The following is a 56,784-nucleotide window of genomic DNA, read 5'->3' as shown; positions in this document are numbered from 1 at the left end:
ACCCAGCAACAGGCCGTTGGTGATGGAGTATGTCAGCGGCATGCCCATCACAATAAAAAAGGTGCCGTATTTGACGGCGGGATCACTATAGTCGATATGCTGGAGCTCGCTGAACATCATCACGCCGATGACGACCAGGATCGGATAGATCGCATTGGAGGGGATGGCCTGGAAAAAAGGGAGCAGAAAGAGGGGCAGAACAAACAGCACCCCGACCACCACAGCGCTCAGACCGGTCCGTCCCCCCTCTTCCACGCCGGCGGCACTTTCAATGTAGGAGGTGGTGCTGGTGACGCCGGCTAGGCCGCTAAGCAGGGTGGCGAAGGCATCGGCTTCGATGGTTTTTTGCAGGGGAACGGAACTCTCTTCGTTAAAAAGATCTGCCCGCATGCCGACGCCGGTCAGGGTACCGAGCGTATCGAAGACGTCGGTGATCAAAAAGATGATGACCACCGGTAGCATCGAGAGTGTCAGCACAGAGGAAATATCCAGCTCAAATGCGATCGGCGCCATGGATGCGGGCATCGAGACCAGCTGTTCAGGCAGCTTCTCGATCCCCGCAGCCCATGCAAAGAGTGTTGTCATAACGATCGAAAGGATAAAGGCGCCTCTGTACTGTTTGAGGCTGAAGAAAACGGCCAGCGCCAGACCCAGCAGACCGAGCAGCACATGGCTGTCCTGAAAATCACCGACGGTCACCAGTGTAGAGGGGCTCTCCGTGATCATCTTCATCTGTTCCAGCCCGATAAATGCGATGAAGGCACCGATCCCCGCGCTGACAGCCCGCTTGATGTCCACAGGAATCGTCTCGATCATCAGGCGGCGCAGCGGCGTCATGCTGATGATCACATAGAGGATCCCCGAGGCAAAGACGATTCCCAGGGCACTCTGCCAGGGAATGCCCATCCCTTTGACCAGTCCGAAACTGAAATAGGCGTTCAGCCCCATGCCGACACTCATGGCGATCGGTGTATTTGCCCAAAACCCGTTGAGTATCGATGCGATAATGGTCATAACCGCCGTTGCGGTGATCAGTGCATCGTAAGGCATACCCGAGGCGCTCATGATGGCAGCATTGACCGGCACGATGTAGAGCATCGCCATAAAGGTCGTAAACCCGGCCGTAACCTCGGTCTTTACATCTGTTTTGTGTTCTTGAAGTTTAAAAAGGTTCATGCTTCGTCTTGCAGCCGTTGATGAAATGGAATGTCCGTCCGTCAAAAAGACCTTTATCGCTGAGCTTGAGTTCCGGTATCACCAGCAGCGCCATAAACGAGAGGGTCATAAACGGTGCGCTTAACGGCGAGCCCAGACGCTCTTTGACAATGCGGTCGATCTTTTCATACTCTCTTGCGACACGGAAACCGTCGTCGGCGCTCATGATCCCTGCGATCTCCAGAGGCAGGACCCACGACTCTTCCCCGCTGACGGCGCAGATGCCGCCCTGCTTCTTGATAAGCAGGTTGACCGCCTTGGCGATCATCTCATCGCTGCACCCCACGGCAACGATATTGTGCGAATCGTGGGCGACACTCGATGCGATCGCCCCCTCTTTCAGCCCGAACCCGTTGACATAGGCGACGGCCGGTGCAACATCCTCATAGCGGTTCACGACACCTATTTTCAGGATGTCATGCTCCGGGTCGCCCACCGTCTGCGAGGAGACATTGCGAAGCGTTACCACTTTTTCATGCGTGATCAGTTCATGGTCAATGGCCTCGATCACCTCGACCGTTTCACAGGCAGGCATCGCAAAATCCCCCGCCTCTTTTGTCCCGGTATGAAAGTTGTTGATCTTCGAAACCGGCACCGGGCTGATCGTCGTTTCGCCGTTTTGGGCGACCACTTCACCGTTGATCACTGTTTTTAAAACGGTAAGATCATCCAGGTTGTCCACTTCGATGAAATCGGCACTGTCACCCTCTCGCAGCATGCCGACATCCAGATCGTAATGCATGATCGGGTTGATGCAGGCGATCTGCAGGACTTTGAAGAGATCATTGCCTTTTGCCAGGGCACGTTTGACAAGCTTGTTGATATGGTCGTTGTAGAGATCGTTCGGGTGGCGGTCATCGCTGCAGAACATCAGCATCGCATAATGTTCATCGATCAGCGGTGCCAGGGCGTTGAAGTTTTTCGCAGCCGAGCCTTCGCGTATCACGATCTTCATACCGTTTCGGATCTTTTCGAGCCCCTCTTCATAGGTAAATGCCTCATGGTCGGTCATGATGCCCGCGTCGATATAGCGTTTAAGGTCATCGCCTCGAAGTCCGGGCGCGTGACCGTCTACCGGTTTGCCGAGTTCCTGCGCTGCTTTTATCTTTGAGAGCAGATCCTCATCCCCATCGATGACCCCCGGAAAATTCATCACTTCGCTAAGGTACTTGATCTGCGGTTTTTTGAGCAGGGTTTTGATCTCCTCGACGCCCAGTGCCGCGCCGCTGGTCTCAAAGGGTGTTGCCGGTACACAGGGCGATGCCCCGAAGTAGAATTTGAAATTGACCTTCTCGGCATTATCCAGCATGAACTCAACACCTGCTATCCCGAGGACATTGGCGATCTCGTGCGGATCGGAAACGGTGGCGACCGTGCCGTGGCGTACGGCCAGACGGGCAAATTCGCTTGGAGGAAGCATCGAACTCTCTATATGGATATGGGCATCGATGAAACCGGGCAGGATATAACTCGAGCAGGGTTCGTCGATCTTCGTGACAGACGCTATTTTTTGTTTCTCGATCACCACCCTTGCGGGGTATATCTCACGCCGGCCGATATCGACAAAATTGGCTCTGATCTCCATAGGTACACCTCCCTCTTGATCTAATACATTTTTGCACAGATAGCATAAAGAGTCTATTAGTGCCGTTATATTGACCGGATCCGGAAGAAGTCTGCCAGTGACTTCTAATTTCTATTAGCCTACAATAACAGGATGATGAATAAATGGATGAAGATAGCGCATAACGAGGCAACGGAAGGGATGCTCGCCAATGACGGCGGTCCTTTCGGCGCCGTCATTGTTCACAGGGATAAGGTCATAGCGACGGCACATAACGAAGTGCTCAAGACCAATGATCCCACGGCCCATGCCGAGATCAATGCCATCCGGATCGCCAGTGAACAGCTCGGCAGCTTTGATCTTTCCGAGTGTGTCCTCTACTGCACCTGCAAGCCCTGCCCCATGTGTCTGGGCGCCATCTTTTGGGCACGCATCGGTACGGTTTACTACGGTGCAACGGAATTCGATGCTGCCAGAGGCGGTTTTGACGACCAGCGCTTTTACGAGATGATACGCGGCCAGAACCATGACGTAGTACTCAAACAGATCGATTATGAGGTCAACGCTAAACTATTCGATCAGTGGCTTGCGAAAGAGGACCGTCAGATGTATTGACCTTAGCGGGGTTCTCTTTTCCCCGTTCTCTCTTTGGATACCCTCTAGATTCCCTGAAGCAGTGCCAGGAACTCTTCGCCGTAACGCTCGAACTTCACTTCGCCTATGCCGCCCACCTGCAGCATCTCGTCTTTTGTCTGCGGACGTTTTGCAGCCATCTCTTTGAGTGTTTTGTCGCCAAAGACGATATAGGGCGGAACACCCTGCTCCTGCGCTATCTCCTGACGCAGTCCGCGAAGCGTTTCAAAAAGCCCGGTATCATAGTCGAAACTCTCCGGAGCCGATTTTTTGACGGTCTTGGCTTTGACGTTGAGACGCTCGCTTCGGATCAGCAGCTTCTGCTCTCCCTTGAGTATCTGCAGCCCCGTTTCGCTCAGCATCAGCCCCTGATGCTCATTCACGTTAAGGGCTTCGACTTCCAGCAGGCGGTCGATGACGACAAACCACTGCTTCTTGCTGAGCTTCTCGCCGACACCGTAGACTGTCAGCTCGTCATGGCCGTTGGCGAGTATCTTCTGCTCGCGTGAGCCCCGAAGCACGTCGATCAGATAGTTTTTGCCGAAAGACTGTCCCGTACGGTAGACAGTCGAGAGGAGCATCTGCGCTTCGGTAGTGATGTCGCGCTTCTCGTGGTCGGGTTCAAGGCAGTTGTCGCATTTGTCACCGCAGGGTTCCAGGGTGTCACCGAAATAGGCGGCCAGCTGCTGGTGGCGGCAGCTCTCGCTGGTGGCGTAGCGCTGGATCGCGGTAAGCTTCTGCAGCAGGTGCTGTTTATAGCCGTCATCGTCGTTCATCTCGATAAAACGCTTCTGCTGGATGCTGTCGGCGGCACTGAAGAGCAGGACCACGTCGGCATGGTCGCCGTCGCGCCCCGCCCGTCCGATCTCCTGGTAGTAGTTCTCCAGGGTCTTGGGCAGGGACATGTGGACGACAAAACGGATGTTGCTCTTGTCGATCCCCATCCCGAAAGCGATGGTGGCGACGATGATCTTCACCTCGTCATGGACGAAGTCGTGGAAGACGCTATTGCGCTCTTCGCTCGGCATCCCGGCGTGGTACGCCGCGGCCGCATACCCCTTTTTCTGAAGATGGTGGGCGATCGCCTCGACGTTCTTTCGCGAAAAGGCGTAGACGATCCCGCTCTCGCCCTTGTGGTCGTTTAGAAAGTCGGTCAGCTGGTCATAGCCGTCCCTGATGCGGTGGCGCGCCGTGATCTGCAGGTTCTCTCTGAAGATCTTCCCCTGCAGCAGCGTCGCGTCGTGCAGACGGAGCAGACGGACGATATCGTCGCGTACATGCTCGGTCGCGGTGGCGGTAAAGGCGGCGACTGTCACGTTCGGGAAGTAGTCGCGCAGCTGTGAAAGCGCCCGGTAGTCGGCACGGAACTCATGGCCCCATTCACTGATACAGTGCGCCTCGTCGATGACAAAGTAGTTGAGCCTGATCTGCGAGAGGATGTTGCGCATGCCGTCGGTGTTGAGCCGCTCGGGGGAGAGGTAGAGAAAATCGACCTCGCCGGCGTAGAGACGGCGGATGATGTCGCCGCTCTCTTCGGAACTCTGCATCGAGGAGAGCATCTCGGCACGCATCCCCTGGGCTTTGAGGCTCTGCACCTGGTCGTGCATCAAGGCCAGCAGCGGCGAGACGACCACCGTCGTCCCCTCCATCAGGAGCGCCGGAAGCTGATAGGAGAGCGATTTGCCGCCGCCCGTCGGCAGGATCATCAGCAGGTCTTTGCCCGCCAGAATGGTATCGACCGCCTCCTCCTGCAGGGCTCTGAATGTCTTGTGCCCAAACTGGGATTGTAATACTCTGTACTTCTCTTTTTGGCGGTCTGTTTGCGGCATCTGCTCTTCTTTTGAATTCTTCATCAAATAGTAGCAGTTTTTTTGATCAAATACCGTTTTCTATGCCATTTATACATGATTTTAAAGCGTTGATTGGAATAACAATCAGAGAATTTTAATGCACTCTGTCTCTAATGTTTAGGAATTGTGAATATAATAGATATCCAATGCTAACCTGATGGGCTTACCGTTTCAAAACAGCACGAATTCAGGTCCAATTTCTTTACTTAAAGAAATAAGTAAAAATAAGTATACTGATTTGTATTGAGAGAAAGAACATCATTGGCACTCTTTGAAAATCTTGTGAAGGCGGTTTAAAATGGTTCATTCGGCATATGCAAGACATTTATTGAGGCTGTTTTTACTGTTTCTGTTTACGATGTTTTCAGGCTGTACAACACAATCTCCTGTACTTCTCGAAACATATTCCGAACAACTTCCCCGGAGTGCAAGTGACTTTACACTGGACACAAACAAATCGTATGTCTATTATGAAGCTAAAAAAAAGCAGTTTTTCAATACCTATCCTGTACGGGGTATAAACAGAGGGTTAAGCGGTTCACTGGAGAAGAGAGAGCTTGGGTATAAGGGTAAGTTGCGTATTGATGTTTTTACGTTTGACAGTAATGATAGCTATCGAGACGACAATGTTGAGGAATATCTAAATGCAGAGACGTATAAGTTGATGACCTATGACTATGAGATTCGTGAAAATATAGCAGAGGGTGATATGAAGATCAATGGGGTGACAAAAAAGATCACTTTTCCGGTGACCCTCAAAGATGAGAACGGTCAGCTTTTTATAGAAGGAAACATTCGTATCAGATACAGTGACTTTAATATCGAGACCCCTTCAAACTTTTTCTTACGGGCACATGACGATCTTGTTATCGGGGCAAAACTGTACTTTAACCATTAGAACAGCATAATGCATTGGAATGTCCGATGCCGCACCTTTAGTTCTTGAGATATTCCTGGTCTGTTTTAAGGTAAAACTACACAAAGAGCATTCTCAAACAGTATCATTACGCACAGAAAAGTACGTCAGATATTTCCTTCCCTTTTTAGAGTATAATTTAAAAAAACAGAAGGATTTTTTATGAAAGTTGCTATCCCTGTCAAAGACGATACCCTCACCTTCTTCGGCAACGCCGGCCATACCCCCTATTTCGCCGTTTACGCCGTAAAAGGGGCCGGGATGTTCAAAGCCTTTGCATTCGAAGAGCTGCGCAAGAACCCGCGCACCGACCTCGACCATGAGCATAACGACGGAAACGAGCACTGCTCGCACGGCCATGATGACGAGGCGCACGTCCAGGAGCATGTCAAGATGGCCGAGGTGCTCGAGGATTGCGATTATCTCGTCGCCAAACGAGCCTGCAAAAACACCGCTGCCGCGATGGTCAACTACGGCATCTCTATTGCCAAATACAGCGGTGACGCCACCAAAGCCGATGCTGTTCTCTCGGGTGTCTCGGCGCAATTGGTTTAACGATGGCCGAAAAGACCATCCTCCCTTTTATCGCCCCCTTCAAGAGCGTCGTCATCGGCACGCTTGACAGTGAAGGGCGCCCCTTCTCTTCGTACGCTCCCTTTGTCCATTATGACCACCGTTTCTACATCTTTATCAGCGATATCGCCTCGCATGCCAAAAACCTCAAAAAGGATAACAGGGCTTCACTTTTCTTTATCGAGGACGAAACCCGCTCCGCCAATATCTTCGCCCGCAAACGGATCTCCCTGCAGTGTGATGCGGCAGCCGTCCCAAGGGAGGAGGACAGGTTTGCCCCGGTGATGGCAGGCTTCGATGAAAAGTTCGGCGAGGAGATGGTCTCGATGCTGATGAAGATGAAGGATTTCAACCTCTATGAGCTGACTGCCGTTGCCGGCGAAGCCACCTTCGGGTTCGGCGAAGCTTACGTAGTCGGCGGCGAAAACATGGAGTGTCTGCTTCCAAGAATGGGCGGAAGTGGGCACAAATAAAGGATCTCTATACAAACACGGTTAGCAGATAATAAAAACGAGGATTGTTCTGGAAAAGTTACGGTTCAGACGTTGTAAAAAAATCGATGGTCGGAGTGACTGGATTCGAACCAGCGGCCCCAAGTCCCCCAGACTCGTACTCTAACCAAACTGAGCTACACCCCGACACGTTGCAGGCAGTAATTCTATCCTGCCTATTCTTAAGAAAAAGGTAAATTCAGCCCTTACAGTGTGCTTATCGACGGGGCAAAGGCCTTGGTGTTGACCTGGACGCTCTGGCCGATCGTAAACGAGGCCGCCTCGGCCTCGTCGAGCACCACCTCGACGATCTGCTGGCCGATGGCGACGACGGCGATGTGGATGACGTCCGCCTTGATAATATCGAGCAGTTCGCCTGTAAGCGAGAACTTCTGGCTTCCCTGCGTCTTTAAGAGTACCTCTTTGGGAGTGCCGTCCTGCACCACCCTTCCATGCTCGAGCAGAATGACGCGCTCGGCCAGGCGGTAGATCTCGCTTGGGTCGTGCGAGACCATGATGGTGGTCGTTCCGAACTCCTTATGCAGGGTCAGGATGTCGTGCTGCAGCTTGGTGCGCATCGCCGGATCGAGTGCGGAGAGCGGCTCGTCCATCAGCAGCAGCTTGGGGCGCTTCATCATCGCCCGACAGAGCGATACCCGCTGTTTCTGACCCCCGCTCAGCATGCCTGGCAGACGGTCTTTGAGCTCGGAGAGTCCGGTAAGCTCCAGCAGATGCTCGGCTAGCTCTCTGTCCTTGCTGACATAGAGCAGATTCTGCTCCACGCTCATGTTGGCAAAGAGGGCATAGTCCTGAAAAACAAAACCGATACCCCGTTTCTGGGGCGCCAGAGAAGTCCGATCCTTCTGCCAGAGATCGTCGCCAACGCTGATAACACCCTTCGCCTTCTCAAGTCCCGCCAAAATGCGCAGAAGCGTCGTCTTGCCGCTGCCGCTTTGACCTGCCAATGCAATAAAACTGTGCTCTTCGATGGCGATATCCACGTCCAGCTCCATCGCGCCGATACTCCCTTGAAGCGTCTTATTGATATTGATTTTAACCATTACTGCACCCCGATGCGTCTGTTATGACGCTCATTGAAAAGATAGACACCCAGCAGCACCGCAAAACTGAGCGCCAGCATGATCGCGCTGTAGATATGTGCCTGCGAATAGTCCATCACCTCAACAAACTCATAGATGGCCACCGATGCGACCTTCGTCTCTCCCGGAATAGAGCCGCCCACCATCAGCACCACGCCGAACTCGCCGACCGTATGGGCAAAAGTGACGATAAGGGCCGTCATCAATGCCGGTTTGATGTTGGGTAAGGCCACCCGCCACAGTGTCAGGAAGCGGCTTTTGCCTGCGATATAGGAGGCCTCAAGCATGTTTTTGTTGAGCGTCTCGAACCCGCCCTGAAGCGGCTGTACCATAAAGGGAAAGGAGTAGAAACAGCTTGCGACCACCAGCCCGGTAAAGTTAAAGACCAGCTTGATGCCGAAAAGCTCTTCAAAAAAAGCACCGATCGGGGAGTTCTGTGAAAGGGCAAAGAGGATATAGAAACCAAGAACAGAAGGAGGAAGGACGATCGGCAGCGAAGTCACCGCTTCGACAAAAGGTTTGCAGCGGCACTTCGTCTGGCTGAGCCACCAGCTTACCGGCAGTGCCACCAGAAAAAGAATCAGTGTCGTAATACCCGCCAATTTGAACGAAAGGTAAAAAGGTTCCAGATCCAGAGTGTTCATAAACTTTTCCAACTGCTGGTGAGATCGGCCATACCGGCCTGATAGAGGCTGCTGGTCACGATGGCCTCGACACCTGTTTGTGCGTATTGTATGACATTTTTCCTGTTTATACCGCCTGCCGCTATGATGGTAGCATGCGGATGATGTTCGCGTTTGTAGGCGACGAGTGCCGCCAACGTCTCCGGCACGCTTTTGTCCATCTGGATCACATCGGCTCCGAGCTGCAGCATCCGCTTCGCATCCTCAAGACTCTCGGACTCGACCACAAGCTTCTTCTCGACACACCGTTTTTTGATCTGCGGCAGTGCCGCTTCGAATGCCGCCTCGTCATCGTAGAGGGCGCGGTGGTTTTCAAAGATCAGAACACTCTCTGAGAGCCCGAGCCTGTGCGGCATAACCCCGCCGATAAGCAGGGCGCGCATTGTAAAGCGTTTGGCAAAGGGAAAACTTTTACGCGTGACCAGGATCTCGCAGTCAGGATTGACGTTATGGGCATCCTGAAGCATTCTGTTGGCATGGGTCGCCATCCCGCAGGCATACTCCAGCAGTATCTGGCAAAGCCGCCACGCCTGGTGCAGCACTTCACCGTCACCTTGAAGTTCCAAAAGCAGTCCCTCTTCTTCTACCTTTGTTCCTGAAGCGACAGAATAGTAGACTTCGCACCCCAGCAGTTCACCGATACGCGCCGCCTCCTCTGTACAGGCCGCCACCACCTTGTCCCGAGTGATAATACTCAGAGATTCCGTCTTGCTTGAAACCTCAAGCAGATGGGTCGTCAGGTCAAAATAGGGCAGATCTTCGCGTATATACGCCCAGAGCTCATGATCGGAAAGACGGGTCATAGATTATTCTCCTTACTACGGTTGCATAATTTTACTCTGCGGAGCTGTTGCATCGCTGATCTGTGACACCGCAGGCAGCAAGGCGTCTGAAACTACTCGATACGGGCTGATGGGTACCCCTTGAAAAGACTTCATCCAGCTATATGCAATATTTGATCGCGGAATTATATCATAATATACTTTTTTATATAACGTAATAACTAAACGCATCGTTACGCTTATCTGAATTCATCAGATAAAAGCGCTATTTCACCTGAATAATGTCCATAAAATAGATATTTTTACCGTTATTTTTATCTTTTAAATTAAGAATAAATTAATATCCATATCGTTATATTTCCAATAACATAACGTAATGATTCTAACAGGGTCACTGCATTTATGTCTGGCAAGGGACGGTCCTGTCCCCTTGCATTATCTTATAACAGGGGAAAAATATGCAAACAAAAATCACATTATCCTTGGTGCTGACTGCACTTTCGTATACATCAATGCTCCAGGCTGCCGAAAGTGTTGCTCTCGATACGGTCGTCGTCGACGAAAGTGCCGAGAGCAACATGGAAGCGACTGTCGCGCCCGATACGCTCGCCGGCGTACAATCTTACTCCGAAGCGGGGATCAAAACATTTTCAGCGCAAGCCAACACATCGGCGCTGAAGGGGATCAACATGTCCCCTTCCGTCAGTTTCAATTCGGTGGATGCCTTCGGCTCGAACGAGAGCTCCTTCCACGACCCGATGCGCATCCGCGGTAAAAACCAGTCGGGGCCCGGCGGTGTGCTCACGGTCGAAGGGCTGCCGTTAAACAGCAATCCCGGCGGAGGAAAAACCATCTACGACATGGAAAACTTCGCCTATGTCGACCTCTACAAAGGTTACATGCCGGTGGACAAAAGTCTCGGCTTCTCCAATCTTATCGGCAAGGTCGACCTGATCATCGATAGGCCGAAAAACAGCTTTGCCGTCCAGCTCTCGCAGATGGCGGGAAGCGACAACGCCGCACGCACTTTTATGCGGGTGGACACGGGTAAAATGGGCGATGTGTCGGCCTTCGGCTCCTTCTCCTACACCCAGGGGGACAAATGGAAGGGTGACGGCGACCTTGAGCGCTATAACGGGATGCTGGGATTTGCCTATACCCCGAACGACCGCTTCAAGAGCGAACTCTATGTCATCATGAACAAAGATACCCATAACAACTACTACCAGATGACGTATGAGGAGGCCAGCGACCTCGACACCTATTACGACAAGGACTACGGCAAGGACGCTACAAAAGCCGCCTATGCCGATTACAACAAGCAGAAGTTCGAGGACACGGCCGTAATGGCCAACATAGAGTACGCCTTTGCAGAGGGCTCCAAAGTCAGTTTCAAGCCCTACTACCTCCATGACAAAGGGGAGTACTGGTTCGATACCGCCCCTTCAAATCCGGCCAACACCGCTGTCAAACACTGGCAGATCGACCATGACCTCTTCGGCGGCGTGGCGCAGTACGAGCAGAAGATTCTCGAAGCCCTGCGCCTCAAACTCGGCTACTGGATGCACTGGCAGCAGCCTCCGGGACCGCCGACCGACCAGGAGCTCTATGACGTCAGCAGCGGAACACCTGTCTATACAAAGACCGCCATTCAGGCCGAGACCGATTATCATGAGTTCAATTCCCCTTTCATCGAGTTTTCCGGCGAAAATAGCGGTTTCTCCTATGTCGCGGGGCTGCGCTACCTGAACTTCAGACTGGCAGGGATAGACAACTACAAAAACGGCTCGATCGATCCGCTCTCAAGCGTTGACGCAAAGATTTACAGAGAGTGGCTGCCGAGTCTCTACCTCGCCTACGCACCTCAGGAGAACCTGCACTTCTATACCGACTATACAAGAAGCTACGGTTACGATGTCAATCTCTTCCCGTTCTATGTCTCCAACCAGAAACAGGGACAGAACTTCGCGGCAAAAGGGATCTCACTGCAGCAGTTATGGGACAAACAGCAGCCCGAGCTCTCCGACAACTTTGATTTGGGGATGACGTATAACACCGGGGGGATCACCCTCAATCCGAACCTCTTCTTCACCCGTGTCACCGGTAAGCAGGCAAGTCTGTATGATGCCGAATATGATGTCGTCTATCCGACCAACAACGCCGATGCGATGAGCTACGGCTTCGAACTGACCGCCAGCGGTGCCGCGACGAGCTACCTTGATTTCATGGTAAGCGGCTCGTACAACCGCTACTACTATACGGAGGACCTCCAGACCGGTGCGACCAAGACTGCATCCATCAAGGGAAACCAGATCCCAGACGCCCCGAAATATATGGCCAACGCGGCCGTGACCTACCACGAGGGCGGGTGGCAGCTGACCCCTTCGCTGCGTTACTACTCCGAGCGCTACGGCGATGTGGACAATACCCAGAAGATCTCCGGAGCGACACTGGTCGATATCGATGGTTCCTACACCTATAAAAAACTCTGGGCGTTCAAAGAGGCGACCTTCAGGGTGACGATGACCAACCTCTTCAACCGCCAGTACATCTCATCCATCATCACACCGGACAATGCGCTCGCGGCCAACACGACAAAGACCAGCTATCAGGCCGGGGCGCCTTTCGGTGTCTATGCCGGTATAGCGCTCAAGTTCTAGGCGGAGAAGATGCGACGCCTTCTTTTTCTCTTCACCCTTGCCGGCACGCTTCTCTATGCTGAACAGAAGATCAAAATAGCGGCGGCGGCCGGCTACAAAAAGCCCCTACAGGAGGTCATAAAAGCCTATCGGCAGGAGGGAGGTTCCCCTGTCAAGGCCATTTTCGGCAATGTCAGACAGATCTCCGTTCAGGCAAAACACACCGATATCGCTCTTCTGATCGGCGACCGTAACTACCTCAGTGACCAGAGCGGCCTCGCCTTTGACGGGTTCACAAGTCTCGGAAGCGGCAAACTGGTGCTTGCCTACCCCAAAAATACCGCCCTGACGGCCTGCAGCGACCTTGCGCAGGAACGTGTCCGTGCCATTGCCATTGCCAAGCCCTCCAAGGCGATCTACGGCATCGCCGCAGAGACGTTCCTGCAGCGCAGCGGCCTCTACGAAACGGTCAAAGAGAGACTTCGTATTGTCGCAACCGTTCCGCAGGTCACCGCCTACCTGGTGGCCAACGAGGTCGATGCCGGGCTCATCAACCTGACCGCGGCGCTCGCAAACGAGAAGAAGCTCGGCGGCTACCTGGTCATACCGCAGCAGTACTATGAGAAGATCGACATTGTCGCGGGCACTCTGCCCGAATGCAGCCGCAGCAGAGACTGCCAGACCTTCCTCGACTACCTGCGGGGTGAGCGGGCCCGTGAAATATTCAAAAAGTACGGCCTGTGACGATCGAGATGGGACAGATCATCGGACCGCTGCTGCTGAGTCTGAAAACGGTCATGGTCTGCAGTACCCTCTTTCTTCTTGTCGGCATACCCGCCGCCTATTATCTCGCCAAAGAGGACCTGCGGTTCAAATGGCTGTTTGAGAGCGTCATCACGATGCCCCTCGTCTTTCCGCCGATCGCACTCGGCTTTTTCCTGCTGATACTGCTGGGGCGCGACGGCGTGATAGGCGCTTTTCTGGGGGAGTTTGACATCACCGTTATCTTCGAGTTTCCGGCCCTCGTCATCGCCGGTTTCATCGCCGGCCTCCCGCTGATGGTCAAACCCCTCCAGTCCGCCATAGAGCACTTCCCGAAGCCGATCGTCGAAGCCTCTTTCATCAGCGGTAAGGGGGAGATGCAGACGCTTTTTGCCGTCATACTGCCGAGCATCAAACGCAGTCTGATCGCCGCCCTGCTGATCGCCTCGGCGAGGGCACTTGGCGAGGTGGGCATCACCCTAATACTCGGCGGCAACATCATCGGAGAGACCGACACCATCTCGCTTGCGCTCTACAACGCCGTCATAGACGGCGAATACGATCTCGCATGGCAGCTAAGCGGCGTATTGACAAGCATCGCCCTGGTGCTCTTTTTCTTCCTGAACATCCTGCAGAAAAAAAACAACTATTAGAAATGAGAAAAATTGGTCAGAAAAAGCCTCCCGATCGCGGGAGATGCTAGGCCGTTTTGTGCCTGAAAATCTTGATCGCAGAGAGTATAAGCAGCAGCGAAAGGCCCACGGTCAGTAACCCGGCCGGGACAACACCGAGCAGCAGCGCTCCGATGCCGGCACCGACGATGGAGCCCACCACCATAGAAATCAGAAGCCCCCGCTCCTGGGAAAGTACCTCGAAAGCGGCGCCCCTGCTGTAACGGAAAAAGCCCACCAGCATCGTCGGCAGGCTGACCGCCAGCGAAAGGCTTCCTGCCAGCTTGATATCGACGCCGTAGAGCAAAACGATCGTCGGAATAAGCAGTTCTCCCCCGGCAACACCGAGCACCGCCGCGACCATCCCGATAAAAAAACCAGCCGTGACACCCGCCAAGGTACGCGCCCACAGCGTTTCGAAAAAGAGCTCTTCTCTCTGCATAAAGGAGGTCTGGTCAAGCAGAAGAACAGCAGCCATTGCCAAAAGAAGCACCATGATCACCGCATCGAGGGTCTGCTCCGATATACGCATCGCGATACCGGCCGAGACCCATGCGCCGATCAGGCTGCCGCCAAGGAGGTTGAGGATGATCGAAGTATGATCGGCCAGCATACCGAACGATATCTCGTGCATACGGAAAAAAAGGGCGAAAAAGACGACGACCAGCGACGTGGCTTTGTTGAAGATGACCGCCTTCAGCGACGGTAGACGAAAGAGTGCTTTGAGGATGGGCAGCCGGAACTCCGCGCCGCCCAGCCCGATGAGACCGGCCAGCGATGCGACCGCAGCCGCCGCGAAGAACCCCGCGCGGTTTCGTCTATCTGATCGTTTCAAGAATCGAGACATCACTGGCCTTGATCAGTGCGGTAACGGTATCGCCGACCTGCAGGTGCAGACGCTCTGCAGATTCGCGGGTGATGACACTCTCGAGCAGGGCCTTGCCGAAACGGAGCTTTACGCTGCAGAGCAGCTGCCCCTCCGTCAGACTTTCGACCGCACACTCAAGACGGTTGGAGATACTGAACTCCCCCTCCAGCACTTTGGCCAGAGCAATACTCGAGGCTTTGACGCCCAGGGTCACGCTGTCGCCTGCCGCAAGCATGCCGTCAAGCTCAAGCGACATCATCCGCATCGGCTGGCCGGCGGCATCAAAGCTGACAATACTGACACTGTCAACGCTCTCGATAGACGTTACGCTCGCACTGATCTTGTTCATTCTACTATGTACCCGTACGCTTTCAGGATCGCCTTCGCCTTGGCACTCAGGATAAAGTCGTAAAAGGCCCGGTATTCGCCGTTGCCTTCACTGTTTTTAAGCAGGACGATCCCCTGTTTGATCGGCGTATAGAGCTTGGGATCGACCGCCGCCCAGTTCACCCCCTCTTTGTACTGTGTCATCTTGTCGCTGTAGAGCGAGGACTTGGCGATCAGACCGATGTCGGCCGCCGTGATCGCATAGGTGACGGTCTGTGAGATCGATTCGGCAAAGACGAATTTTTCTTTGGCTTTCTCGTAGACCCCGCCGTTCTTCATCGCCTCGATTGCCGCCTTGCCGTAAGGGGCCGTCTTGGGGTTGGCAACGGCGATCTTACCGATCTTGTCGCTTCCAAGCAGCGTGATCCCCTCTGCGAAATTCTGCTTCTTGACGCTCAGGTAGGCCAGTGCCCCCTGCGCATAGACCACCGGCTCCGTTACGGCGACCTTGTCGCTGTAAAGGGCCTGCGGGTACTTCATATTGGCCGCCATAAAGAGGCCGTAAGGGGCACCGTTTTTGATCTGCGCCGTCAGTTTTCCGCTGCTGCCGAGCGTCACCTGCACCTTGGTATCAGGATGGCTCTTGGCGAATTCCGCCTTCAGTTCATCGATGGCGTAGCTGACATTGGCCGCCACCGCGATGTTGATCTCGCCTGCGGCAAGGGTTGCCGCGGCAAATAGCAGTGCTAATAAAGACTTTTTCATTTTCTTCTCCTCCTCTTATTTTGCGATCATAACGTCGGTCGATTTGATGATCGCGAACACTTCGCTGCCCTCTTTCAAAGACAAGTCGGTTACAGCCTCATTTGTAATAATCGCCACAATAATATCGCCGCTGACAAGCTTGACATCGATCTCGCTGTTGACAGCGCCTTTTGTGATCTTAACGACGCTGCCCTTCAGTTTGTTACGGGCACTGATGTTCGGTATCCCACCGATCGCGATCAGAACGTGCGAGGCTTTGAAAAAACCTGTCACATACTGACCTGCTTCCAGCCCCAGCATCTCTGCACTCTGGTTGGTGATGATTGCCGATAGTTCGGTACCCATCGGCGCTTTCAGCGTCACGGCGGCATTCACCGCACCCTTTTCGACCGCCGTAACAGCCGCTTCTATCTGATTTCTTGCACTGATTTTCACTGTTTTTCCTTTTAGAACAGGTAGTTAAGTTCGAAACGGCCGTCAAGGCTGTCCGCATCGGTTTTTTCGGTGTCGGTATAGCCCAGTCTCAGGCGCCACTGCAGCTCGATAAGAGCCGGAACATTCTGCACAAAGCCGACGTAGTAGAAGTTCTCGTCAAAGTAACCCTTACTCTCATCCGCATCGGTATGAAGGATCGAGGCCTGGATAAAGAGGTCGGTGTAGATCCCCTTCTTGTTGGCATTTCGCTGCAGCTCGATACGGTAGCTTTTGGTGTTTGCCATCCAGTTGTAACGCGCCATCGAACGGGTGTAGCCTGCCGTCGGGAAACCACGCCACGGAGTGATCAAGTCGGCCTCGTCAAAGACCTGCGAATAGCCGAGGTTGAGCTTGTAGAGGCCATAGCTTCCGACCAGACGCGCCGCGACCATCTGTGAATCAAGCGAGTCTGCCTCTTTGTAACCACCACTCTCGCCACTCAGACCGGCCAGTTTTCCACTGTAGGAAGCCCCGCCGATCTCGCCCGCGCCGTTGTCAAACTGTTTGATGTAGCGCACACCCGGCGTCAGGGAGAAACTCCCCATGCCGATCTTGTAGTTTGCCTCGGCCATTACCTCCGAGACCAGCTCCGGTACCGCGTAAAACGAGGCGTCGAGCTTCAGGTTCGCAACCGACTGGTTGTGAAGATCACCGACGATCAGCGGTGCTTTCGTGCTGACACCGGCCTCTTTTAAACGGGTATAGGTGAGCCCTTTGTGCATCGCCGAGTCGTCATTCTCGCTCCAGTTCGGACTCACTGAAGAGGTTGAATTGGCATCGCCGTACATCAGCACCGAGTGTGCCTGGGTATGGTCACGCAGCTTCTGCTGATAAAGGTAGGCGAGTTTGACACCGGTGTCCGGGATCACTTTCGTCTCGACGACCAGACCGTCGAAAGTGTTCGGAATCATCTTGGTATCGTTGGACTTGGTATAGAAGGTCTCCACCAGCTGACGACCGGCGATAATCTGGGTCTGAGGGATACCGCGGTAGCGCACATAAGCCTGACCAAGGGTACCCATCGACTTGTTCCCCGTATTGGCATAGTCATAACGGCTCAACACATCTTTGCCCGGTTTCAAGCTGCCGACAGGGTCATCCGTGCTGTCAAAAAAGGCGCGCGAGTAGTAGAGTCCTCCGCCAAAATCAAAGCCGTCCAGCGCTGCACTCTTGTAGATCAGCGATCCGCCGAGGCCGCTGACAAGGTGGTTTTTCTGCGTGTCGCTCTCTTTTTTCCAGTTGTAGTAGAAGGTGTTCGAACGCAGACGCCCGTAGAACATCCCCTCTGAAAACATTTCCGTAAAGCTCTTCGCAGAACCCGGATTCTCGTTATAGACCTCCTGGTAGTTGGTCTTGAGTGTACGCTTCGGAAGTTCCTCATTCCCAGATACATTCGACGTCAAAAGCAGTGCTACGGCCAATATGCCCGCACCTGTTATTATGTTATTCATCGGATTCCTTTCTTTTCTTATCTTTTTTTGTTATACTGATTGCAGCTTATATCAAAGCGCCTTGCTTGCAGTTGCCGCTGCAAGTTCTCTGTCCGGATTGTGATACTCTTCCTCCTTTTTGTCGGTTTTTGTTTTTCATTGTCAGCTCATAATATATTTTAATATATAACGCTATACCAAAAAAAAGGCCCTCTACTGAAGGCCAAGAATGATATTACTCGCCTTGCAGAGGGCAACGACCGGCTTCCCTTCACTCAGCTGCAGTTCATCGAGCGACTCGTTGGTCACGGTGGAGCAGATCGTATTGCCCCCCTTGAGATTGACGATCACCTCGCTGTTGATGCTTCCACGCTCGATGCGCTCCACCGTCCCTTCAAAGCGGTTACGGGTACTGATCGCCAGATCAAGATCCGTACTCAGTATGACCGATCCCGCTTTGAAAAGCGCATACGCCTCGGTATCGATCTGAAGGTCGAGCGACTTGATCGAGTCGTTGGTGATGATGGCAGTGATCGTATCCTCACCCTTAAGACGCAGCACCACTTCACTGTGAACCGCCCCTTTATGGATCTTGACGACACTTCCCAAGAGCTGGTTTCTGGCGCTGACGCGCATTGTCATCCGCTCAAGCAGACGCAGGTGCCCCTCCTGTGTATTGATACGCAGGGAGAGGTTGTTAAGGAAACGCTGATGCTCTTCATGCAGCACCGTATAGGTCTCGATGATCTCCCTGCCGTACGGTGTCAGCCGGGTACCACCGCCGCCCTTTCCGCCTGTCGAACGCTCGACAAGCGGTGCTTCGGCAAGGTTGTTCATCGCATCCACGGCATCCCAGGCAGCTTTGTAGCTCATCTTCATCGCTTTCGCCGCTTTTGAGATTGAACCTGTCTCGCCGATCTGTCGCAACAGCTCTATCCGTCCCTGTCCCAGAAAACTGTGGTCCGCTTTACTGATCCAGAGTCTACCTTCAAGTGCATTTTCCATACCACTGCCTTACTTTTTTTTACTTGCAACAACCACATTTACCATGTGACTGACGTCAAAAAAATCTTTTACGTAGTATACACGATTATATAAGGAAATGCAATCCACACCAGCCGGAGGGCATAATTTTTTACAGACAGCGCCTGAGCGTTTCATTTCCATTATTAATGTAAGGCCGTAAGTAAAAAATGACGATTTACAATCAAACCAACGATATCAGCCAGATCTCTATTTTTTTCATTTTGCAGAAGGAGGGAAGCGTAAATATATGTCTAAAAATAAAGATTCAGCAAACTTTAATATTCTAATCGTTATATTTTTTAATATATAATGAAAATGACAGCATGTCAACGAGGAACCTTTTCATTATATATTACCCCCGATCCTTTGCGCGATGGGCCTTATTCCCGTATATTCTCCTTTCAGTCACTGAACATACCCGAACTCAACAAAAACATCGCGAAAGGCCTTTTTCCCTAGTTACAGTCCACTTTTATTCATGTTGTATTTATTCTGTGATGCAAATAGAATAAAACAGCACTGTTTCCCTTCCGAAAGGACTAAATGGTCCACCTCTTGTGTTTATGACTCTATACAGAGTTAAGAACGCCTTAACAATCCAAACGTTATATTTTCATTTATATAATGAAATGGCTTTTAGCCTGGAGGCTCTTCTCTGCGTTATATACCCATCTACCCATCAGCGATGTGTCCGTAAATATTCTCTTTTCTGACAGCCATGCTAAAAAGCAGCAGACATACAGATGCATCGAAAACGGGAGACAAAAAGGAAATCTATGCGAAAACTATATGTGATCAGTCTGTCGGCGTCGGCACTGCTTTACGGCGGAACCACCGTCCCCCTTGGGAGTGTCGATGTTGCCACTGCTCCGATTACGGTATCGTCCGAAGGCATCGTCCCATCGCGTAACACCTCGCTACCGAAAAGCGCTTCAACGCTTGAAGAGACCATCACCCGCGAGACGATCGAGGCCCTGAACCCCTCCGATATCTTTGATGTGCTGCAGTATGCCAGCTCTGTTTTTATCCAGAGACAGGGGCGCAAAGCCCCTGCATGGGTCAAAGTCCGGGGCAACCGCTCTCTGGGGATCATTATCGACGGAATCTACATCCCTGCCGCTGTCACCAGCAGGATACTTGCCACCCTTCCGGTCGAAGCGATCGAACGCATCCGCATCGTTCGGGATTCTGCTACGTTGAACCTGGGACCGCTTCCCAACGGAACCGGTGGTCTGATCGGCGGCGATGATGCCGGCTACCTTGTTATCGAAACAAGACTTCCCTCCATAAGCAGTGAGGGGACCCTGCTGCTGCAGGGGGAGAGTTTCGACCGAAAACATGTCAACGCGATGGCAGGCACGCTCGGCGAGAACGGCTACCTGAACTTCATCGCCGACTATGACAAGAGCAACGGTGACCCAGACTGGACGACCGGCTTTGAAAAACGTTCACTCTATGCCAAAGGCGGGCTCTTCTTCGGCAATTGGACTTTCGACGCACAGGCCTTTCTCACGGATACGGTCCAGGAGCTGCAGCGAAGCACCACCCCGGGGGTGAGCGACGCCAAATGGAGCTATGACCCGATGCGGATCGCGGAGGGCTCTGCCAAACTGGGCTACACCTCTTCTTACGGCGTCACATCGCTCTCCTATGCCCACAGCTATCTTAATTCCCAGCTGCAGCAGGAAAAGTGGAGCGACCCCGACTACCATGCGACAGAGGAGCAGCGCGAGAACTTCGATGATCTGCGGCTCGATCACGCCGTCTCGTTGGGCGACCATACCCTGCGTGCCGGTCTCGAAGGGATCTGGTGGCATACCCCGACCGGCGAATACTTTTATACCGGATGGGAGAAAAAAGAGCGTACCGCCGGTATCTTTATCCAGGACGAGTGGCAGCTCGGTGCGTTCAGCCTTGATGCCGGTCTGCGCGTAGACAAAACGTGGATCGATATCGGGTACGAACAGATCGGGCCGAAAAAAGTGCGCATCGAAGACCAGAGTTACGAGCCTGTCATGGCGGTCGCGGTCGGGGGACGATGGGACTATACAAAAAGCAGTGCGCTCTTCATCCGATCCCGGCTTAGCACCCAGAACGCACCCGATGTCGAGACCGAAGACAGCTCTTCCCTCCCTGCCAGCAGACGTTATAACATCGAAGGAGGCTGGGAGAACAGCAGTTTTGTATTTCTCAGACCGCGCCTCAGCCTCTATTTCCTCAATGTCATGGACGCGCCCTACGTCTCATCGCAGCACCCTGATCCTGAAGATCCGACCGAACTGGTCAACGTCTACAGCGACAAAAGCTGGCATGAGTACGGTGCGGAGCTGGCGCTGGCGGGAACGCTCTCTCACCTCTCGTACCAGCTCTCCTACAGCTACAACGCCAACAACGACGAGCTTCTCGACAACCGCATCCCGAACTCCACCTTCAACGGGGTCGTCAGCTACCGTCAGAACGGCTATGAAGCGACGCTTGGCGCCTATTATGTCGACCGGTTTGAAACGGTCAACAAAGCCGGTACCGGCGACGCCGGCGGCTACACCAACGTCGATCTCTCACTCGGATACGCATTCAGGGCCCTCAGTGTCGACAACAAAGTGCAGCTCTATGCACGCAACCTTGCCGATGACGATTACGAATCGATCTACGGTTTTCCCAGCATGGGGCGTGTCGTCGGTGCCAGCTACAGGCTGGCATTCTGATGGCGATGCGTAAAACAGGGGCACCGCAGCGTTTCGATGCGATCGCAAGAGAGGTCTTTGCCCCGCTCTACCCCGTTATGGCCGGCAGGATCCTGGAGAGCTGCGGCATGCAGGAGGGGCACTGCCTCGACCTCGGCTGCGGCAGCGGCTGGCTCGGCAGAGCCCTGGCGCAGCAGAGCCGCTTCTGCGTCACCTATCTTGACATTTCTGAGGCGATGCTCGAACTCGCCGAAAACCATGCACAGGGCTGCGGCCTCGCCGAACGTACTTCGACACTCTGCAGCGATGTCCATGCCATCGGACTCCCCGACGCAAGCGTCGACCTTGTGATCAGCAGGGGTTCCTTCCCGTTTTGGAACACGCCGGAAAAAGCGGTTGCAGAGATCTTGCGTGTACTGCGTCCTGGCGGTCACGCCTTTATCGGCGGCGGTTTCGGCAATGCCGAAATAAAAAAGGAGGTATTTGCGAAGATGGCGCTGCGCGACCCGCAGTGGCAGGAGCGCATCAAACGCCACAGCGTGCCCGATGCGGCAAAACGGCTGGTAGCAGGGGTCATGGCCCTGGACGCCTCCGAAATCGAGATCACACGCGACGAGAGAGGCTTCATGGCCCATTTTGTACGCTGATCCTTGAAATGTGCTACGGCAGCCTCAACGGCTGTGGCGAAAGCCTTTCGACGGGAAGTTGTCGTAGAGGTAGTCGGCGATCAGGGAGAGTTCCGCCTCCGTGACGGCACCTTTTTGCGACGGCATCACCCCGAAACGCCGGATTGAACGCGGCAGGCATTTGGCCTTTTTCTCAGAAGGGTTTAGGGCGTAGTCCGAGACAAAGGCCGTCGCGGCCTTCCGGTCACTGAACGCCGCTTTGACATGAAACATCACCCCCATCGCCGGCGGCGCTGTCAGACCCTTTTTCTTCTCCGGTGTCGGACGTGTCTTGATATGGCATGCGGCGCATTTCGCATCAAATAGGGCCTCGCCCTTTGAAGGCTCGCCGCCAAACGCATTGGTAGTCAAAATCGCAGCAAATGCGAAAACGGTGATAGATCTTTTCATTATTTCTCCTCGTTCGGCGTATCGGTAATGATCCCGATACGCCCGATATCTTCATTTTTGACGGCCGAAACCGCTTTGACGAAACTTTCGTGACGGCTCTTCGCGTCTGCAGCGATCACCACTTCAAGCTTCGGATTGTGCTGATGACGCGCTTTCAGCAGCTCGGGCAGCGCATCGAAACAGAGCTCTTCCTTGTCCACGAAGAGCGTCCCTTCCCGGTCTATAGAGATTACCAGCGGTTTTTTATCGCTCTCCATCACCTCTCCTTCGGCACTTGGCAGGGCCAGTTCGATCAGCTTTATGTTGAGAAAGGTGGTCGTCGTGATAAAAAAGATCAGCAGTATCAGCACCAGGTCGATCAGGTTGACCGGTGCGATGTCCATCGCAAAGTTGACCCTGCGCCTACGCCGTGCCATCAGCACCCTTTTGCCGACTCATCAGCAGCGCCTCTGCACGCAGCGAGAGCGAAAGCGTCCAGACCTCGAAGCTCTTGAATGCCGCCATGGCCGGGATCGCGATGCTCAGCCCGGCTACCGTGTCTACGAGCACCTTGCGGATACCGCCTGCGATCACTTTGGGATCGCTCAGACCGACGCTTGATACCCCGTCAAAGACCTGAAAAACCCCCAGAAAGGTCCCTATAAGTCCCAGCATCGGAGCAAGAACGGCAATGAGCCCCAGCACCGTACTGTAGCGCTGGAGCTGCTGCTCGAACCGGCTCAGCAGAAGATCGAGCCCACGCTCGTCCCCCCAGTCGCCTCTTAACAATGTCTGCAGCGGCGACGTCTCCCGCACCGCAGCATGCGGGTCCGCCTCGATACGCGTCATTTCCCGATGCGTACGGGCCAGCTCGTAAAGACGGTCGGCCGTTAGCGTCAGCAAAATGATACTGGCACCGAAAAAAGTCTTGACGACCCAGTCGCTCTGCACGATAAAACTAATAATCTCTTCCATGATCTCTCCTAACTTAGATGGTAATCTATCGTAATCTCAAAACTGCGTTTCACCATCGTCTCCGGTGGCTTTTCGAACTGTTCTATCTGCCTGAATATCTCCAGCGCGGCACGGTCAAGAAGACGGCTGCCGCTTTTTTTCAGAAGCTTCGTCTCGATGATCTTCCCCTCAGAATCGAGAAAGAAAACGACAGTGACCTCCCCTTCGATACCGAAGCGTCTGGCCTGGTGCGGATAGTACTTCTGGCGGCTTATCCTGCTGTATAGCTTGCCGTAATAGGCCTCGACAATGTGCTGTGACTCACTTTTTGAAGGCTGCGGTACTTCAGGAGAGACCGCCTCTTCCGTCGGCACGGCACTCACTGGCATTTCCTCTTCAGCCGGAACCGCCTCCTGGACCTTCGGTGGCAACGACTCCGCTGGTTCCGGCACCGTCTTGCGTGCCATCTTCTGCGGTTCGGGTTTCAGCGTATCTGCCCTCTTTGTTTCCGTTTTCGGCCTCGGAAGCGGTTTCGGCGCCGTTTTTTTCACCTCTTTTGGAACGCTCTTTCTTTTTTTGGCCGGTTCCGGTCTGGGCGGTGTATAGAAGGTGAGTACGACCGGCTCCTCGTTGCTTTTGTGCACCTCAGCCGTGCTCTGTTCGGGATAGTGCACGACCCCGGCGATCGCTCCGAAGACGCTCAGGCAGGCCAGAAAGAAAAAAAACAGCAGCCGTTTCATACCTGCTTTCCTCCGAAAGCATCTGGCACGCAGAGACGCATCCCCGAAGGGTGGTCATGCATCGATACCCTGACATCATAGAGCTCGTCGATACGTTCCGGGGTGACCACCTCTTTCGGTGCACCGTCCGCGCGTACCGTTCCGTCGCGGAGCATGATCACCCGCGTCGAGACCATCATCGCATGGTCGGGATAGTGCGTCGATTTCAAAAAGGTGTACCCCTGCGAAGCCAGTGCGTCGATCTGCTGCAGCAAGCGCAGCTGGTTGCCGTAATCGAGCCCCGATACCGGTTCGTCCATAATAAAGAGGCTCGCCCCCTGTGCCAGTGCACGGGCGATCAGGACCAGCTGGCGTTCGCCCCCGCTGAGCATCGTATAGCTCTTGCCGGCATACTTCAGCATACCGACGCGTTCGAGCGCCTCTTCTGCCTTTTCACGGTCTTCTCTGCTGTATCGCGAAAAGAGCGACTGTGAAGCGATCCGCCCCATCAGCACCACGTCAAGCACCGCATACCCGAAAGCGCTTCGGTGCGACTGCGGAACATAGGCGACCATTTTTGCCCGCTCACCGAAAGAGATCTCACGGAGATCTCTTCCCTCCAGAAGGACCCGGCCGGCATCGGGCGCGTTCAGCCCCGTCAATATTCTGATCAGCGTCGACTTCCCGGTTCCGTTGGGGCCAAGCAGCGAGACCACCTCCCCCGGGCGGATATGGAACGAAATCCCGTCAAGCACCTTGCCGTGTTCATAAGCGAAGTGGATATTCTCGGCGCGCAGCATCAGCCCCACCCTTTTTTGGCGTTTCTGAGGATGATGACAAAGGCCGGGATCCCGACAAGAGAGGTGAGGATGCCGATCGGGATCTCCGAATCAAACATCGTCCTTGATAGGGTATCGACCAGAAGCAGGTAGGTGCCGCCGAGCAGCGCGCTGGTCGGGATCAACAGCCTGTTGTCCGGCCCCACCGCCATACGTGCGATGTGAGGAATGACAAGCCCCACCCAGCCGATTACCCCCGCCGTCACCACCGTGAGACTACTGATCAGGGTTGCCGCGGTAATCGCGGCAATGCGGATCCAGCGGACGTTCACGCCGAGAGCACGCGCTTCGTCATCGCCCATGCTGAGGACGTTGAGATATTTCGACAGCAGCATCAGCGTCGCTATGCCCAGAAGCATCGGCAGGGCGACACCCAGCAGCGTCGAGCGCTCGACGAGCGCAAACGAGCCCATCAGCCAGTAGACGATCGAAGGAAGCTGGTCGTAGGGGTCGGCGGTGTATTTGATAACGGAGAGCAGCGAGGTAAAGAGCGAGGTACTGATAATCCCCCCAAGAACGAGTATCAGAATACCGCTGCCGCGGTACATCAACGCGATGCCCATCGCAAAGAGAACCGCGATCCCGCCGAAAGCGAAAGTGAGCAGCTGTACGACGAACCAGCTTTCGGAGAGCAGGATGCCCAATGCCGAACCGAACGAGGCTCCGGCAAGCACCCCCAGCAGGCTAGGTGATACAAGCGGGTTGACGAACATCGACTGAAACGCTGCTCCCGAAACCGACAGGGCCGCGCCGACCAGTACGGCCGCGATGATTCTCGGCAGCCGCAGTTCGAAAACGACACTGCCCGCAATGTCGGGTGCCGTTCCCTGTAGCAACGCACTCCAGGTGTCAAGCCCGATAGGATACTTCCCTATTCCCAGCGCCAGTAGCATGCTCAATACCAATACCCCCGTCAATGCGGAGATGCTCAGGGTCCTGCTCATGGTTGCATCATCTTTCTGCGCTGCTGCTCTTCAAGGGAACGGCCGAAAAAAAGGTCGAAAAAGCGCGTTATCTCGGCATTTAGATCCTCTTTAAAGTGCTCCGGATAGAGGGTGGCAGCCAGCCATTGTGTCCCGATCAGGCGCATAAACGAAGGCGGACGGTCCAGCCAGTTGATCGGTGTTTTCGGCACATAATAGACCGCCTTCTCCTTGACCGCTCTCAGCAGTCCCCACTGAGGATCGTCAAAGATGGTACGGTAGAAGTTCCTATCCTGTACCAGAATCGCATCGGGCTGTCTGGCAAGTAGCGATTCGAAGGAGACCGCTTCCATCCCGATCAGCGAACTTTGTTCACAATGGTTGATATTGACGGCCCCGGCCGCTTCGATAAAATTGGCATGGAACGAGTTGTCGCATTCGCTGTTAAGCCCTTTCGGACCGAGAGCATAATAGACACTCTTGGGCTTTTTCACCCCTTTACGCAGCGATGCAAGACGGCTGTTGACCGTTTCGGCATACGAAGCGAGCGCTTCGCCCCGCTGCTCTTTTTCAAAAAGTTTTCCGAGGAAACGAAAGGTCGCCGGCAGCTTCTGCATATCATCAGGCTCCACATAGATCACCGGGATATCGGCACCGTGCAGGCTCTTTTCGATCATATTGTTCAAAAAGGCGTTGTTCCAGCCGATGATCAACTGGGTCCTGCGTTCAAGCAGCTTTTCGGCGCTGCTGCCACCGGCGTTGCCGTGCCACCCTTTGAGGATCGGAAGTGTCTTGAGGCGCGCATCGAGGATATCGGAACCTCTGTTGTTCGGGTTGTCAAGCGGGAAGTTCAGCCCCACCAGTGCCTCCGGTTTAAAGAGGACAACCAGATAGGTCGTCGGCGGCGAGGAGCCGAAAACGCGGGTCAGGTTCGCTTCGACGTCCACGCTGCGTCCCGCCATATCGGTTATCATGCGGGCATGAAAAGTGCTGCCGAGCAGCAGAAATATCAGGATCATACGTAACATTTTCTCTCCTTAAAGCCCGAACTCATGGGCAATGGTCTCAAACGGATAACGCTTGGGCATCTCAAAACCGGTACGGCGGTTGATCATGCGGATCGAGAGGGGCTCGATCCAGCTCCAGAACTCCCGGAGATGCTCTTTAGGAAAGGCGATCTCTTTGAGGGTCTTTTTATACATCATCAGCCAGATCTCCCGCGCTCTTTCATCGATCAGAAAGCGGAAATGGCGCTCACGCAGCGCCGGATGGCCGTACTGCGATGTAAAGACGCTCGGACCGCCCGTTGCCTCAATAAAAAAGTCGGCTGTCTTGAGAACGGCAGCTTCAAAAGCGGCATTGTCGGCCGGGAACATCTCCCCGACGGCGCTCTTGCGAAGCAGGGCATGGTGATGGTAGACCATCTCCTGGATCCGTTCCTCTCCCATCGCACCGAAGATCCGTTTCGAAGGGAAAGGAACCGCCGGGTAGACAAAGTCGACCTTCGGCTCAACTTTCCTCACCTCATCGCCCGCAGGTGTAAAACGGGCATTCACATTGCACTCTCTAAAGGTAGAGATCGCCTCTTCATTCATCGTAACTCCTTGATTTTTTAGTTAACAGCACTATCGCTGCGCAAGCATGACAAGCGAGGCTGCCGTATCTTCGTGACATGTGGAGACAGGCCGCAGGCTCAGATGGGTCACGCCCATCGCTCTGAAATAGGCCATGCGTTCACGGCACTCCTGGGGTGTGCCGACCAGCGACTCACGGAAACGGATACCCTCTCCGGACGCCTCACCGAGCGAACGTCCCCTCCGGCGCATATGTTCCCGCCGTTTTCCCACCTCCTCGGTCATCCTCCGCTGCACCTGTTCCCCGTCGCTGTCGCAGAGAAAATAGCGCGAAAGCATGATGGCCGGGGCCCGCCCTTCCGGATGGGCCGACCGGTAGGTAGAGACAATCCCGACAAGCTCTTCGAGCGGCCATTTATGGCCGAACATCACGCCAAGTCCGTTTTCGGCAGCCAGCTGTACTGCCGCGGTATCGCGGGTGGCCACGAACCATGGGGTGTCATGCGAGAGCGGCGGCATCACCTCTTCGCTGCCCCGAAGTGCCAGCAAAGAACGCAGGTTGCGCATCATCTCTTCACGTGCATTTTCCGGCGTGATATGCTCCAGATGGGTATAGAGGATCTCACTGCGTCCCCCCTTGCCGAATCCCCATAGCAATCGTCCCGGATAGAGCGATTCGAGCGTGCCCATCGACTCCGCCATACGGGTGGTGTCATGCAGTCCCGGCAACAGCGTCGCCGCCCCGAGATTCAAGCTCGTCTGTGCCCCGGCTGCCGCCATCAGCACCGGGATCGTTGAGCTCATTCGTGTGGGGTTATGATGGTGTTCGGTAAACCAGAGGGTCTGCAGACCGCTCTGCTCCGCCGTTCGGCAGAGCTCCAGAAAAGCTGCGCTCGCTTCAGCAGGAGTGGTGTCGGTCGCATCCCCGACAAGCGTAAGTCCCAGTTCCATGATCAGTAGCTGTAGGCCAGCGTCATGAAAAACTCGCGTCCCGCTTCGGGAAAACCAAGATCGTACGCGTAGTTCTTGTCCAGGAGGTTCTTGACCCCGGCTGCGGCTTTCAGGCTCTCGCCTATCGTATAGGTCGCCTTGAGATCGAAGGTGGTAAACGAAGGGACCTCCAGATAGTTTCCGCTGCTATCCTGCGAATAGGCACCGTCTCTAAAGTGCATATTCCCATACAGTGATAACGCTTTAGTCAGCGCATAATCCACATAGGCGAAAAGCTCGTGTTTCGGGACATTGATCATCTTCTCGCTGCTCTGATCAAGGTTGTTGACGTTGATATAGGCATAATTCATACCGCCCTGCCATGCACCGCGCATATAACCGAGGTCGACCTCGAAACCTGTATGTGCAAAATCGCCGATGTTCTCATTACGGGTACGGTCTACGCCGTCAAAAGTGTCATAGTAGACGTTTTGGATCGCATCACTGATACGGGAGTAGTAGAGCGACGTGGCCAGTAAGAATCCCGACCTTGCAAACTGATAAGCAAGCTCATAATGCGTTGCACGCTCTTCGCCCAGATCCGGGTTTGCGACAGCATAGCCTAGCTTGCGTGAATAGCGCTCTTTCATAGTCGCCAGGTGGGTCTTCTGTGCGACGCTGGCACGGAGCGTACCCATCCTTCCGAAACCGTAAAGCAGTGCCAGCTGAGGGTTTAACGCGCCCTGTGCTTCACCGCCACTGACGTTCTGGTCTTTGTTGGTATCGTAGAATTTCCCCGGTTTCATGCGGTCGTAGCCGATGCCGGCGATCACTGAAAGGACCTCCGTCGCCCGGTAGGTCCCTTCAAGACCGAACGAATAGATATCGTCGTGGTACTCCTCTATCAGGGTCGACGCATCCGTCACCTTGTCAATGTCGTAGCCGCGGTGGACATCTCTCTTGTAGTTGACGGCCGCTTTGATACTGTAATCGCCCAGTTCAATGCCGTACTCCAGCCGTCCTCCGGCACTATAGTCGTCATATTCGCTTTTGAAGGCATACTTCTTGTTCATCGTCGTATAATTGGCGTCATCATAGGAATCAAGCGCATTGTTATAGGTATCGTAATAGATGTTCCCTCTAACATAACTGCCGTCAAAGTTCTTCCGGCCGTTTAGACTGATACTCTCTTTATCCCATTTCGGCCAATCCCAGTATTTGGTCCGGCTGTACGCGGGGTCCGTCACCGGCGGCTGCTCTTTTTCCGCCTGCTGGTTCGCGTAAGAGAGTGCGATCTCGCTCTTGTCATCGGCAATATAGCCGATCTTGAAGCTCACCTTCTTGTCTTCGCTCTGCGAACGCAGCCGGTCGCCTGCAGGCTGCTCCGCTGTAGCCTCATAATCGTCGCTGAGACGGAAATGGTCCTGTTGCATATAGCTGGCGCTCAGCTGCGCATAGATGTTCTCCTGACGGGTGCCGACATTGAGCGCGCCGAGATAGCGGGCCATTGTGGCATCACTGTCGAGCACTAGTGTCGTACCTATCTCCGCTTCAAACGGCTTGAGCGGCTTTTTCGAGACAAGATTGATGACCCCGGCAAAGGTGTTGGCCCCGTAGAGAACGGAGGAAAACCCTTTTGAAACGGTGATCTCCCCGAGATCCGAAGTCATAAAACGGCCGTAGTCGAAGTTACCGTCATACGGAACGTAAATCGGTACCCCGTCTGCAAAAACGGCGATACGGCGGGCATCAAAACCGCGGATACTGACCGTGGTCTCGTTTCGCCCGCCCATATTGCCGACATAGACGCCGCTGACATTGTTGAGCGCATCAGCGATCGTCTCGCTTGAGTGCAGTGTCATCGCTTCGTCCGTCACCTCTGTTTCAAACAGCCCGACTGACTCTTCAGTCGTCGCAACGCTGACCTTTCCCAGATCAAAGCTCTCCGCCTGCAGGAGACTTGAAGCCAGCAGGGCTGCAAGCACCGTCGATTTTTCATTTTTCATTTGTATCCTTTTGATTTGATATGCCGCTGTCGAGGATTACAGCCTCCAGCCGGACAAGGTTGCGGACATGGCGCGGTCCGGTGATATAATCCTGCTCGGTATAGAGACCGAACATCCCGTCCTCATCCACGACCAGGACCCTCTCACCTACCGGCGTGTTGACAAGCTCCTGGTAGCTGAACGCCACACTGTAGCCGTCCCTTCCCGAAGCAAGCACGACCGCGCGGTTTCGGTCGCCGCGGCGGGAAACCTTCAGCCCGGACGCTTCAAACAGCGTGCGCAGCAGTACCCCTTTGCGGCGCTTCGGTGCTGCTTTTGTCTCGCCGCTCATGCAAACCAGCCCTACCTTTTCAAGTTCGGTCTGCTTCATGGCTGAAAAGGCGCCGCTGTCGATGCGAAGCGGTTTCTCGACACTCCCCCCGATCTCAAGAACACCGGCCTGTAAAAGGGCAAAACCCAGCAGCAGTGCTATCACTGTCTTCATCGCTTCTCCTCCTGTCTCGGGTACAGCAGCAACCGGATCTCATCCGGCGACATCTTCCGCTTAAAATAGAGTTCGAAAAAACCCTTCAGCGATTGCACCAGCGCCCCGTCCGTTGCCTCCGGCCATAAGCGATGCTGCAGCCACTCCAGGCCGGCAATGCGCATAAACGAAGGGGGACGGTCAAACCAGTTGACCGGCGAACGCGGGATGGGATAGACCTTCCCCTCTTTGACAGCCTTCAGACGCGAAAAACGTTCATCCCCGAAGATCTTTTTGTAAAACGACGGGTCAAAGACAATGATGAGATCGGGATCGTAGAGCAGCAGCTGCTCGACCGTGATCTGTTCCATCCCGAACCCGCCTGTAATGCTGCAACGATGGACATTCTCTCCGCCGGCCCTCTCGATCAATTCGGCATGGACCGAACCCGAACACTCCGTTTTAAGCCCATCAGGCCCTTCCGCGTAGTAGACGCGCGGCGCTTTTTTTCCGCTGTGTTTCAGACGCACCGCCTCCGCAGCCTGTAGCCGCCGCTCAAAATCGTCGGCCAGTGCCTGCCCTCTCGCCTCCTTCTGAGTGATCTTTCCGAGCGTTCTGAACGCTTCGGGATAATCGTCAAGACGGTCTATCGGCAGCGCGCAAGAGACCAGGCCGAGCCCATCAAGCGTCTTTGCGATACGCCCGAAATCACCGCGGTAGTTCCACGTGATCGTCAGATCAGGCGCCACCGCTGCCAACATCTCGAGGTTGGGTGTCCGTCCCTGTCCGAACCAGCCTCCGATGACGGGCAACCCTGACACATCGCCGAAATAGGCCTCTTCATGTCGGCGCAGCGGGAAATTCAGACCAACGAGCAGAGAAGGGTCAACCGCATAGAGCAGATAGTTGACCGGCGGAGATGCCCCGTAGATATGTTTCGCAACAAAAGGGAGACCGGAGCACTCCTTCATTTCGGACGCAGCAAGTTGCAGAAACAGAAGCGGGAGCAAAAAAAGCCTTTGAAACATGACAAACCTTTATATAAACATATATATAATGAAGAGTAAAAACATTAAAAAATTACACAAATGCCAAAATAATAGGCAGTATTTTTCCGAATTGTATGTTAATTTCGCTATATTGTCAATAATATAACGAATAATCGGGACAGGCCGTTCCGTTTATTATCAGGAGGAGACAATGCAGACACCGTTAACATTTTGGGATGAGATGGCCAAACGCTATCCGAGTTATGACGACCCGGCCATGAGAGAAGACGTCAGCAAGATCATCACCTGGTGCGAAAGCACCGGTATTGACTTCCGGGAGAAAAGGGTTTTGGACATCGGCTGCGGCACCGGTACGGTCGCTATCCCTCTGGCCCAGCGCGGCGCTCATGTCACGGGCATCGATATCTCCGCGCTCATGCTTAACAAATTCCGCACGGATGCCCGGCGCGCAGAGGTCGGTGAGCTGGTCAGCATGCGCAACATGGACTGGAAAAAGGCGGCTGAGCCTAACAGCTACGACATTGTCATTGCCTCCATGACACCGGCGGTCACGCACGACGATGAGATCGAGAAGATGCTGCAGTCGGCAACGTCATGCGGCATCTACGTCGGCTGGGGCGCCTACCGCATCAATAAAATGCTTGAAGCACTCTTTGAAGCTCACGACTGCTCCTATCCGACGATGGCAGGCACGACCCGGCGATTCGGCGATGCCATGACCCGGCGTGGTATCGAGCATAAAATACATTTTTTCACCACGGAGTGGGAGGAGAGGATGAACATCGATGACGCGCGCTGCTACGCCTACGGTCAGCTTGAACGCCAGTCGATCGAACCCGATCCCTGCAAAGTTGAAACGATACTCCACTCACACCGCACGGGCAACATCGTCTGCTTTCACACCGAAGCGGAGAAAGGGGTCGTACTGTGGCATGCATAACATCCTCTCTCTACGGCGGTACGCATGATGCGTAGCGCCCTATTTGCTTTTTTTGACAATCCGCACCGGGACTTCACCCGTGCCCTGAACGAACAGGTCTCTCTCGTACGCGAAGCCGAGAACAGAGGGCTCGATGAAGTGTGGGTAAGCGAGCACCACTTCAACGACTATAGCGTCAGTGGACCGATCTTGCCTCTGATGGCCTACCTGAGCGGTGTTACACAGCGTATAACCGTCGGCTCAGCCGCCGTTTTACTCCCCTATCACTCGCCGGTCATGGTCGCCGAAGCACTGGCCGTCATGGAGCGGCTGAACCCGGGAAGGATCCTCTTCGGCATGGCCAAGGGCGCTTTCCCCCTTGATGACAGCCATTTTCGCTCGGACCCCGTACGCAACAGAGAAGCGCTCTATGAGGCCGCCCTACTGATACAGCGGCTGCTCAGCGAGAAGAACGTCACTTTTGAAGGAAACTATTTCAACCTGAAGCAAGCGACGGTGGTCCCCTCCCCATCGGGAATCATCCCCGGCCATATCGCCACCTTCGGCTCGGAAGAGAGTGTCCGGTTTGCCGCAGAACACGGTTTCGGGCTGATGATGGGACAGACGGCGACACTAGAGCAGCTCTCTGCCGCCGTTACTCTCTACAAACGCTGCAGCGGCAGAACACCCGAACTGACGCTGCTTCGTCTCTGCTACATTGACGAAGACGGCAAACGTGCACGTGCACAGGCGCTGCTGTCGGCACACGCCTTCTCAGAGCGTATGCTTGCAGTCAAAGCACAGAACACGCCGCGCAGCGACGCCGGCTTCGGTACCACCCGCAAAACACTCTTCGCTTCACACCCGATGGCCTCCGCTGCACTGGCCGGTACCCCTCAAGAATGCCTTGAACAGCTACGTGGCTACCAAGAGGCCGGTGTCACCTCACTCGCCATCCGGCCGGGGGGAAGCAGCCTCGAAGAGAACATCGCCATCATCAACGCATTTGCAGAGATCACCAGCGATAAGAGTGTCTCTTGAACATACGTCTCTTTCCAAAACCGATCTCCTTCATGAAACAAAGGCTTTTAGCTTGTCTTAATGGCATGAGTGAGAGAATGTCGCATCAATATAGGGCGGCGAAATGACACTAACACCTCAGCAGATCAACGATTTTCAGACAAACGGGTTTCTCCTTCTTCCCAAGTTCGCCGACCCTCAGCGCTGCGACGCCATCCTTGAACTGGCAAAAAAATATCTGGCAGAAAAAAGTGAACCGCTGGAGAGCGAAGAGGAGTATCTGCAACAGAACAGCTCGAAAAAAACAGTGCGCCGTCTCCGTCAGGTCTATGACAGGGATCCGCTGTTTGCAGAGTGGATGACAGAGCCTGAAATACGCCCTGTTTTGGAGCAGCTTCTCGGAGAAGAGCCCCGCCTGCTCCTGGCCCATCATAACTCCATCATGACCAAGCTGCCGCATGTCAGTTCCGTCACCTCCTGGCATCAGGATATCCGCTACTGGCACTATGAGAACGACAATCTTCTGAGTGTCTGGCTGAGTCTGGGCGATGAGTATCTTGAGAATGGCCTGCTTGAGTTTATTCCGGGAAGCCACAAGATGAAATTTGCACCTGAGCAGTTTGATGCGCAGTCAGGCTTCAGAGAAGACCTGCCGCAAAACCGGGCCATCATCGCCAAACGGGTCCATTTTGACCTGAAAAAGGGCGACGTCGTATTATTCCACGCCAAAACACTGCACTATGCACGTAAAAACAATACGGACACACCCAAGATATCGTTTGTTTACAGTGTGCGGGCATGCTCAAACAAACCCATACCAAATACACGCAGCGATTACAGGGAAGTGGTTCTTTAGTTCCCCAGGCATGGACCGGCAAGTTCCATCAGAGCCGGTTCGATCTCATATTTTTTGTTAGCGACATCGGCAATGGACTTATAGTTAAGTTTACCGCTGTTATAGCAGCATATCTTGTCTTTTTCACCTCTCAGAAGCCCGTCAATGCCAAAGGCAATAAACCGGTACGCCATCAACCTGTCCCTGCTTGTCGGATTGCCGCCGCGCTGGATATGCCCCAAAATCGTTATCCGTGATTCGATACCGATCTTCTCTTCAAACCACGCAGCGATCTCCTGGGAGGACTGTCTTACCCCTTCTGAGATAACAGCCAAAAAGTATCGGCGTCCCTCAAGGAGCTCCTGCCTGAACCTTGCTTCATACTTGCGCAGATCATAAGAGACCTCCGGAATAAGACAGAGCTCGGCACCCGAAGTGACGGCTGAGACAAGCGCCAGATAACCGCAGTCACGTCCCATTGTCTCGACTACAAAGGCACGTTTGAACGACGATGCCGTATCCCGAATGGCATCGAGTGCCTCTCTGATGATATTGAGTGCCGTATCGACACCCAGACAGTAATCCGTACCCGCAATATCGTTGTCGATCGTCGAAGGGATCCCCGTAAATGCAATCCCCTGCTCTTCATAAAACTTTTCCATTCCGCGGAAACTGCCGTCGCCGCCAAGCACAACCAGTTTGTCGATGCGGTGTTTGTCCAGATTCTCTTTGGCTATTTTGCGGTAAGAGGCTTCCATAAAACGTTTTGAACGTGCCGAGCCGATCTTGGTACCGCCTCGGTTGATAATACCGCTAACGTCCTGATAACTCGCGCTAACGATCTTGTTATCGATCAGCCCTTCAAAACCGTCATAGACCAGATAGGGGGTCAACCCTTTTGCAATGCTGTATTCGACAAAATACTTGATGGCGGGGTTCATACCGGAAACATCTCCGCCAGAACATAAAATAGCTATGTTTCCCATATCAATTTTCTCCTCTAGCTGCGATGGTTTTTAGTGATCTTACTTTACTCACAAAAAAAGTGAGTCCACTCACTTTTCTCTGGGAGATATCATCTCCGCCGGAACATAAGATAGCTATATTGCCCATATCAATTCTCTCCTCTAGCTTCGATGGTTTTTCGTGGCCTTGCTTTTCTCTTGGAGATATCATCTCCGCCAAAACATAAAACAGTAGTCTCTTTCATCTCACACCTTCACATCGATTCTGTGTTATTGTACTACAAAAGGTATAATGCGGTTTATGAATACGCAACTTTATTTTTTACGCTCTTCCGAACATTTTATCGTCAAAGAGCTACTCTATTACGCTGCCCGTCTGGACGAGAGAGCAGAGACATTGGATGATCATCCTTCTCTCGAACAATACCATCGAAACTACGGCAATTACAACGGTGACATCGGCGTCTATGCCATTGTTGACCACAAAGTCGCAGGCGGGGCCTGGGTCCGTATGCTGCTCAACGGCTTTGGTCACGTTGACAACGTAACCCCGGAGCTTCTCCTTGCCGTCCTTCCGGAATATCGCAATCAAGGCTTGGGAACACAACTGATGGAACAGCTCTTTACGGAAGCTGAAAAAGTCTATTCGCAGCTCTCTCTTTCTGTCCAGGAAGAGAGCCCGTCCATAAAGCTCTACGAACGGTTGGGATTTACAAAGGTGGAAGGTTCCGAACATACCGGTGCCACAGGGTTACCCTCCTTCACGATGCTCAAAAAGTTTGACAAAAAAACAGCCGTGAAAGAACGTGCGGAAAAAAGCCTCGAAGAGGAACGGTTTAAAAAGTCTTTCGGGTTCTGAAACAATATAATAACGTTGAAGCGGATCGACACAGATGTTATTGGTAAAAGAAAGTATCTATGCCTCCGATAAGGATCGGCACAGATAAAGAGGTGTGATGCCTGAAGGCATCAAAGTGGAGGTTCTTAGAAAGAGACCTGTGCTGTCAGCATATAGTTGGTCGAGTTGTCTTTTGCACCGCTCGCTTTAGTACTGTCTGCAGCCACATCGTTGTCATAAGTCAACACGTTGGCAACCCATTCGATGTTCTTATTCTGCTCCCAGACAAAACCGCCGTAGTAGGTGTGTTTTGTCAATGTTTCGTTGTCTACGCCGTATTTTTCCTCTGGCGTCCAAGCATCATAGCGGCCGACGACACGGAACTGCTTCTCGCTGCCGAAACGGTAGACGGCGTGGGCATTGTAACCTTCACCCGCTTTGCTGTAGACCGTCGGTCCATCTATCGTGTCCTCTGACTTGATGTACTGTGCTGCAACCATAAACGACGGCATATTGAAGACCGTGTGCAGACCGCCCCAGATCAGGTCCTGATTCTCACCGGCTTGCGTGTATTTGTGGTTGTCCATGTTGTACTGGCCGAAGAACGATGCATCCCAGTAGGTCGTCGTCGTCTGCTTGTCTTTACCGTTCTCGCCAAGAAGGTGCGCCGTTGCACGCCACTCGAAAGAGATGCCTGCACCGTCTTCAACGTTGTGGTACCCTTCACCTGTAAAGAGACCCACTTCGCTGCCGAAGTATTTCGTCTCTGTCTTGAAGTTGACACCGAGGTCCGCCGAGTTGGAGAGTTTTGCGGAGTTGTCCGCTTCGGTGAAGGTCCAGTGCGTATCGCGGTAAAACCACGAGTTGTGCTCTTCGTAATCGATCCACGGACGGTGCGCCATACCCAGTTCGACACCGGTGTACGGAAGGATCTCGTTCAGGTAGAGGTAGGCATATTTGAAACGCACGTTGTAGTCACCGGCTGTCGCATCGCTGGTAACATGCTCCATATCAAGTGTCACACGGAAGTACGATTTGGGGTCCTCAAGCAGGTACGCTTTGATCTGAACGTAGGCACGACGCATCTCGAATTTGTCCGTGTCTGAAATCGCATCATCTTTAAAGTCTGTATGCGTAAACCCTAGATAGGTTAGACCGCCGAATTTCAGTTTATCGGCATGCGAGTACCACGGCACCTCTTTCGTAGGTGCATCCGCACTGACAAAACGTCCCATTGCCTCGCGGCCCTCACCGCTCTGTGTAAAGATCTGGCCGGTAGCAGGATCGGTATAGAGTTCAATTCCCTCCGCATAGGCCGTCATGCTTAGCGTCATTGCCGCCAATGTAGATAAAGCCGCTTTTTTCATTTTTATTCTCCCGAACTAATATTGGTCGAATAATAGAACATTTTGGTTACATTTAGGTTACAAAAAAGTTACAGTTCACCGTCTGTTGACATTAGTATTTGTAATGAAAGAGTGGATAGATTATCACGCATCCCCGGCAGGGATGCAGAAAAAAAGAGGTGTTAGAAGAACCACTGCGTGGTCAGTTTCATGCGGGTATCGGTATGCTCCCCGCCTTTAAGACTCGCGCCGTAGTCGTCTTCCTGGTAGACAAGGCCCACTTTGGTCGTGTTGCCTCGGAGGTACCAGTTGATACCGGCGATTTTGGACTCAAGCTCGTAATCCTCTCCCGAAGCCGCGTCTTCCCACTTGTCCCACTTCTCGTAACGGACAAACGGTGCAAGGTAACCCAGCTGCTCGATGACATACTCACCCGTCGCGTACCAGCCGTTCGACTTGCCTGTTTCGCTTGACAACCGATTTTTGACGACACCGTCGAACTCGAAGTACTCCGCCTGGATGAAGGCCCCCTTGTAGTGTGCCGACATCTCCAAGTTGATCAATTCATGGTCAATCTTTTGAGATATAGTACCATTGTCATAATTGATGTCCGGGCTTTTCCAGTAAGCCGCACCGATCTCAAAGTGTTTGCCCTGCGCGAAATAGGTCTCGGTACGCTTCGTCTCCTCCCAGCCGCTAAATGGCGAGAGGACAACCTTACCACCGTAGAAGAAGCTCTCCTGATCCACATCACCACCGATGCTGTTACCGCTTGCGTCTTTGAACTTCGCCGAGCTTACACCGTCTCCAAAGGCCACTTCGTAGTGGATCTTTTTCTTCCAGTCCCCATACATCTTGGCGTTGGTGCCGCGGCGGTTGTGCGTGATGTACTGTGCCGCTTCGTCTGCGACATGCGGACGGTCGTAATGCAGGACATAAGCCGACTTGACCGTCTCGGTACGCGAGACATCGATCTTGCCGCGGTAGAGCTTGTAGTTGACCAGTGAGGTCCCGAACGGCTTCTTGATCTGCAGGTAGGCATCGCCTACGTTGAATGTCCCTTCACCGTCGTCCTGATAGTTGGCCTTATCGTTACGGATATCCATCACATAGGAGATATGTTTCGTAAAGCCGGCTGCGACCTCTAAACGGGTACGGCGCAGGTAGGCATCCCAGTTATCAGTGTCCGGTGTAGCATCGGCATAATCCGTCTTCCAGTTCTCAAAGGTACCCTGGATACGTACCCCAAGCTTGATCCACATATCCGGATTGTCGGAAGCGGTGAACTTCATGTTCGGGCCGGTCTCTTTGCCCATCAAGAACTCGACCGAATCCGGGTTTTCCACCGTCGGCCCCTTGTCAGAAGCAGCTGCTTCGGCACTGACGTAGTCACCCATCGCCTGACGCCCTTCGCCATCTTTTGTAAAGACCTGGCCCGTCACGGGGTCCGTGTAAAGCGTCATCGCCTCGGCAGAGGCTGCGGTACTCAGCGCCAAGGCTGCTAGTGTTGATAATACGACTTTGTTCATTGTCATTCTCCTGAATGTATATTGAGCAGATTGTAGAACATTTCGGTTACATCATGGTTACAAAACAGTTACACTCCGCTTTTGATTAGGTACAGACAAACCCTACTGGTTACCTTTGCAAAAGGTCCTTGGAACCAACACTTTCCATTATACGATAATTTTAAGGGCAACTCTCGGTGAATGGTGAATGGTGAATGGTGAATGGTGAATGGTGAATGGTGAATGGTGAATGGTGAATGGTGAATGGTGAATGGTGAATGGTGAATGGTGAATGGTGAATGGTGAATGGTGAATGGATTATAGAAAGATGACAAAAACCATCTTGACATGATCTAAAACTACAGAAACTTTAGATTTAGTACAAGTTGTGAGAAAGAGCGCATTGACGCGAGGGATCCCCGCTGACAAGCATCGAGAATACCGTACATGCGAGGCATAAAATACCACCTCGAATGAAAACGCAGTGAAGGGGAACTGGGTCCCCAGCAGTGTACTATTTAATGTTTGCTGCCCAGTATTCGCGGATCATTTTTTTCGTTGCTTCCGGAAGCGGGATGTAGCCGAGTTTTTTCGCAGCTTCGTCACCTGTTTTAAAAGCGTAGTCATAAAAAGCGATCACTTTTTTGTTCATATCAGCCTTCTCAACCGGAAGGAGGATAAACGTTGCCGCAACAATAGGGTAAGAGGTGTCGCCCGGCTGAAGCGTCAACATGGCGTAAAAGTGCCCCTCTTTTGTCCAGTTAGCATATTTTGCCGCCGCTTTGAAGTTTTCTTCTCTCGCCGGTACCCATTTTCCGCTCGCACTCTGCAGTGTCGCCGCAGCAAGGTGGTTTTTCTCTTTGTAGGCGTTTTCGATATAGCCGATCGTATACGGGGTCTGTTTGATCAATGATGCCACACCCTCGTTGCCTTTACCGCCGATGCCGGTCGCCCAGTCGATCGCTTTACCCGCACCGTAATTGTCGGCCCAGTTCTTAGAGCTTTTGTTCAGGTAGTAGGTGAAGTTGTATGTCGTACCCGATCCGTCCGAACGGTGGACAACGATGATCTTTTGATTCGGAAGCTTGAGCCCTTTGTTCTCGGCAGCGATCTTCGGGTCGTTCCACATCGTGATCTTGCCGGCGAAGATGTCGGCTACCGCTTCATTGGTAAGGCGGAGCTTTTCATCTTCGATACCCGGTACATTCAGTGCAACAACGATCGAACCGATCACGGCAGGGAATTGAAGCAGTTTAGACTTAGCAAGCTCTTTCGCTTTAAGAGGCTTGTCCGAAGCACCGAAGTCGACAATGCGTTTTGAGATCTGCTTGATCCCCCCGCCTGAACCGATACTTTGGTAGTTGACACGGGATTTCGTCTCTTTTCCATACTGGAATGCCCAGTCATAATATAGAGGTGCCGGGAAAGAGGCGCCTGCCCCACTGATCTTATCGCCTGCGATAGACACTGTTGCTGCAACGGCGGCCAACAATGCACTTGTAACGAGTTTTTTTAACATAATTGAGATCCTTTTGGATGTTTGATGGCGGCATTGTAAAACAGGAATGTAACAAGAAGGTTACAGAAAGTGGACATTGCAGCAAGAAGGATAGCAGGATGCTGAAATCAATATATATGGTAAAGACTAAATCGGTGTTTACCTGTATCAAAAGCGCTTACGAACAATTAACGTTTATCTCTTCATCACCAGATAAATAACACTACTTTCGTCTATTTGGACAGCCCTAAGCTCCCTGATAAGACAATATAATCTCAGATCGTCCTATAATGTCATGTTATAACGCCCTTGTAACCATACTGTTACATAGCCTTGATACAATCGCGGCAATTTTATAAGGATAAGGAGCATTATGCTGCCAAAATACGAACAGAAGATTCATAATATCCAAAATATGATCGCAGAGCTCATGGGACAGGTAGTGGAAGCAAACCAAATTTCACTTGACGCCTACAAAACACACGACAACAATAAATACAGCGCGGTCAAAACGGTGTTGAAATCGATTGATGCTGAAGCTAACGCGATCGATAACGAGATCATCAAGACCTTTGCCCTCTTTGGCCCGGAGGCGCAAGAGCTGCGTATGCTTGTTGCCTATCTCAAACTGACTAACGAACTGCTGCGTATTGCGGAAGGCAGCAAGAAATACGCTGCTCGCATGCAGGCGCACTGCGAAGGTGAATGCACCCTCAAAATGTTTGACGACATCGTCATAAAGCTTCACACCACCATGCTGAATGCGATGACCTATATCCTTGAGTGTTTTGAAACTCCGGGTGATTGTGATATGGAAGAGCTTTATCGTAAGATCATGGTCGAAGAGAGTAAAAATGACGATCTTTTCAGCATCCTGGAAAAAGAGATCATGACGCAGATCATGGGGGAGCAGGAGCTTTCAGTCGAATACGTGCATGTTCTTGGTACACTAAGAAAACTTGAACGCGGTTGTGACCGCGCTGTCAATATCGCTAATTTGCTGCTCTATGCCGCAAAAGGCGGTGAGATGCGCATTTACTAACAGTGACTAACAGCGCTGGAAAAGGATTGAAATGAGTGGTTTGATCGTCATTGTGGAAGATGAGGAAGATATCCTGGAACTCATCGAATACAACCTTGAAAAAGAGGGATTTGAGACCGTCGGTTTTACCAGTACAAAAAATGTAAGTCAGTTTTTGGAAGAGGAGAAAGTCGATCTTCTCATCATGGACCGCAATCTTCCCGGTGTCGAAGGAAGCGAGTTTGTAGCGCAGATGCGTGACCTGGGTGTCGAAACGCCCGTCATCTATCTGACCGCCAAGAACAAAGAGAGCGATATCGAGGAGGGGTTCGAGCGCGGCGGTGATGACTACATCACCAAACCCTTCAATATGAAAGAGCTTGTCCTTCGCATCAAAGCACTGCTCAAGCGCACTAAAAAAGACAGGAACGAAGGCAAGGTCGTCTACCGTGACATCATTCTTGACCTCGGGTCGAGAGAACTTACTATCGACGGTAAAAATGTCGAACTGACCAAACTTGAATTTGACCTCCTTTACACGCTTATCGCAAACCAGAATATCGTTTTGGACCGTGACTACCTGCTTGAGCGTGTCTGGGGCGGCGATGCGATCTACCAGGACCGTACCGTCAATGTGGCGATCAACCGTCTGAAAGAGAAGATCGATCCCGACAAGTCCAAAGAGTACATTAAAACGGTTAGAGGGATAGGTTATACCCTGTGCTGAAACTCCACCACTTCTTTTTTGCCAATATCGTCGGACTCTTTTTAGCCACCCTCGTTATCTCCTCGATTGTGAGCTATTACACCCTGAAGACCTTCGTCATCACGGAAAATCAAAAGCAGCTTGAGCAGAGCATCACTTTGCTGCAGTTACAATCCTATCACCTCAGCGACCTCGACCGTATTGCAGCAAATGCCCACGCCTCCATTCAGGACCGGGTCACCTTTGTCGCGGAAGACGGTACCGTTCTTGCCGACAGCAACACAGACAAATTCGCGATGGAAAACCATGCCGACCGTTATGAGATCATGCAGGCCAGACGCGACGGGCTTGGTGTTGATACCCGTTATTCCGCAACGACCCACATCCATTATCTCTATGTCGCTAAAAAGATCCTTGTGGACGACCGTGTCATCTACCTTCGTCTTGCCACCCCGCTGCACACCGTTATGTCTAACTTCTATACGCTCTGGTACCGCCTGATCGTGATCTTTATCATCTTCATGATCATCGGCCTGATCGCAGCCTATCAGATGAGCAAGCGGGTGCGCTATGACATCGCCCAGATCACCAAATACCTTGAAGAGATCTCCAACAAAAACTACAAAGCGGTCATCAAGACCCGCTATTTCAGCGAATTTCTGCATATTGCGCTGAACCTCAAAGACCTGGCCAAAAAACTCGCCACTCGTGACAAACAAAAACGCAAGTACACCGCTAAACTTCGCCTTGTCAATAAACAGCGCAACGATATTCTATCGGCCATTTCGCATGAGTTCAAAAACCCGATCGCTTCGATCATGGGCTATGCCGATACTATTTTGGACGATCCGGAGATCAACCCAAAGATCAGAGACCGTTTTCTGGAGAAGATCCTCGCCAATGCACGAAAGATCACCTATATGATCGACCGTCTTGCCCTCTCGGTCAAACTTGAAAACAATGATCTGACCATTCATCCGATCCAGTTCAACCTGGCCGATCTTATTCAGGATGTCATACTGAACCTTTCGAAAAAATACCGCGACAGAAAGATCCTCTTCAATGACGAGGCGTGCACGGTCTATGCCGACAAGGATATGCTTGACAATGTACTGACAAACCTTATCGACAATGCCCTGAAATACTCCGATGAGGATGTGATGGTGACGATTAGCAACAACACCCTGATGGTGACAGACAAGGGTATGGGCATCAGCAAAAGCGAACTTGACAAGGTCGCATCAAAGTTCTATCGCGTCGACAAAAACACCTGGGACAACTCTATGGGGCTCGGGCTGGCCATAGTAAGCTATATACTCAACCTCCATAAGACCAAGCTGATCATTGAGAGTGAAGTTGGCGAAGGGTCCAGGTTCGGTTTTTCTTTGAAAAACATGCTGAAGGGGGCTTCAGCATAACGGGCCCGTTCAAAGATACGCTACAATAAAGCCATGATAAAGCTGCCCTCCGCCCTGCTTCCTGTTATCGATCATCTTGTAGCAAAAAAATGCCGCCCTGTCGTGGTGGGCGGTTATGTACGCGATTCGCTCCTGAACATCCCCTCCAAAGATATCGATATCGAGGTCTTCGGCCTCAAAGACCTCGGCCAGCTTGAACAGCTGCTGCTTCCGTTCGGAAAGGTCAACAGTGTCGGCAAAAGCTTCGGTGTTGTCAAACTGCAGCAAGATGATACGGAAGTCGATTTTTCCCTTCCGCGCCAGGAGAAGAAGATCGCACGGGGGCACAAAGGCTTTTCCGTTACTCTTGATGGTACACTCAGCTTTAAAGAGGCGGCCAGACGACGGGATTTTACCATCAATGCCATGGGGTATGATCTTGTCGAAAAAAAACTGCTAGACCCTTTCAACGGGCAGGATGATCTTAAGGCAAAGCGTCTGGACCTTGTCGATCCCCAAACATTTATCGAAGATCCGCTCCGGCTCTACCGCGCGGTGCAGTTTGCCGCGCGTTTTGAACTGACGCCTTCGAAAAAACTGCTGGACTTGGGCCGTCAAATGGTAGAAACGAAGATGCTTGATGAACTGCCGAAAGAGCGTATTTTCGAAGAGTTCAAGAAACTGCTCTTGAAGAGCAGGAGACCCTCTGTCGGATTTGCACTGATGGATGAACTCGGCATGCTGAACTGTTTTCCGGAACTCAAAGCCCTTAAAAGACTGCCACAGGACTCCCACTGCCATCCCGAAGGCGATGTCTGGACCCATACGATGATGGTGCTGGATGCCATGACAACACTTCACGGTGAAGATGAAAAGAGCAATCTTCGGCTCTCTTTGGCCGCACTTTGTCACGACCTCGGCAAGGCAAACACAACGGCTTTCATAGACGGAACGATCAGCGCGATCGGGCACGAAAACACGGGGATTGCGCTGACACAGACACTGCTTGGACGAATGACGGACGAAAAAGCGCTTGTTGAAAGCATCCTGCCCCTTGTTCAGAACCACCTAAAGCCGTTGCAGTTCTATAGACGCGATGCGGAAGCTGCCGCCATCCGACGTCTCGCCAATGCAGTCAATATAAAAGAGCTCATTATTCTCGCTAAAGCGGACTTTTTGGGCCGCAACACCGAAGAAGCCGGAAACGGCAGGTTTAAAGCCGGCGAATGGCTTCAGGAGAGAGCGGCGGCACTGAATGTCCTCGAAGCACCGCTCAAACCGCTGCTGCAGGGACGAGACCTTATCAAAGCAGGACTTGCTCCCTCCACGGCTTTTAAACAGATTTTAGAAGAGGCCTATGAAGCGCAGATAGAGGGAAGTATCTGCACGCATCAAGAAGCAATTTTATGGTTGAAAGAGCTGCTTGGAAACGACCTGTAACGGAACGTTATTTCAACGAATGTAACCTTCTTGTAACCTTACTATTCTAAAATCGCGGCACTATATTTAAAAGAAGTGCCTGAATGACAAAAATCATAGACAATATCTTTGCCAATGCGACCCGTCTGATCGCCATTGCTATTTTACTGATCACCGCATGGATATTTACCGTTTTATTCCAGGAGTCCCTGCTCTCCATGCAGACCTTTGGTCTTGACTTTGTCACCGAGTCAAAATGGGCTCCCAACCTGGAAAAATTCGGTGCCTATGCCGCGATTATGGGTTCTATCATCTCCACCTTTCTGGCGATGGTTCTGGCTATCCCCGTGGCGATCGGCGTCGCTATCTTTTTAAGCGAGATCGCACATCAGAAGCTTAAAGCGCCGGTCGGTGTCTCGATCGAGCTGCTTGCGGCCATCCCCTCTGTTATCTACGGTATGTGGGGACTTTTTTACTTCGTGCCTATCATCCGGGATCTTTTCGGCGGACTGGGGATCGGTATGCTTACGGCCGGTATCGTCCTTGCCATTATGATCCTCCCGTTTATGGCTGCCGTCACCAGAGATGCGATGAATACCACCCCGGACATTCTGAAAGAGTCCGCCTATGCACTGGGCGGAACGAAGTGGGATGTTATCAAAGATGTTGTCATCCCCTACTCAAAAGCAGGCATCATCGGCGCACTTATCCTTGCCCTCGGCCGTGCTATCGGTGAGACGATGGCAGTTACCTTTGTTATGGGCAATGTCCATAAAGTGTCGCTCGACCTGACCCAGCCCGCTACCTCGATTCCGGTAACACTGGCCAACGAGTTTACCGAAGCCGATACAGACCTCTACTTCTCCAGCCTTTTTGAGTTGGCACTGATACTGCTTGTGATCAGCTTTACCATCATCTCGATAGCGAAGTTCTACTTCCTTCGCCGCAAAAGGAGCGTCAAATGACTGCAACACAAAAACGTGTCTTAATCAATAAAATCGTCATGGCACTCTCCACCCTCTCTGCACTGATCGGTCTGGGCTTTCTTTTCTGGATCCTCTTTATACTCGTCAGCAATGGGATCGAGGCGATAAACTGGGATATATTCATGTTCGAAGGAGCACCTCCGGGTTATGAAGAGAGCGGTCTCAAACAGGCACTGATCGGCCAGCTTATCATTGTCGGTCTTGCAACGCTCATCGGCGTGCCGCTTGGTATATTGGCCGGCACCTACCTGAGCGAGTACGGTCAAAGATCGAAACTGGCTGAGACCATCCGTGATATCTCGGACATCATGATGTCGGCACCGAGTATCGTTATCGGCGCATTTGTCTATGCTATCGTTGTCATACCGATGGGGCATTTCAGTGCCCTGGCCGGTGTTGCGGCACTGACCATCATCATGCTACCGATCATTCTTCGTACCACGGACGATATGCTGCATCTTGTCCCATCCACCCTGCGCGAAGCGGCCTTCGCCCTTGGGGCACCTAAATACAAGGTGATCATTCAAGTCGTCTACCGTGGTGCCAAAGCAGGTATCCTGACCGGTATCTTACTGGGTGTAGCCCGTGTTGCCGGCGAGACCGCGCCACTGCTCTTTACCTCGTTCAACGACAATTTTATGAGTACCGACCTCTTCGAGCCGATGGCATCACTGACCGTTACCATGTTCAACTATGCCACCAGTCCGTACGAGGATTGGCAGCGCCTTGGCTGGGCCGCCGCCTTCATCCTCTCTGTATTTATCCTGGGTCTCAATATCATAGGCCGTCTCATTCTACTTACTAAAAAGGTCAAATAATGGCAACTATCGTCAACGTCACAGAAGAAAAAGCGCTAGAAATCAATAACTTCGAATTTACCTATGCCGGTGCCGAGGAACCGAGTCTTAAGCAGGTCACTATGCCGATCGCCAAAAACTCCGTGACGGCGCTGATCGGACCGTCAGGATGTGGTAAGTCAACACTTCTTCGTTCAATAAACCGCATGCATGATCTCTATCCCGGCAACCGATACGGGGGAGAGATCCTCTTTGAGGAACGCAATATCCTTGATCCAAAAGAGGATCTCATCAACCTGCGCATCAACATCGGGATGATCTTCCAGAAGCCGACGGCTTTCCCAATGAGCATCTATGACAATGTCGCCTACGGTATGCGTCTGCAGGGGATCAAAAACAAGACTGAACTGGGGGACCGTGTCGAAAAAGCGCTAAAAGATGCCGCCATCTGGAAAGAGGTGAAAGATAGACTGAAGCATGATGCTAACGGTCTCTCCGGCGGTCAGCAGCAGCGCCTTTGTATCGCACGCGCCATCGCGGTAGAGCCGAAAGTGCTTCTTTTTGATGAGCCGACCTCCGCGCTTGACCCTATCTCGACGCAGGGGATCGAAGAGCTGGTGACTGAGCTCAAAGAGAAGGTCTCGATCATTATCGTAACCCATAACATGCAGCAGGCGGCACGTGTAAGCGATTATACGGGCTTTATGTACCTCGGTGAACTCGTTGAGCTCGGTAAGACGGAAGAGCTCTTTGTAACGCCTGCAGAGTCTCTAACAGAAGAGTATATCACCGGTAAGTTCGGTTGATATTCTCTTGATGCTGTAAAAAAGCCCCACTTTTACCCTTATGCATTCATGCATACTTTTCTACCGTTCGGGTTCTGAAACTATTGCATTAAAAGAGGGAGAAAGAAAAAGTATTCTCTACACCTTGCCGTATCGAGCAAGAGATAACGGCTGCTGCAGAGAAAAAGGACACGTCGCTACGACATAAACCCTTTGATCATATAGAAGATCGCCGCTGATAGAACAGCAGCAGCAGGCACAGTGATGATCCAGGCAGCAATGATCTTCTTGACCGCATCGCGTTTGACATACTTGACATTCTCAGCACGTTTAATCAGTTTTTTCTCTGCTTTGATCCGATCCTCTTCATCTTCAATCATCTGGTAGAGTTCGGTAATACGCTGGTAATCCTCTTTTGTCTTGCCCTCTTTTTTCTCCAGACCCTCACGCTCATTGCAAAGCGCTCTAAGTATCTTCTTGTCTTCTGCCAAATGAGCGCGCTCTTCACGGATCTTCTCCTCTTCCGAGGTGGTAGAGAGATACTCGCGTAAAAAGCCGACGCCAAAAATGCCGCCGACCGCGATATGGGTCGAACTGACCGGCAGTCCCAACTGCGAAGCGACGATGACTGTAATTGCCGCGGCCATTGCCACACTGAAAGCGCGGATCTGATCGAGCTCGGTGATCTCGCTGCCGACCGTTTTGATCAGTTTTGGGCCATAAAGCGCAAGACCGAGTGAGATACCGATCGCACCCACCATCATCACCCAGAGCGGGATCGGCGCTTTGGAAGCGATGGTCGTGTGCTGGACAGCATCAGCGATTGCAGCCAGGGGGCCGATCGCATTGGCGACATCATTGGCACCATGGGCGAAACTGAGCAATGCCGCTGCAAAAATAAGAGGGATTGTAAAGAGAGTGTTGGCGTCCGATCGGGAGTTGCTCAACTTGAGCGAGGCTTTGTTGACCATCGGTTTGACGATCAAATAGGCTCCGACAGCGGCAACAAGCCCGATCAACGATGCTGTCATAAAATCGACCTTGACAATGTGCTTGACCCCTTTGAGCATCAGATAGGTTCCGAAAGCCCAACTCATGATCGCAACATAGATCGGTACCATCTTGCGCATCGCGGCCAGCTTGTCTTCTTTGTAGACAATGCTCTTTTTGATCGAGTAGAGAAAAAGTGCCGCCACGACACCGCCCAGGACAGGCGAGATCACCCATGAGGAAGCGATCTTCCCCATAGTTCCCCACGAGACGATACTGAAACCGGCGGCGGCAATACCGCCGCCCATCACACCACCCACGATGGAGTGGGTCGTCGAGACCGGTGCGCCGATAGCGGTGGCAACATTTAACCAGAGCCCGCCTGCCAAAAGCGCCGCTGTCATCGCCCAGATGAACTCCTGCGGGTTAATAAAGAATGCAGGGTCGATAATCCCTTTTTTTATGGTGCTGACAACGTCGCCGCCGGCGATTATCGCACCGCTGGCTTCAAAGATGGCGGCGATCAGGATCGCACCGCCCATCGTCAATGCTTTCGAACCGACAGCCGGACCGACATTGTTAGCGACATCGTTCGCGCCGATATTAAGCGCCATATAGGCACCAAAAAGAGCAGCTATCGCCAAAAATGCGTTATTCGGTATACTGTGATTGGTCGCAAACGAGTACCAAAGTACGATGACCATAAAAAAGAGGGCGATTCCCATACGAAAAAAGTCCGATCGCGAACTCTTAACTGCTTTTTTTTCCATTTTTTTGATTGTGTGGATATCCATCTTCACTGGCCTTGATATGCAACATTTTAGTTACAATAAATTGTAAAAGTATACCATTAACAAATTGAAGTCTAGGATTGTTTTCTCATAAGGGAATCGGGTAAGCAGCAGAAACCACAATTACGGTATCTTCTAAAAGTGGCAAGCTTTTTAACTGGCTTTTGTCATCTTCGAACTGTTGATCTCAATGACCGTACGGATATTGTACCACGGGCTGAAATCGGAAACGATCTTCAGATCTTTTTCGACATCAAATTCGCAAACATTTTCTTCACCACATTTCATAACATCTTATCCACTTCTTCCAGTGATCCGATCTTGCCCAGATAATTGCCCTGAATAAAATCGATCCCAAGTGATTTGACATTTTTATATTCGGTCTCGTCTTCGACCATCCGTATCCAACTGCGCATGCCAAAACCCTGGGCAATAATATGAAGCCCTTTGACAATGTTCTGATACTCCCTCTCTTTAATATGCTTGCCGTACTGATTATCAAAACGCACCACGTCAACTTTGAGATCTTTTAACAGTGCCATCGTACTTTTAAATGCACCGAGATTATCAATGGCAATAAAAACACCCAGTCTTCTATAAGCTTGCAAGAGTTCATTGTAACGTTTCGGATGGTGATAATATTCGTTTTCGCTCAATACAAACATAATTCTGCCGCGCGCCGTCTCATTGTTGTTTAAAAGGGTCAAAGTCCTTTCAAAAAAACTGTTGTTTCGTACCGATGAGGGAGAAAGTGTAAGTGCCAAGATTAGACGATGCGGTACACTTTCACATGCCTGGACGACTTTTTCCAGTATGATCTCATCATAGGTGCGCGTAAGACCCAGACGGTCGATCACCGGCATGTATTTGTTTTGATGGATGATCTTGCCTTCATCGTTTATCAGTTTGATGCTCGCTTCGAGCATGCTCGGCGTATCTTTCTCATAAACTGTTTGATACATCAATGAAAAAGATTGTCTCTGGATCGCCTGGATAACCGATGATTCAAGTTCGGTCGGGTCGATCTCCTCCTCTTCAAAAGCTTGTCGGTCCAACATCTTTTCATCCAAAAGGTCAAAGAGGCGGGTCGTCAACTGCTCAAGGTCTTGGGAATAATTGGTGTCAACGATAGCGGCTGTTAGATTGATCTCAATCTCGTCTATGGTTCTGTTTTGGAATTTCAGACACATCAGATCAAGCATATTCTGATAACGCTCTTTCGTACCCTCGAGGCCGATCAGAAAATCGGAACCTTTATAATGACCGATCGGAAAACGTTCGATCTCTTTCTCTTTTAAAAAAGCACCTATCCACTGGCCTACCTCATAGAGCACCTTGTCACCTTTTTTTACCCCGTACCGGCTGTTAATATCCGTCAGGTTATGCACAGAGATCAGCAATATCGTGTAGGGACCATTGTCAATCTTCTTTTTGAAATAATTTATCAGATATTCGCGGCTGAAGGTGTGCGTGATAGGGTCCGTGATACGCTCTTCATACCCCTGATATATCAGGTAGAAGATGTAATAGATCATCACGACAAAAACAGAGATTACTATGACAAAATAGTAGCTGGGGATTGTCTCTTGTTCAATAGAAAAAAAACTGATCGAGACGATGAGAAACAGAAGAAATATCGGCAAGCCCATACGCAGTGCCAATTTAAAACGAAGGGCCCGCTCTTTCTCTTCCGGCAGGAGCATCTAAAACCTAGACGTCAAGATGTTTTACATCTTTGGCATGTGTTTCGATGTAATTACGTCGCGGTTCGACCTCATCGCCCATAAAGAGGGTAAAGGCATCGCTTGCCGCTTCAGCATCTTCGATTGTAACACGCAGAAGAACACGGTTTTCCGGTGTCATCGTTGTCTCCCAAAGCTGTTCAGGATTCATCTCACCGAGACCTTTGTAACGTTGGATATAAGAGCCTTTTCTAGCATACTCTTTAACTTCTTCCAATCTTTCGATAATGTCGCCCTCCAGATCGATATCCCACTCTTTGATCTTCTCATAGACATAGAGCGCTTCAGTGAAGTGCGGCGTCGAAAAGAGCTCGTCGTTTACGCGAAGCTCCTCCATACCGTCTTCGGTCTGAACAAAAAGATGGATCTCTTCGTCTGTAACCAGCTTGGAAAGGATATTGTTGCCGCGTGCTGCCAGGAACCGTTCGATCTCTTCCATCATCTTTGCACTGTCCAACCCGATATAATCAGGGTTTTCAATAAAGTGGCGGATAAGCGAAACGAGGGCATAACGGCGTTCCAATGCGTTAAGAGAACCCTGGTAGTGGTCGACCATTTTAAAGAAAGAGACAAGATCGTTGTGCCCGACCCCCTCAATCTCCAGCGACTCGATACCGTTCTCTATCAAAAAGGTGTTCATTACGGAATCATCTTTGAAGTAGATCTCTTTCTTGCCTTTTTTGTACCGGTACAGCGGCGGCTGCGCCAGGAACAGGTAACCGTTTTCGACTATCTTCGGAAGATAGCGGAAAAAGAAGGTCAGAAGCAGCGTCTGAATATGCGATCCGTCGACGTCGGCATCGGTCATGATGATGATCTTGTGATAACGGATCTTCTCTTCATTGAACTCTTCGCCGATCCCGCAGCCGAGCGCGGTGATCATATTGGTGATCTCCTCGGACTTCAGGATCTTGTCCAGACGCGCTTTTTCGACGTTTAGAATCTTACCTTTAAGCGGCAGGATCGCCTGGAAAACACGGTCACGCCCCTGTTTTGCAGAACCGCCCGCAGAGTCCCCTTCCACCAGGTAGAGTTCGGAGATCGTCGCATCTTTGCTTTGGCAGTCTGCCAGTTTACCCGGCAGGGTACCGACACTCATCGAGTCTTTACGGCGGGTAAGATCACGTGCTTTTTTAGCGGCTTCACGCCCTTTTGCTGCCAGCAGCGCCTTCTGGACGATCGCTTTGGCCTCGTTCGGGTTCTCTTCGAAATACTTTGTGAGTTTTTCGTAGGTCAGTTTCTGCACCAGCGGACGGACATAGGTATTTCCGAGTTTGCCTTTGGTCTGCCCTTCAAACTGCGGCTCGGGAACACGGGCAGAGACGATACAGATCAGTCCCTCTTTAACATCATCCCCGGAGATAGAGATATCTTTCTCTTTGGCATTTCCGTTGTTTTTATTGTAAGTCGAGATGACCCGCGTCAAACCGGCGCGGAAACCTGCTTCATGGGTACCGCCGTTTGGCGTGCGGATATTGTTGACAAAAGAGTAAAGTTTTTCATCATAAGAGTCGTTGTACATAAAAGCGATATCCACTTCGATATCTTCAATTTTATCGCTGTAGCTGTATGGCGGAGCAACCAATGTACGTTTGTTGAGATCTTCAACATATTGGAGAATACCGCCTTCAAAATGATATGTCTCTTCCGTATCGGTACGTTCATCTTTGAAAACGATCTTGATCTGCGGATTGAGGTAGGCAAGTTCTTTAAAACGCTTGGCGAGGTACTCAAATTCGAAAGTAACGGTTTCAGTAAAAATAGACGGATCGGGTGCAAATTCGATCGTTGTGCCGTGTTTACGCGTACTGCCTGTTATTTCGAGGGCGCCTTGGGGAATACCTTTTTCAAATTCTTGTTCATGGATTTGACCCTCTCGGTGAATGGTCATTTTCAGGTTGGAACTGAGTGCATTGACAACAGAGACCCCGACCCCGTGAAGACCGCCTGAAACTTTATAGGTGTCTTTATCGAACTTACCGCCGGCATGCAGAACGGTCAGAACAACAGTTGCAGCAGATATATTTTCAGTCGGGTGCATGTCGGTAGGAATACCGCGACCGTTATCGGAAACAATACAGGTACCTGTTTTCGTCAATGTGACTTTGATCGTATCACAGTAACCTGCCATTGCCTCATCGATCGAGTTGTCTATGACTTCGTATACCAGGTGGTGTAATCCGCGATGACCTGTATCACCGATATACATACCCGGACGTTTTCGTACTGCTTCTAGCCCTTTAAGGACCTTGATATTACTTGCACCGTAATTTTGTTCCATTTTTTCTCCATTACTCGGATCATCTAAATAAAGGCGTGTCTGCCATAGAAATATTTGCTCTTATAATAGCGTAGAGTTGCCAAAAAGCCCTTTAAATGACATTTATGACGATTTTAATGGAAAATTGTAGAAAAGAGGAGCAGGCAGCTCTAGCTGCCGTAGAAAATCAGATGACGATCGGCATTACAATTGTTTTGAAATTTTCATCTTCCAAAACAAAAGGCATGTTCGATTCATTCAGTCCGATTGAAAATTCACTGTTTTTTGTCTGGCCGATAAAGTCCAAGATATATCGGCTGTTTACGGCAAACATAAACGGTGATTCAAAACCTGTTTCTAAGTTAAGTTCTGTTTTTGCTTCAATATTATCATCACTAAGACTTTCGAACTCTATTGTCTGTCCGGTAAAAGTAATTTTGAGATCATTGGAGATCGTTGTGATCTGTTTGATAGCATCGACCATCGGTGCTTTCGGAAGCATTAAGGTTTTTGCTATCTCTTTTGGAATAATACGCGTGTAATCCGGGAATTTACCGTTTATAAGTTTGGTAAAAAAGACATACTGGTCAGAACGGATGATCAGGTAGGTGTTATCGTAATAGATTTCGATATTGTCAAAAAAGAGCTTTTGAATTTCAACAATAGCTTTTTTGGGAACGATGATAGAGAGTTCCGTTTCATTGTTGTTGTTAATGTTGACGATAGCCAGGCGTCGGGTATCAGTTGAAACGAAATTGATCTGATCGCTTTTGATATCGATAAGTGCACCATTGAGTTCGAATTTAGGATTGTTGGTATCTGTGGAAGGGGTGATCTTTTTTAAGGATTCGACCAAAAGCTGTGAATTGATACCGATTTTCGGTTTATCTGTAAATTCGGGGAATGAAGGAAATTCATTGGCATTAAACGTAGGCAGTTTAAAGTTTGAATGGCCTTGTTGAATGTGAAGTGTGTTTTGTACGGTTTCGAGGACGATCTCGCTCTCTTTTAAAATACGGACGATATCAAGCAGTTTTTTACCGTTAGCCGTGATCGAACCGCTCATCTCTACAGCGACTTGATCACTTTCAATAATAAGACCGACTTCATAATCCGTTGCTTTGACGACAAGCGTTTTTCCCTGGACTTCAAAACAGACATGGGAAGTGATCTGAGAGGTGTCTTTTTTTTCAAGGAAAGGTTGAACATGGATGAGCATATTTTCAAGAACCGATTTGGCAATAGCGATTCGCATCGAAATTCCTTTTTATATATATAATTTTTTTGTAATAGTAATAAAACCCTGTGTTTAGGTGAAAACTATCATTTAAGCCCGAAGAGAGGGACTTCTTGGATGTGAAAAAGCAATTAGAGTTTATTCACATTTATTCACTGCTCAAATTATATCTTTTTTTTTATAGAGTTCCAATACGGAGATAGGCCTACTGCAGGGCATCTTTCAGATTTGTGGAACACAAAGAGGCAGATAGGCAGAAATGATTGAAGTTTCATACTATATAAAGTACATGAAAAAGAAGGTATTTGACAAGGGTTTTTAAGATATATGAAAACCAGGTACGGATAAGCCATCTTAAAAAATATATTTATCGGGATTTTGATCCCTTTTAGAGGCTACTCCTGGATAGAGGTGGTTATTTTATTGGTTAATTCGTCGATCTTGACTTTGAAGTCCTCATCGTTTTGAAGCAGCTCATTGATCTTTTTCATGGTGTGGCTGACGGCAGTGTGGTCTTTCATTCCAAAATACTTGGCCAGTTCAGGCATCGACATCGGCGTCAGTTCGCGTGCCAGGTAGATGGCGATACGCCGGGTATAGACAATATTTCTGCTGCGGTTTTTGGAGCGTATCTCCGAGGGCTTGACATTAAGCTCTTTGGCAACCATGCTCATAATAAAATCGATAGAGATATTGTCTCGCTTCTCTTCAAGGGTCTCTTTGAGCACATTCTGGGCGAATTCGATCGTAATAGGCTGATGCATCAGTTGGGCATAGGCGTGAAGCTTGGCCAGAATACCTTCGATCTCTCGGACATTCTGTTCAATGATCGTTGCGATATAGTTAATGACGTCATTATCGACATTAATGCGGTTGATCTCGCACTTTTTCTGGATGATCGCGATTTTTGTTTCAAGTTCAGGCGGCTGGATATCGGCGACAAGACCCCATTCAAAGCGGCTTTTCAGGCGATCTTCAAGCCCTGCGATCTGTTTCGGCTTTTTATCGGCCGTCATAATGATCTGCTTGTGTTCGTTTCTGAGCGCCTCAAAGGTATGAAAAAACTCCTCCTGTGTCTGGACCTTATTGCTCAGAAACTGGATATCGTCGATAAGCAGCACATCGCATTTTCGGTATTTGTCTTTAAAGCGGTCCATGGTCTTGTTGCGCATGTGCGAGGTGAAGTCATTCAAAAACTGCTCCACCGAGGTATAGATGACACTTTTGCCCTGATGCTGGAGCACGTTTCCGACCGCCTGCATCAGGTGGGTTTTACCCAGGCCAACGCCTCCGTAGATGAAAAGAGGGTTGTAGAGTTCACCCGGTTTTTCGCTGACGCTCTTAGCGGCGGAGTAGGCAAATTGGTTGGATGAACCGGGTACATAGTTTTCAAAAGTATAGGAGGGGTTCAGCAGTGAGTGCTGCAGTTTTTCGCTTTTTTGTTCGACTTTAGCGGAAGATTTTCCTTTTTTAGCCGATTTGAGTTCAATACTTACGACTGTCTTGGTCCCTGTCCTTACTTCAAAGAGGTGTGCTATCTTGTCGGCAAATTTCCGTTTGATGTAGTTGGCGATCAAGGCATTCGGAGCAAAATAGACGGCATAATTGCTTTTGGACTGGGCTGTCGAAAAGGTGAGCTGTTTGATGTAGCGATTGTAGTCGATTTCAGATATCTCATTTTTGAGCATCATTAAAATTTCACCGCCGATATTCATGCATGTCCCCTGTTTATTCACCTGTGAAAAGAGTGTGAATTAGTATGTGAATAATACAGTAATTTCCCTGTATTGTGATAAAA

At 51.5% G+C, this 56,784-nt stretch carries 54 protein-coding genes and 1 tRNA gene (1 of these 55 only partly in view); 20 read left to right on the top strand and 35 right to left on the bottom strand.

Translation table 11 applies throughout. The features are described from left to right. Both WCY20_RS00275 and ade read right to left on the bottom strand, forming a co-directional pair. On the bottom strand, positions 1 to 1,176 hold the 5' portion of the coding sequence (locus tag WCY20_RS00275; RefSeq protein WP_345976143.1) for an NCS2 family permease. 108 nt of this gene lie to the left of the window's left edge; the window shows 1,176 of its 1,284 coding nt (coding positions 1–1,176); it begins with the start codon at positions 1,174 to 1,176; its stop codon lies off the left edge, out of view. Beyond that, positions 1,163 to 2,800 carry an adenine deaminase gene (ade, locus tag WCY20_RS00270; RefSeq protein ID WP_345976141.1) on the bottom strand — a complete coding sequence of 546 codons (1,638 nt, stop codon included), beginning with the start codon at positions 2,798 to 2,800 and terminating at the stop codon, positions 1,163 to 1,165. The genes WCY20_RS00275 and ade overlap by 14 nt, the downstream gene beginning before the upstream one ends. 132 nt (positions 2,801 to 2,932) lie before the next feature. On the opposite strand from ade, the gene WCY20_RS00265 reads away from it, so the two are divergent. Then, the gene (locus WCY20_RS00265; RefSeq protein WP_345976139.1) at positions 2,933 to 3,394 is read left to right on the top strand and encodes a nucleoside deaminase; all 462 of its coding nucleotides are present in this window, start codon (positions 2,933 to 2,935) and stop codon (positions 3,392 to 3,394) included. 44 nt (positions 3,395 to 3,438) lie between these two features. Here the strand turns inward: WCY20_RS00265 and recQ are convergent, their stop codons facing one another. After that, positions 3,439 to 5,265: a DNA helicase RecQ gene (gene recQ, locus WCY20_RS00260; protein ID WP_345976137.1), complete on the bottom strand. Its 1,827-nt coding sequence runs from the start codon at positions 5,263 to 5,265 to the stop codon at positions 3,439 to 3,441. A gap of 295 nt (positions 5,266 to 5,560) precedes the next feature. On the opposite strand from recQ, the gene WCY20_RS00255 reads away from it, so the two are divergent. From WCY20_RS00255 to WCY20_RS00245, 3 genes are all read left to right on the top strand, one after another. Then, the gene (locus WCY20_RS00255; protein WP_345976135.1) at positions 5,561 to 6,160 is read left to right on the top strand and encodes a YceI family protein; all 600 of its coding nucleotides are present in this window, start codon (positions 5,561 to 5,563) and stop codon (positions 6,158 to 6,160) included. A 180-nt stretch (positions 6,161 to 6,340) separates the two neighbouring features. Next, positions 6,341 to 6,733 carry a hypothetical protein gene (locus WCY20_RS00250; protein WP_345976134.1) on the top strand — a complete coding sequence of 131 codons (393 nt, stop codon included), beginning with the start codon at positions 6,341 to 6,343 and terminating at the stop codon, positions 6,731 to 6,733. Between the two features lie 2 nt (positions 6,734 to 6,735). Next, positions 6,736 to 7,224, top strand: a complete 489-nt coding sequence (locus WCY20_RS00245) for a pyridoxamine 5'-phosphate oxidase family protein (protein WP_345976132.1) — start codon at positions 6,736 to 6,738, stop codon at positions 7,222 to 7,224. Positions 7,225 to 7,311: 87 nt separating this feature from the next. Here WCY20_RS00245 and WCY20_RS00240 read toward each other — a convergent pair. The 4 genes from WCY20_RS00240 to modD form a co-directional block, all read right to left on the bottom strand. After that, positions 7,312 to 7,389: transfer RNA gene (locus WCY20_RS00240), tRNA-Pro, on the bottom strand. A gap of 59 nt (positions 7,390 to 7,448) precedes the next feature. Further along, positions 7,449 to 8,303, bottom strand: coding sequence for an ATP-binding cassette domain-containing protein (locus WCY20_RS00235; protein WP_345976130.1), 855 nt, complete (start codon positions 8,301 to 8,303; stop codon positions 7,449 to 7,451). After that, positions 8,303 to 8,986: a molybdate ABC transporter permease subunit gene (modB, locus tag WCY20_RS00230; RefSeq protein ID WP_345976128.1), complete on the bottom strand. Its 684-nt coding sequence runs from the start codon at positions 8,984 to 8,986 to the stop codon at positions 8,303 to 8,305. Before modB ends, WCY20_RS00235 begins: the two co-directional genes overlap by 1 nt. Beyond that, entirely contained in the window at positions 8,983 to 9,828 is an 846-nt protein-coding gene (modD, locus tag WCY20_RS00225) for a ModD protein (RefSeq protein ID WP_345976126.1), read from the bottom strand. Before modD ends, modB begins: the two co-directional genes overlap by 4 nt. A gap of 437 nt (positions 9,829 to 10,265) precedes the next feature. On the opposite strand from modD, the gene WCY20_RS00220 reads away from it, so the two are divergent. From WCY20_RS00220 to WCY20_RS00210, 3 genes are read left to right on the top strand one after another with little or no spacing between them, the layout of a single operon-like run. Next, on the top strand, positions 10,266 to 12,467 hold the full coding sequence (locus tag WCY20_RS00220) for a TonB-dependent receptor (protein WP_345976124.1): 2,202 nt from the start codon (positions 10,266 to 10,268) through the stop codon (positions 12,465 to 12,467). 9 nt (positions 12,468 to 12,476) lie between these two features. Then, positions 12,477 to 13,190, top strand: coding sequence for a molybdate ABC transporter substrate-binding protein (modA, locus tag WCY20_RS00215; RefSeq protein ID WP_345976123.1), 714 nt, complete (start codon positions 12,477 to 12,479; stop codon positions 13,188 to 13,190). Continuing rightward, entirely contained in the window at positions 13,187 to 13,861 is a 675-nt protein-coding gene (locus tag WCY20_RS00210; protein ID WP_345976121.1) for an ABC transporter permease subunit, read from the top strand. The genes modA (WCY20_RS00215) and WCY20_RS00210 overlap by 4 nt, the downstream gene beginning before the upstream one ends. 46 nt (positions 13,862 to 13,907) lie before the next feature. On the opposite strand, the gene WCY20_RS00205 is transcribed toward WCY20_RS00210, so the two are convergent. From WCY20_RS00205 to WCY20_RS00180, 6 genes are all read right to left on the bottom strand, one after another. After that, positions 13,908 to 14,714, bottom strand: a complete 807-nt coding sequence (locus WCY20_RS00205) for a sulfite exporter TauE/SafE family protein (RefSeq protein ID WP_345976119.1) — start codon at positions 14,712 to 14,714, stop codon at positions 13,908 to 13,910. Continuing rightward, positions 14,698 to 15,096, bottom strand: a complete 399-nt coding sequence (locus WCY20_RS00200) for a TOBE domain-containing protein (RefSeq protein ID WP_345976117.1) — start codon at positions 15,094 to 15,096, stop codon at positions 14,698 to 14,700. The genes WCY20_RS00205 and WCY20_RS00200 overlap by 17 nt, the downstream gene beginning before the upstream one ends. Continuing rightward, the gene (gene modA / locus WCY20_RS00195) at positions 15,093 to 15,839 is read right to left on the bottom strand and encodes a molybdate ABC transporter substrate-binding protein (protein ID WP_345976116.1); all 747 of its coding nucleotides are present in this window, start codon (positions 15,837 to 15,839) and stop codon (positions 15,093 to 15,095) included. The genes WCY20_RS00200 and modA (WCY20_RS00195) overlap by 4 nt, the downstream gene beginning before the upstream one ends. A 15-nt stretch (positions 15,840 to 15,854) precedes the next feature. Then, complete coding sequence (locus WCY20_RS00190; RefSeq protein WP_345976114.1) at positions 15,855 to 16,274, bottom strand: TOBE domain-containing protein; 420 nt, start codon at positions 16,272 to 16,274, stop codon at positions 15,855 to 15,857. Between the two features lie 11 nt (positions 16,275 to 16,285). Further along, entirely contained in the window at positions 16,286 to 17,764 is a 1,479-nt protein-coding gene (locus WCY20_RS00185) for a hypothetical protein (protein WP_345976113.1), read from the bottom strand. 192 nt (positions 17,765 to 17,956) lie between these two features. Beyond that, positions 17,957 to 18,748 carry a TOBE domain-containing protein gene (locus tag WCY20_RS00180; protein WP_345976111.1) on the bottom strand — a complete coding sequence of 264 codons (792 nt, stop codon included), beginning with the start codon at positions 18,746 to 18,748 and terminating at the stop codon, positions 17,957 to 17,959. A gap of 797 nt (positions 18,749 to 19,545) precedes the next feature. On the opposite strand from WCY20_RS00180, the gene WCY20_RS00175 reads away from it, so the two are divergent. After that, the gene (locus tag WCY20_RS00175; protein WP_345976109.1) at positions 19,546 to 21,474 is read left to right on the top strand and encodes a TonB-dependent receptor plug domain-containing protein; all 1,929 of its coding nucleotides are present in this window, start codon (positions 19,546 to 19,548) and stop codon (positions 21,472 to 21,474) included. Then, complete coding sequence (locus WCY20_RS00170) at positions 21,474 to 22,100, top strand: class I SAM-dependent methyltransferase (protein ID WP_345976107.1); 627 nt, start codon at positions 21,474 to 21,476, stop codon at positions 22,098 to 22,100. Before WCY20_RS00175 ends, WCY20_RS00170 begins: the two co-directional genes overlap by 1 nt. Before the next feature lie 24 nt (positions 22,101 to 22,124). Here the strand turns inward: WCY20_RS00170 and WCY20_RS00165 are convergent, their stop codons facing one another. From WCY20_RS00165 to WCY20_RS00110, 12 genes are read right to left on the bottom strand one after another with little or no spacing between them, the layout of a single operon-like run. Beyond that, the gene (locus WCY20_RS00165) at positions 22,125 to 22,529 is read right to left on the bottom strand and encodes a c-type cytochrome (RefSeq protein ID WP_345976105.1); all 405 of its coding nucleotides are present in this window, start codon (positions 22,527 to 22,529) and stop codon (positions 22,125 to 22,127) included. Then, entirely contained in the window at positions 22,529 to 22,945 is a 417-nt protein-coding gene (locus WCY20_RS00160; protein ID WP_345976104.1) for a biopolymer transporter ExbD, read from the bottom strand. The genes WCY20_RS00165 and WCY20_RS00160 overlap by 1 nt, the downstream gene beginning before the upstream one ends. After that, the gene (locus WCY20_RS00155) at positions 22,932 to 23,483 is read right to left on the bottom strand and encodes a MotA/TolQ/ExbB proton channel family protein (protein ID WP_345976102.1); all 552 of its coding nucleotides are present in this window, start codon (positions 23,481 to 23,483) and stop codon (positions 22,932 to 22,934) included. Before WCY20_RS00155 ends, WCY20_RS00160 begins: the two co-directional genes overlap by 14 nt. An 8-nt stretch (positions 23,484 to 23,491) precedes the next feature. After that, the gene (locus WCY20_RS00150; protein ID WP_345976101.1) at positions 23,492 to 24,202 is read right to left on the bottom strand and encodes an energy transducer TonB; all 711 of its coding nucleotides are present in this window, start codon (positions 24,200 to 24,202) and stop codon (positions 23,492 to 23,494) included. Next, positions 24,199 to 24,981, bottom strand: coding sequence for an ABC transporter ATP-binding protein (locus WCY20_RS00145; protein WP_345976099.1), 783 nt, complete (start codon positions 24,979 to 24,981; stop codon positions 24,199 to 24,201). Before WCY20_RS00145 ends, WCY20_RS00150 begins: the two co-directional genes overlap by 4 nt. Beyond that, positions 24,981 to 25,964, bottom strand: coding sequence for an iron ABC transporter permease (locus WCY20_RS00140; protein ID WP_345976097.1), 984 nt, complete (start codon positions 25,962 to 25,964; stop codon positions 24,981 to 24,983). The genes WCY20_RS00145 and WCY20_RS00140 overlap by 1 nt, the downstream gene beginning before the upstream one ends. Next, a complete protein-coding gene (locus WCY20_RS00135) occupies positions 25,961 to 26,971 on the bottom strand; it encodes an ABC transporter substrate-binding protein (protein ID WP_345976095.1) in 1,011 nt (336 codons plus the stop codon). The genes WCY20_RS00140 and WCY20_RS00135 overlap by 4 nt, the downstream gene beginning before the upstream one ends. Before the next feature lie 9 nt (positions 26,972 to 26,980). Continuing rightward, a complete protein-coding gene (locus tag WCY20_RS00130; RefSeq protein ID WP_345976093.1) occupies positions 26,981 to 27,538 on the bottom strand; it encodes a globin in 558 nt (185 codons plus the stop codon). A gap of 30 nt (positions 27,539 to 27,568) precedes the next feature. After that, a complete protein-coding gene (locus tag WCY20_RS00125; protein ID WP_345976091.1) occupies positions 27,569 to 28,468 on the bottom strand; it encodes an LLM class flavin-dependent oxidoreductase in 900 nt (299 codons plus the stop codon). A 2-nt stretch (positions 28,469 to 28,470) separates the two neighbouring features. After that, positions 28,471 to 30,453, bottom strand: coding sequence for a TonB-dependent receptor (locus WCY20_RS00120; protein WP_345976089.1), 1,983 nt, complete (start codon positions 30,451 to 30,453; stop codon positions 28,471 to 28,473). Next, positions 30,443 to 30,937, bottom strand: a complete 495-nt coding sequence (locus WCY20_RS00115; RefSeq protein ID WP_345976088.1) for a hypothetical protein — start codon at positions 30,935 to 30,937, stop codon at positions 30,443 to 30,445. Before WCY20_RS00115 ends, WCY20_RS00120 begins: the two co-directional genes overlap by 11 nt. After that, complete coding sequence (locus WCY20_RS00110) at positions 30,934 to 31,944, bottom strand: ABC transporter substrate-binding protein (protein WP_345976087.1); 1,011 nt, start codon at positions 31,942 to 31,944, stop codon at positions 30,934 to 30,936. Before WCY20_RS00110 ends, WCY20_RS00115 begins: the two co-directional genes overlap by 4 nt. A gap of 172 nt (positions 31,945 to 32,116) precedes the next feature. On the opposite strand from WCY20_RS00110, the gene WCY20_RS00105 reads away from it, so the two are divergent. From WCY20_RS00105 to WCY20_RS00095, 3 genes are all read left to right on the top strand, one after another. Then, positions 32,117 to 32,866, top strand: coding sequence for a class I SAM-dependent methyltransferase (locus tag WCY20_RS00105; RefSeq protein ID WP_345976085.1), 750 nt, complete (start codon positions 32,117 to 32,119; stop codon positions 32,864 to 32,866). A 24-nt stretch (positions 32,867 to 32,890) separates the two neighbouring features. Continuing rightward, positions 32,891 to 33,886, top strand: a complete 996-nt coding sequence (locus tag WCY20_RS00100; protein ID WP_345976083.1) for an LLM class flavin-dependent oxidoreductase — start codon at positions 32,891 to 32,893, stop codon at positions 33,884 to 33,886. A 103-nt stretch (positions 33,887 to 33,989) separates the two neighbouring features. Then, entirely contained in the window at positions 33,990 to 34,721 is a 732-nt protein-coding gene (locus WCY20_RS00095; RefSeq protein WP_345976082.1) for a phytanoyl-CoA dioxygenase family protein, read from the top strand. Here WCY20_RS00095 and WCY20_RS00090 read toward each other — a convergent pair. After that, positions 34,718 to 35,686, bottom strand: a complete 969-nt coding sequence (locus tag WCY20_RS00090; RefSeq protein ID WP_345976081.1) for a 6-phosphofructokinase — start codon at positions 35,684 to 35,686, stop codon at positions 34,718 to 34,720. The two genes, WCY20_RS00095 and WCY20_RS00090, sit on opposite strands and share 4 nt — an antisense overlap. Before the next feature lie 280 nt (positions 35,687 to 35,966). On the opposite strand from WCY20_RS00090, the gene WCY20_RS00085 reads away from it, so the two are divergent. Then, a complete protein-coding gene (locus WCY20_RS00085; RefSeq protein WP_345976079.1) occupies positions 35,967 to 36,524 on the top strand; it encodes a GNAT family N-acetyltransferase in 558 nt (185 codons plus the stop codon). Between the two features lie 125 nt (positions 36,525 to 36,649). Here WCY20_RS00085 and WCY20_RS00080 read toward each other — a convergent pair whose 3' ends face one another. The 3 genes from WCY20_RS00080 to pstS all read right to left on the bottom strand — a co-directional run bounded on the left by WCY20_RS00080 (position 36,650) and on the right by pstS (position 40,876). Beyond that, on the bottom strand, positions 36,650 to 37,870 hold the full coding sequence (locus WCY20_RS00080) for a hypothetical protein (protein WP_345976077.1): 1,221 nt from the start codon (positions 37,868 to 37,870) through the stop codon (positions 36,650 to 36,652). 161 nt (positions 37,871 to 38,031) lie between these two features. Beyond that, positions 38,032 to 39,378: a hypothetical protein gene (locus tag WCY20_RS00075; protein WP_345976075.1), complete on the bottom strand. Its 1,347-nt coding sequence runs from the start codon at positions 39,376 to 39,378 to the stop codon at positions 38,032 to 38,034. A 493-nt stretch (positions 39,379 to 39,871) separates the two neighbouring features. Continuing rightward, positions 39,872 to 40,876, bottom strand: a complete 1,005-nt coding sequence (gene pstS, locus WCY20_RS00070) for a phosphate ABC transporter substrate-binding protein PstS (protein WP_345976073.1) — start codon at positions 40,874 to 40,876, stop codon at positions 39,872 to 39,874. 352 nt (positions 40,877 to 41,228) lie between these two features. Between pstS and WCY20_RS00065 the strand changes: the two genes are divergently transcribed. From WCY20_RS00065 to pstB, 7 genes are all read left to right on the top strand, one after another. Further along, the gene (locus WCY20_RS00065; RefSeq protein WP_345976071.1) at positions 41,229 to 41,897 is read left to right on the top strand and encodes a PhoU domain-containing protein; all 669 of its coding nucleotides are present in this window, start codon (positions 41,229 to 41,231) and stop codon (positions 41,895 to 41,897) included. Positions 41,898 to 41,928: 31 nt separating this feature from the next. Beyond that, positions 41,929 to 42,603, top strand: coding sequence for a response regulator transcription factor (locus WCY20_RS00060; RefSeq protein ID WP_345976070.1), 675 nt, complete (start codon positions 41,929 to 41,931; stop codon positions 42,601 to 42,603). Then, positions 42,597 to 44,000 (top strand): HAMP domain-containing sensor histidine kinase, encoded by a 1,404-nt coding sequence (locus WCY20_RS00055; RefSeq protein ID WP_345976068.1) that lies wholly within the window; start codon positions 42,597 to 42,599, stop codon positions 43,998 to 44,000. The genes WCY20_RS00060 and WCY20_RS00055 overlap by 7 nt, the downstream gene beginning before the upstream one ends. 33 nt (positions 44,001 to 44,033) lie before the next feature. Then, a complete protein-coding gene (locus tag WCY20_RS00050; RefSeq protein ID WP_345976067.1) occupies positions 44,034 to 45,419 on the top strand; it encodes an HD domain-containing protein in 1,386 nt (461 codons plus the stop codon). A gap of 83 nt (positions 45,420 to 45,502) precedes the next feature. After that, on the top strand, positions 45,503 to 46,363 hold the full coding sequence (gene pstC, locus WCY20_RS00045) for a phosphate ABC transporter permease subunit PstC (RefSeq protein WP_345976065.1): 861 nt from the start codon (positions 45,503 to 45,505) through the stop codon (positions 46,361 to 46,363). Beyond that, the gene (gene pstA, locus WCY20_RS00040; RefSeq protein WP_345976064.1) at positions 46,360 to 47,202 is read left to right on the top strand and encodes a phosphate ABC transporter permease PstA; all 843 of its coding nucleotides are present in this window, start codon (positions 46,360 to 46,362) and stop codon (positions 47,200 to 47,202) included. Before pstC ends, pstA begins: the two co-directional genes overlap by 4 nt. After that, positions 47,202 to 47,987: a phosphate ABC transporter ATP-binding protein PstB gene (pstB, locus tag WCY20_RS00035; RefSeq protein WP_345976063.1), complete on the top strand. Its 786-nt coding sequence runs from the start codon at positions 47,202 to 47,204 to the stop codon at positions 47,985 to 47,987. Before pstA ends, pstB begins: the two co-directional genes overlap by 1 nt. A 176-nt stretch (positions 47,988 to 48,163) precedes the next feature. Here pstB and WCY20_RS00030 read toward each other — a convergent pair whose 3' ends face one another. The 6 genes from WCY20_RS00030 to dnaA form a co-directional block, all read right to left on the bottom strand. Beyond that, the gene (locus tag WCY20_RS00030) at positions 48,164 to 49,750 is read right to left on the bottom strand and encodes an inorganic phosphate transporter (protein ID WP_345976061.1); all 1,587 of its coding nucleotides are present in this window, start codon (positions 49,748 to 49,750) and stop codon (positions 48,164 to 48,166) included. A 150-nt stretch (positions 49,751 to 49,900) separates the two neighbouring features. Then, a complete protein-coding gene (locus WCY20_RS00025) occupies positions 49,901 to 50,035 on the bottom strand; it encodes a hypothetical protein (protein WP_345976060.1) in 135 nt (44 codons plus the stop codon). Continuing rightward, complete coding sequence (locus tag WCY20_RS00020; protein ID WP_345976058.1) at positions 50,032 to 51,450, bottom strand: GGDEF domain-containing protein; 1,419 nt, start codon at positions 51,448 to 51,450, stop codon at positions 50,032 to 50,034. The genes WCY20_RS00025 and WCY20_RS00020 overlap by 4 nt, the downstream gene beginning before the upstream one ends. 7 nt (positions 51,451 to 51,457) lie before the next feature. Next, the gene (gene gyrB, locus WCY20_RS00015; protein WP_345976057.1) at positions 51,458 to 53,770 is read right to left on the bottom strand and encodes a DNA topoisomerase (ATP-hydrolyzing) subunit B; all 2,313 of its coding nucleotides are present in this window, start codon (positions 53,768 to 53,770) and stop codon (positions 51,458 to 51,460) included. A 166-nt stretch (positions 53,771 to 53,936) separates the two neighbouring features. Continuing rightward, positions 53,937 to 55,004 (bottom strand): DNA polymerase III subunit beta, encoded by a 1,068-nt coding sequence (gene dnaN / locus WCY20_RS00010; protein ID WP_345976055.1) that lies wholly within the window; start codon positions 55,002 to 55,004, stop codon positions 53,937 to 53,939. Between the two features lie 377 nt (positions 55,005 to 55,381). Next, on the bottom strand, positions 55,382 to 56,701 hold the full coding sequence (gene dnaA, locus WCY20_RS00005; protein WP_345976053.1) for a chromosomal replication initiator protein DnaA: 1,320 nt from the start codon (positions 56,699 to 56,701) through the stop codon (positions 55,382 to 55,384). Positions 56,702 to 56,784: the final 83 nt, after the last annotated feature.

Origin of the sequence: Sulfurimonas sp. HSL3-7 (assembly GCF_039645985.1) — a bacterium.
Lineage (GTDB): Bacteria > Campylobacterota > Campylobacteria > Campylobacterales > Sulfurimonadaceae > Sulfonitrofixus > Sulfonitrofixus jiaomeiensis.
This window is presented reverse-complemented; position numbering and strand designations above follow the sequence as displayed.

What these genes read in the sequence shown, in the direction of transcription:
- ade (WP_345976141.1), bottom strand. Translation starts at nt 2,800, where the DNA reads ATGGAGATCAGAGCCAATTTTGTCGATATCGGCCGGCGTGAGATATAC.
- WCY20_RS00265 (WP_345976139.1), top strand. Translation starts at nt 2,933, where the DNA reads ATGATGAATAAATGGATGAAGATAGCGCATAACGAGGCAACGGAAGGG.
- recQ (WP_345976137.1), bottom strand. Translation starts at nt 5,265, where the DNA reads ATGAAGAATTCAAAAGAAGAGCAGATGCCGCAAACAGACCGCCAAAAA.
- WCY20_RS00255 (WP_345976135.1), top strand. Translation starts at nt 5,561, where the DNA reads ATGGTTCATTCGGCATATGCAAGACATTTATTGAGGCTGTTTTTACTG.
- WCY20_RS00250 (WP_345976134.1), top strand. Translation starts at nt 6,341, where the DNA reads ATGAAAGTTGCTATCCCTGTCAAAGACGATACCCTCACCTTCTTCGGC.
- WCY20_RS00245 (WP_345976132.1), top strand. Translation starts at nt 6,736, where the DNA reads ATGGCCGAAAAGACCATCCTCCCTTTTATCGCCCCCTTCAAGAGCGTC.
- WCY20_RS00235 (WP_345976130.1), bottom strand. Translation starts at nt 8,303, where the DNA reads ATGGTTAAAATCAATATCAATAAGACGCTTCAAGGGAGTATCGGCGCG.
- modB (WP_345976128.1), bottom strand. Translation starts at nt 8,986, where the DNA reads ATGAACACTCTGGATCTGGAACCTTTTTACCTTTCGTTCAAATTGGCG.
- modD (WP_345976126.1), bottom strand. Translation starts at nt 9,828, where the DNA reads ATGACCCGTCTTTCCGATCATGAGCTCTGGGCGTATATACGCGAAGAT.
- WCY20_RS00220 (WP_345976124.1), top strand. Translation starts at nt 10,266, where the DNA reads ATGCAAACAAAAATCACATTATCCTTGGTGCTGACTGCACTTTCGTAT.
- modA (WP_345976123.1), top strand. Translation starts at nt 12,477, where the DNA reads ATGCGACGCCTTCTTTTTCTCTTCACCCTTGCCGGCACGCTTCTCTAT.
- WCY20_RS00200 (WP_345976117.1), bottom strand. Translation starts at nt 15,096, where the DNA reads ATGAACAAGATCAGTGCGAGCGTAACGTCTATCGAGAGCGTTGACAGT.
- modA (WP_345976116.1), bottom strand. Translation starts at nt 15,839, where the DNA reads ATGAAAAAGTCTTTATTAGCACTGCTATTTGCCGCGGCAACCCTTGCC.
- WCY20_RS00185 (WP_345976113.1), bottom strand. Translation starts at nt 17,764, where the DNA reads ATGAATAACATAATAACAGGTGCGGGCATATTGGCCGTAGCACTGCTT.
- WCY20_RS00180 (WP_345976111.1), bottom strand. Translation starts at nt 18,748, where the DNA reads ATGGAAAATGCACTTGAAGGTAGACTCTGGATCAGTAAAGCGGACCAC.
- WCY20_RS00175 (WP_345976109.1), top strand. Translation starts at nt 19,546, where the DNA reads ATGCGAAAACTATATGTGATCAGTCTGTCGGCGTCGGCACTGCTTTAC.
- WCY20_RS00170 (WP_345976107.1), top strand. Translation starts at nt 21,474, where the DNA reads ATGGCGATGCGTAAAACAGGGGCACCGCAGCGTTTCGATGCGATCGCA.
- WCY20_RS00165 (WP_345976105.1), bottom strand. Translation starts at nt 22,529, where the DNA reads ATGAAAAGATCTATCACCGTTTTCGCATTTGCTGCGATTTTGACTACC.
- WCY20_RS00160 (WP_345976104.1), bottom strand. Translation starts at nt 22,945, where the DNA reads ATGGCACGGCGTAGGCGCAGGGTCAACTTTGCGATGGACATCGCACCG.
- WCY20_RS00155 (WP_345976102.1), bottom strand. Translation starts at nt 23,483, where the DNA reads ATGGAAGAGATTATTAGTTTTATCGTGCAGAGCGACTGGGTCGTCAAG.
- WCY20_RS00150 (WP_345976101.1), bottom strand. Translation starts at nt 24,202, where the DNA reads ATGAAACGGCTGCTGTTTTTTTTCTTTCTGGCCTGCCTGAGCGTCTTC.
- WCY20_RS00145 (WP_345976099.1), bottom strand. Translation starts at nt 24,981, where the DNA reads ATGCTGCGCGCCGAGAATATCCACTTCGCTTATGAACACGGCAAGGTG.
- WCY20_RS00140 (WP_345976097.1), bottom strand. Translation starts at nt 25,964, where the DNA reads ATGAGCAGGACCCTGAGCATCTCCGCATTGACGGGGGTATTGGTATTG.
- WCY20_RS00135 (WP_345976095.1), bottom strand. Translation starts at nt 26,971, where the DNA reads ATGTTACGTATGATCCTGATATTTCTGCTGCTCGGCAGCACTTTTCAT.
- WCY20_RS00130 (WP_345976093.1), bottom strand. Translation starts at nt 27,538, where the DNA reads ATGAATGAAGAGGCGATCTCTACCTTTAGAGAGTGCAATGTGAATGCC.
- WCY20_RS00125 (WP_345976091.1), bottom strand. Translation starts at nt 28,468, where the DNA reads ATGGAACTGGGACTTACGCTTGTCGGGGATGCGACCGACACCACTCCT.
- WCY20_RS00120 (WP_345976089.1), bottom strand. Translation starts at nt 30,453, where the DNA reads ATGAAAAATGAAAAATCGACGGTGCTTGCAGCCCTGCTGGCTTCAAGT.
- WCY20_RS00115 (WP_345976088.1), bottom strand. Translation starts at nt 30,937, where the DNA reads ATGAAGACAGTGATAGCACTGCTGCTGGGTTTTGCCCTTTTACAGGCC.
- WCY20_RS00110 (WP_345976087.1), bottom strand. Translation starts at nt 31,944, where the DNA reads ATGTTTCAAAGGCTTTTTTTGCTCCCGCTTCTGTTTCTGCAACTTGCT.
- WCY20_RS00105 (WP_345976085.1), top strand. Translation starts at nt 32,117, where the DNA reads ATGCAGACACCGTTAACATTTTGGGATGAGATGGCCAAACGCTATCCG.
- WCY20_RS00100 (WP_345976083.1), top strand. Translation starts at nt 32,891, where the DNA reads ATGATGCGTAGCGCCCTATTTGCTTTTTTTGACAATCCGCACCGGGAC.
- WCY20_RS00095 (WP_345976082.1), top strand. Translation starts at nt 33,990, where the DNA reads ATGACACTAACACCTCAGCAGATCAACGATTTTCAGACAAACGGGTTT.
- WCY20_RS00090 (WP_345976081.1), bottom strand. Translation starts at nt 35,686, where the DNA reads ATGGGAAACATAGCTATTTTATGTTCTGGCGGAGATGTTTCCGGTATG.
- WCY20_RS00085 (WP_345976079.1), top strand. Translation starts at nt 35,967, where the DNA reads ATGAATACGCAACTTTATTTTTTACGCTCTTCCGAACATTTTATCGTC.
- WCY20_RS00080 (WP_345976077.1), bottom strand. Translation starts at nt 37,870, where the DNA reads ATGAAAAAAGCGGCTTTATCTACATTGGCGGCAATGACGCTAAGCATG.
- WCY20_RS00075 (WP_345976075.1), bottom strand. Translation starts at nt 39,378, where the DNA reads ATGAACAAAGTCGTATTATCAACACTAGCAGCCTTGGCGCTGAGTACC.
- pstS (WP_345976073.1), bottom strand. Translation starts at nt 40,876, where the DNA reads ATGTTAAAAAAACTCGTTACAAGTGCATTGTTGGCCGCCGTTGCAGCA.
- WCY20_RS00065 (WP_345976071.1), top strand. Translation starts at nt 41,229, where the DNA reads ATGCTGCCAAAATACGAACAGAAGATTCATAATATCCAAAATATGATC.
- WCY20_RS00060 (WP_345976070.1), top strand. Translation starts at nt 41,929, where the DNA reads ATGAGTGGTTTGATCGTCATTGTGGAAGATGAGGAAGATATCCTGGAA.
- WCY20_RS00050 (WP_345976067.1), top strand. Translation starts at nt 44,034, where the DNA reads ATGATAAAGCTGCCCTCCGCCCTGCTTCCTGTTATCGATCATCTTGTA.
- pstC (WP_345976065.1), top strand. Translation starts at nt 45,503, where the DNA reads ATGACAAAAATCATAGACAATATCTTTGCCAATGCGACCCGTCTGATC.
- pstA (WP_345976064.1), top strand. Translation starts at nt 46,360, where the DNA reads ATGACTGCAACACAAAAACGTGTCTTAATCAATAAAATCGTCATGGCA.
- pstB (WP_345976063.1), top strand. Translation starts at nt 47,202, where the DNA reads ATGGCAACTATCGTCAACGTCACAGAAGAAAAAGCGCTAGAAATCAAT.
- WCY20_RS00030 (WP_345976061.1), bottom strand. Translation starts at nt 49,750, where the DNA reads ATGGATATCCACACAATCAAAAAAATGGAAAAAAAAGCAGTTAAGAGT.
- WCY20_RS00025 (WP_345976060.1), bottom strand. Translation starts at nt 50,035, where the DNA reads ATGAAATGTGGTGAAGAAAATGTTTGCGAATTTGATGTCGAAAAAGAT.
- WCY20_RS00020 (WP_345976058.1), bottom strand. Translation starts at nt 51,450, where the DNA reads ATGCTCCTGCCGGAAGAGAAAGAGCGGGCCCTTCGTTTTAAATTGGCA.
- gyrB (WP_345976057.1), bottom strand. Translation starts at nt 53,770, where the DNA reads ATGGAACAAAATTACGGTGCAAGTAATATCAAGGTCCTTAAAGGGCTA.
- dnaN (WP_345976055.1), bottom strand. Translation starts at nt 55,004, where the DNA reads ATGCGAATCGCTATTGCCAAATCGGTTCTTGAAAATATGCTCATCCAT.
- dnaA (WP_345976053.1), bottom strand. Translation starts at nt 56,701, where the DNA reads ATGAATATCGGCGGTGAAATTTTAATGATGCTCAAAAATGAGATATCT.